This window comes from Pseudomonas sp. NPDC087358, assembly GCF_044900785.1.
Classification (GTDB): Bacteria; Pseudomonadota; Gammaproteobacteria; order Pseudomonadales; family Pseudomonadaceae; genus Aquipseudomonas.
In genome coordinates this window covers 57,265-109,188 of record NZ_JBJDOA010000019.1, presented here as the reverse complement: position 1 = coordinate 109,188, position 51,924 = coordinate 57,265, and the positions used below count along the sequence as shown (strand labels likewise).

Genomic DNA, 51,924 nt, shown 5'->3' with positions numbered 1-51,924 from the left:
GGCCTGGATGGTCTTGAACAGCTTGACCTTGCCTGGGTATTCGGTCAGCGCTTCGTAGTACTCGTAGCGCTCCTCGAAGGCCTTGCCCGTCAGGTCGTGCAGGTCCGGGACTTCGGATGGCGAGAACAGGGTCCATTTGCCGTCATCGAAGACACGCTTCATGAACAGGTCAGGGATCCAGTTGTCCTTGTTCAACTCCTGGGTACGACGACGATCATCACCGGTGTTCTTGCGCAGCTCGATGAACTCTTCGATGTCCATGTGCCAGGTTTCCAGGTAGGCACAGACAGCGCCCTTGCGCTTGCCACCCTGGTTGACCGCTACGGCGGTGTCGTTGACGACCTTCAGGAATGGCACGACGCCTTGCGATTTGCCGTTGGTGCCCTTGATGTAGGAGCCCAGCGCACGAACCGGCGTCCAGTCGTTGCCCAGACCGCCTGCGAATTTGGACAGCATGGCGTTGTCGTGGATGGCGTGGTAAATGCCCGACAGGTCATCCGGAACGGTGGTCAGGTAGCAGCTCGACAGCTGTGGACGCAGGGTACCGGCGTTGAACAGGGTCGGCGTCGAGGACATGTAGTCGAAGGACGACAACAGGTTGTAGAACTCGATGGCGCGGTCTTCACGGGCTTTCTCTTCGATTGCCAGGCCCATGGCCACACGCATGAAGAAGATCTGCGGCAGTTCGAAACGCACGCCATCCTTGTGGATGAAGTAACGGTCGTACAGGGTTTGCAGGCCCAGGTACGTGAACTGCTGGTCGCGCTCGTGGTTGATCGCCTTGCCCAGTTTTTCCAGGTCGAATTCGGCCAGCACAGGGTTCAGCAGTTCGAACTCGATACCTTTGGCGACGTAAGCCGGCAGCGCCTTGGCGTACAGGTCGACCATTTCGTGGTGAGTGGCGCTCTCGGCGACACCCAGGAAACCCAGGCCTTCGGCACGCAGCGTGTCCATCAGCAGGCGCGCGGTGACGAACGAGTAGTTCGGCTCACGCTCGACCAGCGTACGCGCGGTCATCACCAGAGCGGTGTTGACGTCTTTCATCGCCACGCCGTCGTACAGGTTTTTCAGGGTTTCGTTCTGGATCAGGTTGGCGTCAACCTCGGCCAGACCTTCGCACGCTTCAGTGATGATGGTGTTCAGGCGGCCCATGTCCAGGGGCGCAAAGGAGCCGTCGTTCAGGCTGATGCGGATCGACGGGTGAGCCTGCACCGGCGCTTCGGCGGTACGGCCTGCACGCTCCTTGGAGCGGTCGTTGCGATAAATCACGTAGTCGCGAGCCACTTTTTGCTCGCCAGCGCGCATCAACGCCAGTTCTACCTGATCCTGAATTTCTTCGATGTGGATGGTGCCGCCCGAAGGCATGCGACGCTTGAAGGTCGCGGTGACCTGTTCGGTCAGACGGGCAACGGTGTCGTGGATACGCGACGACGCGGCGGCGGTACCGCCTTCAACTGCGAGGAAGGCCTTGGTGATGGCGACGGTGATCTTGTCATCGGTGTACGGGACAACGGTGCCGTTACGCTTGATCACACGCAGCTGACCCGGAGCGGTGGCGGACAGGTCCTGCTGGGTCACACCTGTCTGCGGCGCGATGGCCTGCGGATTCTCGCGAGTTGTGTCTGTTTGCATGGGTGTCTCCACGTTCTCTATGTTTATTGGACGCTTTTTGCGTCCACCGTTCCGTCTTGAGGCAGTTGACCGACAGGTGTCAGTCCAAGGACTTCAAAACGGATGGGAATGGCTTGATGAGCGCCATCCCTGGCCTTGAAGTCGAAAAGGGCGCGGGTCTTGTGGCCCGTCGCCCTGAAAAATCTGGTGCAGAATGCTGGATTCATGTTGCAACACTTGTACCGTAACGCGCAGATCATGACGCTTGGGTGTCTGCCATTCGCGTGTGAGCGGTCAGGCGTTGAAACCGGGGATAATTCACCCCGTTGGGCACGAGAAAAATGCTTGAAATCTCTCGGTCACTTGTGTTTGGTCTTTTGCGTGAACCCCTACATGTAGGGTCTCCACTGGCGACGGGCTACAAGATAATGCGTTTTGGACACCAATTGCAACGCATGACCTGTGGATAAACCTGTGTGTAATTTGTGCGCGAATCGGGGAAATTGCGTGTAGCCCGCATAACCACTGGGATGGGCCGCCGATGACTGTTTTTTCAGCGTTGGAAAACAGTCGTCCGGTTTTTGCGGGCGCGAACCCTATCACAAAAAAACTGCTTGGCAAGGGCGACGGCGGGGCGTTTTGGGATGTCGTGTGTCATGTTGGGGCCGTTGCTACAATCGCGCCGCAAGTGATCGCTGCCAAGTGCAGGCAGACGCTGCCTTTGCAGGAGTGAGCTTCGCGATAGCTTTGTGTCAGGCAACGTAGATACCCTGATCCAGCGCATCGCGAGCAAGCTCACTCCTACTAATAAGAACAACCCAAGGAGACTCGGACCGTGCAGCAAGAACCCTGGCAGATACTGATCGTCGAGGATGATCAGCGCCTGGCCGAACTGACCCGCGACTACCTGCAAAGCAACGGCCTGCGCGTGGATGTGGAAGGCGATGGGGCGCGGGCGGCGCAGCGGATCATCGAGGAGCAGCCGGACCTGGTGATCCTGGACCTCATGTTGCCCGGCGAGGATGGCTTGAGCATCTGTCGCAAGGTCCGTGACCGGTACGACGGGCCGATCCTCATGCTCACCGCGCGCACCGACGACAGCGACCAGATCCAGGGCCTGGACATGGGCGCTGACGACTATGTCGGCAAGCCGGTGCATCCTCGCGTGTTGCTGGCACGGATTCATGCCTTGCTCAGACGCAGCGAAGCGGTGGATGCGCCGACTCAGGAACAGCGTCGCCTGGTGTTCGGCCCGCTGGTGGTAGACAACGCCCTGCGCGAGGCCTGGCTCAACGAGCGCAGCATCGACCTGACCAGCGCCGAGTTCGACCTGTTGTGGCTGCTGGTGGCCAATGCCGGGCGGATCCTCTCCCGCGAGGAAATCTTCACCGCCTTGCGCGGCGTCGGCTACGACGGCCAGGACCGCTCCATTGATGTGCGGATCTCGAAAATTCGCCCCAGGATCGGCGACGATCCAATCCATCCGAGGCTGATCAAGACCGTGCGCAGCAAGGGCTATCTGTTCGTCCCGGAAGCGGCCAGGGACATGAACAACTTCATGCTCAATGGCTGACCGATGAACTCCATTTTCCTGCGTATCTATGGCGGCATGCTCGGCGTGCTGGTGCTGGTGGCGTTGCTCGGCGTGCTGACCCTGCACCTGGCCAACAAGGTGCGCAGCGAGCAATACCGCGAGCACCTGGCCCACGGCACCTTCACCCTGATGGCCGATAACCTCAAACCCATGGACAGCATCGAGCGCACGCGATCGCTGGCGGTGTGGGAGCGGCTACTGGGTATCCCGTTGACCCTGGAAACCGCCGAGCAGGCGCATCTGGATGGAGGCTCGCGCAATCGCCTGAGTCGCGGCCAGGTGGTGGTCGAGCAGACCGGGCCCCACGCGGCGCGGGTGTTTCGTGAAGTCGAGCCGAACCTCTCCGGCAAGCCCGGCAGCGCGCTGTTGCTGACCGGCGAGGTGCAGCAGATCAGCGAGCAACTGGCCCGGGCGACGATTTTTCTATTGCTCGACGAACTGGTGCGCTTCCCCGTCGATGAGCAGCCGATTCGTCTGGAGACCTTGCGCCTGAGCAAGGGTTTCGGCTTCGACATGCACCTGATCAGACTCGAACAGGTGGATGTCGATGACGATCAGCGCCGGCGCATCGATGAAGGTGACACGGTGATGGCGCTGGGCAAGGGCGGCGACTCGATCCGTGTGCTTTCCGGCGTCGGCAAGACCCCGTGGGTGCTGGAGATCGGCCCGCTGTACCAGATGAACCCTTATCCGCCGGAGCTGCTGATCCTCATCGCCTGTCTCGGGCTGTGCCTGATCGGCCTGGTGGTTTACCTGCTGGTGCGTCGTCTGGAACACCGCCTGCGCGGGCTGGAGGCTGCGGCCACGCAGATCGCCCAGGGCAGTCTGGACACCCGGGTGCCCGCCGCCGGTGCCGATTCCGTGGGGCGGCTGGCCTCGGCGTTCAACGGCATGGCCGAGCATTTGCAGCGCTCGCTGACCATCCAGCGTGAACTGGTGCGCGCGGTGTCCCACGAACTGCGCACCCCGGTTGCGCGCCTGCGCTTCGGGCTGGAGATGATCGGCGACGCCAGCACCCCCGAGGCGCGGCACAAATACATGGTCGGCATGGACAACGACATTCAGGATCTGGACAAACTGGTGGACGAGATGCTGACCTACGCTCGTCTTGAGCAGGGCTCGCCAACCCTGAATTTCCAGCGCATCGACCTCGACGCCTTGATCAATCAGGTCATCGCCGAACTTGCGCCCCTGCGGGCCAACGTGCGAGTCAGTCGCGGGCAATGCATCAGCGTCAGTGACGATGCCTGCGATGCGGGGCAGGCCTGGGTCGAGGCCGAGCCGCGCTACTTGCATCGGGCGCTGCAGAACCTGGTGAGCAACGCCATGCGCCATGCCGAATCCGAGGTGCGGGTGGGTTATCAACTGAGTCAGGATCGCTGCCGCATCGATGTCGAGGACGACGGCCCGGGGGTCCCGGAAAGCGCCTGGGAGCGGATCTTCACGCCGTTCATGCGCCTTGACGACAGCCGCACGCGGGCGTCGGGTGGACATGGTCTGGGACTGTCGATCGTGCGACGGATCATTCATTGGCACGCCGGGCGCGCATTGATCGGGCGCAGCCAGCAACTGGGGGGTGCTTGTTTCAGCCTGGCCTGGCCGCGCCGCCAGGGTGACGCGTGAGCAGCCGATTGTTTGCAGGGCCGTTGGCCGTCTTTGCCAGAACGCTGGTGCTCGATGACGCCCGACCGGTTGTGGCATTGCCCGAGCTGCTGCGCGACGAAACGCTGGACCGGTTGTTGCTGCAGGTGTATGGCCCGGCGTTGATGCCGGACAAGCTGCCGGTGCTGGTCTCGCAGTGGTTCAAGTACTACGCGATGCAGCTGATGCCGCCCGTACTGGTGGTGAGTCTGGTGCATGGGATGAGTTGGCCATTGCAGCTCGATCATCTTGGTTTTGCCCTGCATCAACGTGGGATGCTTGATGGCGTGAGGTTCGGCGAACCGATGGTTGACGCCTTGCGCTCGGATGCGCCGTTCCAGCGGTTCGCAGCATTGCTCGAGAACCTGCAGCAGGTGATCGACCGGTTGAGCGGCTATGGCAAGGTGGCGCCGGGAGTGTTGTGGGGCAACGCCGGGGATTATTTGGAGACCTGCCTGGGGCAGCTGGCGGCGGTCAGCGATGTGCCGCTGGATGCGGGCTATGGGTTGCTGCGCGAAAAGCTGCGCCCGGATGGCACGCGCAATCCGCTGTTCAATGCCATTACGTATATAGAAGGGTCGCAAGGACAGTCAGTACGGCAGCGACGCAGTTGTTGCCTGAGTTATCAGGTGCAATGGGTGGGCCGCTGTGAGCATTGCCCGTTGCATGGGGCGGACACCCCGTAGGAGTGAGCTTGCTCGCGATGGTGGTGTGTCATTCAACACCTGCATCGCAGACATATTGCGATCGCGAGCAAGCTCACTCCTACAAGTGACTGGGTTCAAGCTGGAATCGCCACCAGACTCAACAACTGCCCCTGCATCACCGCAAACTGCGCTTCAAGCTCTCTGCCGCTGTGCCACTCATCCGACAGATCGATCTTCAAGCGCAGGCGCGCGCTGCCGGTTTGCGACCATTGCAGCAGCTCGGCGTGTTCAAAGTAGAAGCGTTTGAGCACCAGCGGGTAGAGCGCCTTGAACAGGCTTTCCTTGAGCGAAAAGGTCAGGGTCACTAGCAGCGCCGCTTGATGCTCGGGTCCTGCGGCCATGCGCTGCATTTCATTGTCGGTGAGGATTTCTGCGGCCAGCCTTGCCGCACGTTCGCTGCTCAGCAATTGCTCCACATCCATGCCCAATCCGCGCCAATGCTGTTTGCTGGCCACAATGGCCGCCGCCCAGCCGGTGCTGTGGGTGATCGAGCCGCACAGGTCTTGCGGCCAGACCGGCGCGCGGTCGTCACCGATCAGCGGGACATGCAGGCGGCCGTCGAGTTGACGCATGGCTTCGCGCGCACACAGGCGCCCGGCCAGGAATTCAGTCTGACGCTTGGCGACCGAGCGCTGGATGCTGGCGGGCGGTTCGATCAGGCAACGCTGAAAGTCACCTTCCAACAGTTGTTGTGGATCGAACGGGCTGCTGACCAGCACCACATTGGGCATGGCTTGGGGCAGGGGCCAATGAGTGGTGAGACTTGGGCAGCAGGTGGGGAGGGTCGCAAGTGGCTTCATGGGCGGCATTTTGCCGCAATCGTATCGTCAGACGCCACCCTACCTGGGGACTCTGTAGGGGCCGGCAAGCCGGACGGCTACGGGTTATGCGTCCGGCGGGTGGCGTGCATTTGAACGTTCCCACACTCTACGTCCAGCAAACCCGCGTCTGCCCGGAGGGCGTGGGAGCCCGGCTTGCCGGCGATCTGGCGCGAAGCGGCAGCGACTCCTGCCACTGCGCTGTACCTGGCACGACCAAGACGTCTGGTTTTGCTACCGGTCCCCGGCAGATCGGCAAGCCGGGCTCCCACGGCCTGCGGCCAGAATCAAAAGCGAGCGATGCCTGCTCTGTAGCAGCCCGGCTTGCTGGCGGTGGCGATTTCAAAGACGCCACCGCCGCCAAGCAGGACGGCTACAGGGCAACGATCAGGCTCGATTACAACGTCGAATTCTTCGCGAACTGCTCTTTCAAGAACGCCTTCATGTCTGCCCAGGAGCTCATGTCCGCGGCCTTGTTGTAACCGATGTCCGGGCCGCCGTGATCGCCATGACTCAGCTTGTCGGCGTCGGGGTTGGTGAAGCCGTGTTTGGCGCCGTCGATGCCGACGAACTTGTAGTCAGCCTTGGCCGCGTCCATTTCCTTCTTGAAATCGGCAACGTTCTGCCCGGTGACCATGGTGTCGCCGTTGCCGTGCTCGATCAGCATGGGGGTTCTGGTCACGCCTTCTTTGGCCGGGGTCTTGGTGGTCAGTGCGCCGTGAAAACTGACGACCGCCGCCAATGGCTCGCCGCGCCGTGCCGCATCCAGCACCACCCCGCCGCCGAAGCAGTAACCGATGGCGGCGATCTTTTTCGGGTCTGTCTCGGGTTGTTTTTTCAATTGCTCGATCCCGGCGTCGAAGCGTTTGCTCGATGCGCTGGCGTCGGCGGTGGCTGCCTGCATGAAGGCCATGGCGTCTTTGGGGTGTTCGGTGTTCTTGCCTTCGCCATACATGTCGATGGCCATGGCGCTGTAGCCGAGCACGGCCAGATCGCGGGCGCGGCGCTTGGCGTAGTCGTTGAGCCCCCACCATTCATGCACCACGACAATCCCGGGGCGTGGTCCCTTGATTGCGTCGTCGTAGGCGTAGTAACCGACCAGTCGGGTGCCGTCGGCGCTCTGGTAATCGATGGTGCGGGTTTTCACCTCTGCCTGGGCGAGGCCGGCCAGGCACATCAGGGTCAGGGCAATCAGCAAACGCATGTTGTTCTCTCCTTTATTCATCCGGGATGGGCGACATCGCGTGCAGGGTTGACTGATAAAACACCGGCATTGTCCATCGGCAACTGTTCAGCGCAGGTTCAGTGGACGTTCAGTGGGAGTTCAGCGATGAGCGATTACCTTGGCTCCCGTACCCACAACAAGCGCGTGACGCTATAAGGACATATCCATGCTCAAGTTCAATCGATTGATTCTGGCCCTGGCTTTCATCGGTGGCAGTGCTGTCGCTCAAGCCTCTGAGGGTAGCAGTACATTTGCTGGTGTCACCTTCGGCAGTACCAGCGACAAGTTTTCCAAGTCCAACAATTTGAACCGTAATCTCAATAGCCCCAATGCCGACGGGATCATCGGCAAGGACAGCACCTGGGGTGTCCGTCTGGGTCAGCAAAACCTGGATAACCGCTATTACGCGACCTACGACAACGTTTCCGGCTCCCATAACGGGTTGAAAATGCGCCAGGAAAACCTGCTTGGCAGCTACGATGTTTTCATGCCGATCACGGCCACCACCAAGCTGTTCGGCGGCGGCACGCTGGGGCTGACCAAGCTGACACAGGAGTCTCGCGGTGCTAGCCGGGATACAGGGATGGGCTACGCCGCTGGCGTTCAGGCCGGTGTGCTGCAACAAGTTGCACAAAATGCTTCGCTGGAGTTGGGGTATCGTTACCTGCGCAGCAACGCCAGCACCGAGGTTTCGCCACACAATGCTGCAAAGGTCGGCTCACTGAAGCTTGACAGCAGCGCTCAGACGTATCTGGCAGCCAACTATCATTTCTGATCAGTGGCTGACTGGAACACTGCCGGGTTTACGCACTGCGTGAATCCGGCAGACTATTTTTCAGGTCCTGTCCAAAGCGACGGAACGTTGAGGGGAACGTGCATGAAACTGCTGGTTGTCGAAGATGAAGCCCTGTTGCGTCATCATTTGCAGACTCGCCTGACCGAAAGCGGCCATGTGGTCGAGGCAGTGGGCAATGCCGAGGAAGCGTTGTATCAGGCGGGCCAGTTCAACCACGATCTGGCGGTGATTGATCTGGGGCTGCCGGGCATGGGCGGGCTGGACCTGATTCGTCAGCTGCGCGCTCAGAACAAGGCTTTTCCGATTCTGATTCTCACCGCCCGCGGCAACTGGCAGGACAAGGTCGAGGGGCTGGCGGCCGGGGCCGACGACTATGTGGTCAAGCCGTTTCAGTTCGAGGAGCTTGAAGCGCGGATGAACGCGCTGCTGCGCCGCTCCAGCGGCTTCACCCAGTCGACCATCACCGCCGGCCCGCTGTTGCTGGACCTCAACCGCAAGCAGGCATCGCTGGACGAACAACCGCTGGCGCTGACGGCCTACGAGTACCGGATTCTCGAATACCTCATGCGCCATCATCAGCAGGTGGTGCCTAAGGAACGCCTGATGGAGCAGTTGTATCCCGATGACGACGAGCGCGATCCGAACGTGATCGAAGTACTGGTCGGGCGTTTGCGCCGCAAGCTCGAAGGCCCGGCGGGGTTCAAGCCTATCGATACCGTGCGCGGCCTGGGCTATCTGTTCACCGAGCGCTGTCGATGATTCGTTCGCTTCGCGTGCGTTTGATGCTGGCCGCTGCCACCCTGGCGGTCATTTTCATGCTGCTGATGTTGCCCGCATTGCAAAGTGCCTTCAGCCTCGCGCTGGAAAGCTCCATCGAAAAACGTCTGGCCTCGGACGTGACCACCTTGATTTCCGCGGCGCGGGTCGAAGACGATCGGCTGCTGATGCCGACCCTGTTGCCCGGCGAGCAATTCAGCCTGCCCGACAGTCGCCTGCTCGGCTACATCTATAACCGCGCTGGCAAGCTGGTATGGCGCTCTCGGGCCACCGAGGACGAATCCATCGACTACCAGCCTCGCTACGACGGGCGCGGCACCGAGTTCGCCAAGATCCGCCAGCCCAACGGCGAGGAGTTTTTCGTCTACGACGTCGAAATCAAACTACTCGGCGGGCGCAACGCGGCGTACAGCATCGTCGCCTTGCAGCCAGTGCGCGAGTATCAGGAAACCATTTCCGGTCTGCGCGAGAAGCTCTACCTGGGCTTCGGCGGCGCCTTACTGGTGTTGCTGACGCTGTTGTGGGTCGGCCTGACCTGGGGCCTGCGCGCGCTCAAGGGCATGAGCCAGGAGCTGGACCAGGTGGAGGCCGGCTCGCGCGAAGGTCTGAGTGAAGAGCACCCCAGCGAGCTGTTGCGCCTGACCGGTTCGCTCAACCGTCTGCTGCGCAGCGAGCGCGAGCAGCGCATTCGCTACCGCGATTCGCTGGGCGATCTGGCGCACAGCCTGAAAACGCCTCTGGCGGTGCTGCAAGGCGTCAGCGAGCAGATCGCCAAGCGCCCGGAAGACCTCGAACAGGCGCGCATCCTGCAATCGCAGATCGAGCGCATGAGTCAGCAGATCAGCTATCAGTTGCAGCGCGCCAGCCTGCGTAAGAGCGGCCTGGTGCGCCATCATGTGGCCCTCAAGCCGGTGGTCGAGAGCCTGTGCAACACCTTGGAAAAGGTCTACCGCGACAAGCGCGTCCAGGTGGTGCTCGACCTGCCGGACGATTGTCAGGTGCAGATGGAGGAGGGTGCTCTGCTGGAGATGCTCGGCAACCTGCTGGAAAACGCCTACCGCTTGTGTCTGGGCGAGGTGCGGGTGAGCTGGAAGCCCTCGATGATGGGCGATGAGCTGTGCATCGAAGACGACGGCCCCGGCGTGCCGCAAAGCCAGCGTGCGCGGATTCTCGAGCGCGGCGAACGCCTGGACCGGCAGAACCCGGGTCAGGGCATCGGGCTGGCGGTGGTCAAGGACATCATCGAAAGCTACGGCGCGCAGCTGACCCTTGGAGATTCGCAACTGGGTGGTGCCGCGTTCAGGATTCAGTTCGCGATTTGATGATTCGCTGGGCACTGCATGCCGCGAAGGCTGTAGGAACCCATTGTCGGACTGCTACAGGGTATCGCCGCCAGCACGATCGCTAAATTGATGATGATCGTTCCCACGCTCCGCGTGGGAATGCAGCCCATGACGCTCTGCGTCAGCCAACAGGCGATAGGTCGCATGGGGACGACCGAAACTCAACTGTAGGAGCCGGCTTGCTGGCGAACGCGGTGGGTCATCAACGACGATGCTGACTGGAAACCCGCCTTCGCCAGCAAGCCGGTTGGCCAGAAGCCCGACAGTTTCACACCTCCTGCGCCCGATACGCCCCCGGGGTCAGCCCCGTCCATTTCTTGAATGCCCGGTGAAACGCCGAGGGTTCGGAAAAGCCCAGCTGCTCGGCAATCTGTTGCAGTGACAGGTCGGCCTGGCTCAGGTGATAAATCGCCATGTCGCGCCGCAGCTCATCCTTGAGTCCCTGAAAACTGGTGCCCTCGTCACGCAGGTGACGGCGCAGGGTTTGCGGGCTGATGTGCAGATGATCGGCCACCCCGTCCAGATCAGGCCATCGGTTGCAGTCGCGGCTGAGCAAGCGGCGCAGCTGACTGCTGAGGCTGTCGCCGTCATCCGGGCGGGCCAGCAGATCGGCGGGGGAGCGTTCGAGGAAGCGCTTGAGGGTGCGCTCATCCTGCAGCAGCGGCAGGTTCAGATAGCGCACATGAAAGGTCAGGGCGGTCTGCCCGGCGTCGAACTGCATCGGGCAATAGAACAGCAGATCGTACTCAGCACTGTGGGACGGCTTGGGATAGGCGAAGGTTGCCTGCTCCAGGCGAATACGCTGACCGATCAGCCAGCTGGCCAGGCGATGCCAGATCACCAGCAACGACTCGCTGAGAAAATGCTCCGGGTCGCGCAGGCTCGAGTCGTCCAGGCACAAACGTACCCACTCGCCGTCACGCTGCAGACTCAGGCGTGGCGAATCGGCAAACAGCCCATAAAACATGAAGCCGCGCTGCAAGGCCTTGTCCAGGGTGCGGCAGTGAATCAACGCATGGCACATCATGGCGAAGCTGCCGCGTTTGCTCGGCGCCAGGGCAAATCCCAGGTACTCGTCGTCCAGCGAGCGCCACAACAACTGAATCAGCAGCGCGAACTGCTCGGGAGCGATGCGCGCTCTGGGCTCGTTCAGCCATTCAGGTGCGATGCCGACCTGCTCGAGTATCGGTCGGCAGTCCAGATCATATCGGCGTGCGCCCTGCAGCACGGCGCGGGCGAAGTGGCTGGCGATGGTTCGATGGCGCATGGCGGGCTCGTTGTTGTTCTTCGATGCGGATGCGTAAGTCGATGGTAGGCGGCCGCGACCGAGGTCGACAAGGCGGATACCCGCCAATGGACGGGATAATTTGGCGGCAATGGGCGGAAATCCGCCACCGGCACCGTGCTTTTTTGACTAGTGTTAACCGAGTGGCCCATGCCGCTCGGGGCTTTCAGGGAATTTGCAGATAATGGCACGGTGCTTGCGATAGAGGGCACAGAGGTCTGCCGCGCGCAGCTCGACAAAAACAAAATCTCTCCGAGCAGGAGGGTTCGCACTTTAGGCGTCGTTGTATCAGGAATGATGCGGCCGATGCTCTTGAGGAAACTGCAATGACGACTCGTCAGCCATTCTACAAATCCCTGTACCTTCAGGTGATCGTCGCAATCATCATCGGTATTGCCCTCGGTCACTGGTATCCAGACACCGCCGTCTCGCTCAAGCCGCTGGGTGACGCGTTCATCAAACTGATCAAAATGGTCATTGCTCCGATCATCTTCTGCACCGTCGTCAGCGGTATCGCTGGCATGCAGAGCATGAAGTCGGTGGGCAAGACCGGTGGTTACGCGCTGCTCTACTTCGAAATCGTCTCGACCATTTCGCTGCTGATCGGCCTGGTCGTGGTCAACGTGGTTCAGCCAGGCGCCGGCATGCACATCGACCCGAGCACCCTGGACGCGTCGAAAATCGCTTCCTATGTGACCGCGAGTAAAGACCAGACTATCGTCAACTTCCTGCTCAACGTCATCCCGGGCACCATCGTCGGCGCGTTCGCCAACGGTGACATCCTGCAAGTGCTGATGTTCTCGGTGATCTTCGGTTTCGCCCTGCACCGCCTGGGTGCCTACGGCAAACCGGTCCTGGACTTCATCGATCGCTTCGCCCACGTGATGTTCAACATCATCAACATGATCATGAAGCTGGCGCCCCTGGGTGCTCTGGGCGCCATGGCGTTCACCATCGGTGCCTACGGCGTGAGCTCGCTGGTGCAGTTGGGCCAGCTGATGCTGTGCTTCTACATCACCTGCCTGTTGTTTGTGCTGGTGGTACTGGGCAGCATCGCTCGCGCCCACGGTTTCAGCGTGTTGAAGCTGATCAAGTACATCCGTGAAGAACTGCTGATCGTGCTGGGTACTTCCTCCTCCGAGTCGGCACTGCCACGCATGCTGATCAAGATGGAGCGTCTGGGCGCGAAAAAATCCGTCGTGGGTCTGGTGATCCCGACCGGTTACTCGTTCAACCTGGACGGTACTTCGATCTACCTGACCATGGCCGCTGTGTTCATCGCTCAGGCGACCGACACGCACATGGACATCACCCATCAGATCACCCTGCTGGCCGTGCTGCTGCTGTCCTCCAAAGGCGCTGCGGGCGTGACCGGTTCGGGCTTCATCGTGCTGGCGGCCACGCTGTCGGCCGTCGGTCACCTGCCGGTAGCCGGTCTGGCGCTGATCCTGGGTATCGACCGCTTCATGTCCGAAGCCCGCGCACTGACCAACCTGGTCGGTAACGCTGTCGCGACGCTGGTCGTGGCCAAGTGGGTCAAGGAACTGGACGTGCCGCAAATGCAGGCCGAGCTGGCTTCCGGCGGTCGTGCCATCGACGAAAACCGTCCGCATGACGACCTGGGCGTGGCCGAAGGCCCGGCTACTGTGGGTCGTTCGTAATACGCGTCAGTTTCGCCGTGTTGAAAAGCCCGTCTTCGGACGGGCTTTTTCATGCGCGCTCGGTTATTGCCGCAACATCCGGGTTGACCCTGAATTTCTTGGGCCAGAAGCGAATCCCGGCTATACCGTAATCCTGTAGCAGACGTCGCGGGTTACGCCGGCAGCGAAAGCGGTCTGTCGTATAAACATCAGGAAACTGACCCGCCGCATTCGCCAGCAAGCCGGCTCCCACGGCCTCTGGCCAGAATCAAAAGCAGGCGGCGCAACAGGGGTCGATTGCTTCTGCGCGCAGGCCCTCAGATGTCCACCCGCTTCTGCCCGGAGGCCCGCAGATGTTCACCCGCTTCTGCCCGGAGGACGTGGGAGTTGGCTTGCCGACGATATGGCGCGAAGCGCCAGCAAAGCCTGTTCACGCGATGCACCTGACCCGCCGCGCCGTCTCACCCTACTGCCAGTGCCCGGCAGATCGCTGGCAAGCCAAGCTCCCACGGCCTGCGGCCAGAATCAAAAGCAGGCGGCGCAATAGTCCAAGGCTGCTTGAGGAGCTTGTTTGAAACCATAGAATCTCCCATGCCCTCCGGGAGGAAGCGACAGTGGTCAAGTTCGATGACAGGTTGTGTCATTGCCCATTGGACGGCTCGCACCTACCCTGACCTGCATCCATCGGTCATCAGGGAAGCCCCACATGCAAGGTCCGCTGTCTTCGCTCAAAGTCCTGGATTTCTCGACGCTGCTGCCCGGGCCCTTTGCCTCTTTGCTGCTGGCGGACATGGGCGCCGAGGTGTTGCGCATCGAATCCCCGACCCGTCTGGACCTGCTGCGGGTGTTGCCGCCCCATGACCATGGCGTTTCGGCCGCTCATGCCTACCTCAACCGCAACAAGCGCAGTCTGGCGCTGGACCTCAAACAACCTCAGGCGCTGGAGGTGGTGAAACGGCTGGTGGCCGACTACGACATCGTCCTGGAGCAGTTTCGCCCGGGGGTGATGGATCGGCTGGGGATCGGCTATGACGTCCTCAAGGCGATCAACCCGCGGCTGATTTACGTGGCGATCACCGGCTACGGCCAGACCGGCCCTTATCGAGAGCGCGCCGGGCATGACATCAACTACCTGGCGCTGGCAGGGCTGGCCAGTCACACCGGACGCAAGGACAGCGGCCCGCTGCCGCTGGGCATGCAGGTGGCCGATGTCGCCGGGGGCTCGCTGCACGGAGTGATTGGGCTGCTGGCAGCGGTGGTGGCGCGGCAGCAGACAGGGCTGGGGCAGTTGGTCGATGTGAGCATGACCGATTGCGCGTTCAGCCTGAACGCCCTGGCGGGCGCTGGAGCGCTGGCATCAGGAGTCGAGCCAGGCCCTGAGGAGCACACGCTCAACGGCGGCAGCTTTTATGATTACTACCGCAGCCGCGATGGCCGATGGTTTTCGGTGGGGAGCCTGGAGCCGGTATTCATGCAGGCGCTGTGCGAGGCGTTGGGCCGGCCGGACCTCGCCACCCTTGGCGCGTCACTGCAACACCCAGCGCAGATGGCACTCAAGCGCGAGCTGCAGATTGAATTCCAAAGGCGCAGCTTCGATGAGCTGGATGCTCTTTTCGCCGCTACGGATGCCTGTGTCGAGCCGGTCTTGAGCTTCACCCAGGCCGTGCAACACCCTCAGCTGCAAGCGCGGCAGGTCGTGACACAGGTGCCAAGGGGCGACGGCAGCCTGCAACCGCAGATGGCTTGCCCGTTGAAGTTCTCCGATGGCCTGCCAGAGCCACGGCACATGGGTGTGGCGGTGGGGGCGCACAGCGAGCAGGTGTTGAACGAAGCGGGGTTCGATTCGCAGCAGATCGAGTCGATGCGCAACGCCGGGGTCTTCATCTGACTCGGTGACAGAACCCGCTCAGGTAGCCGCACGGCCCGGCGGCGTCGCGTTTGCCGGCGGCGTCACCCCTCGGGCCGCCACCGCCGGCCAGCCGTGATGCGACAGGCGTGCCTATTCCACCCGCGTCTCGCCACTGAACACCAGAATCTCCCGACAGCTGCGGCACACGTAGCGTCGCCCCTTGCGCACCAGCTTGTGTCGCTGCCCGGAAAACGGAAAGTCGCTCTGTGGACACGGGCAGCGATAGATATAGCGGGTCACGCTGCGGCGTTGAATTTCATAGGTATGGCAACGGTTGGGCGGCAGTTCGTAGACGCCGCGCATGATCAGCTGCCATTCCTCGCCATGGGGCGCAATGGTGTCGCCGAACAACTGGTGGGCGACCAGATGCGCCACTTCGTGGGCCACGGTCTGGCGCAGGAAATCCTCGCTGTTGTCCCGGTACAGTTGCGGGTTGAAGCGCAGCAGATTCTCGTGCAGATGCGCCACACCGGCTTTCTGGCCGCGCAGCTTGAGGCTGACGACCGGGCGTTTGAAAGGGCGTTTGAAAAAGTCTTCGGCGAGTTGGTAACAGGATTCGACGCGGGTATTGAGTGGCTCGAGCATGCTTCATCGGTCTCCAGAGGAGGCGAGTATGCCGCAAAGGTCATGCTTGTCGAAAACCCAAGGCGCCGAATGGTCGTCCGCAGACGGCGGGTTCTTGTAGGAGTGAGCTCGCTCGCGATAGCGATGCATCGGTCAATATCTGCATGGCAGACGGATCGCTGTCGCGAGCAAGCTCACTCCTACACGATCTATGGCCGTGCGGCTTACGCGACCGGGGCCAGGCATCTAGTTGGTGTACTCAGGCCCCACCCCGACACCCCACAGCACCACGGTGAAGGCCATGATCGCCACCAACACCACCAGGCCTACGGCCAGTACCGAGCTTGAGAACATGAAGCCTTCGTCCGGATCGATGTTCATGAACACCGGCAGCCCCACATACAGCAGATAGACCGTATAGCAGACGGCCGCCAGCCCCACCATCATGCCCAGCCACATGTGCGGGTACAGCGCCGACAGCCCGCCGATGAACAACGGCGTGGCGGTGTAGGTGGCAAACGCCACGCAGCGCGCCAGACTCGGGCTGGCGTCGTAGGTGCGAGCCATCCAGTGAATGAAGCCGCCCATGACCGCCACCCCGGCCAGCATCGCAATGTACGACATGATGGTCATCCACACCGCGCTCTGGCTGGTCAACATCACCGGCGCACGGCTGCCGATGACCCAGCCGACCTGCGTCGTGCCGATGTACGCTGACACGGCCGGAATCGCTGCCAGGATCAAGGTGTGAGTGAGGTACATGTGGCTGATGCTTTCTTCCTTCTCGCCACGTATCTGTTGCCATTCCTGATCGGGGTGGGTGAACAGCCCCAAAACGTGATGGATCATGCCCGTTACTCCTGATGATGTACGCCGTCGCGCCTGACCGGCCACATGCCGCCAGGGCGAGGCCACAATCTCAAAGGGGGAACGGCTGCGACCTCATTGCCAGTATAGAAAGCTCAAGCCCCCGAAAACCGTGGGCTTTAGAGCGATTGGGGCGTTCAAGCCAGCTGCTAATAGCCGATGGTGATCAGCAAGCGGTTGTGGATTACCCGGCCTCGCGTTTATGCGTAAAATACCGGGCTTTTCCAGAGTCAGAGCGAGCGGATATCAGCGCCATGGGCACCCTTTCAGTCAATCAGAACAAACTGCAGAAACGTCTGCGCAGGCTTGCGGGCGAGGCGGTGGCCGATTTCAACATGATTGAGGACGGGGACAAGGTGATGGTCTGCCTGTCCGGGGGCAAGGACAGTTACACCATGCTTGATGTGCTGATGCACCTGCAGAAGGTGGCGCCGATCAAATTCCAGATCGTCGCGGTGAACATGGACCAGAAGCAACCGGGCTTTCCCGAGCACGTGTTGCCGGCGTATCTGCAAGCGCAGGGCGTGGAATACCACATCGTCGAGAAAGACACCTACTCGGTGGTCAAGGAGTTGATTCCGCAAGGCAAGACCACCTGCTCGCTGTGTTCACGCCTGCGCCGAGGCACGCTTTACACCTTCGCCGACGAAATCGGCGCGACCAAGATGGCCCTGGGTCACCACCGGGACGACATCGTCGAGACCTTTTTCCTGAATATGTTCTTCAACGGCACGATCAAGGCCATGCCGCCCAAGTTGCGCGCCGACGATGGTCGCAACGTGGTGATTCGCCCGCTGGCGTACTGCGCCGAGAAGGACATCCAGGCCTATTCGGACATGAAGCAATTCCCGATCATCCCGTGCAATCTCTGCGGCTCGCAGGAGAACCTGCAGCGCCAGGTGGTCAAGGACATGCTGCAGGAGTGGGACCGCAAGACTCCGGGCCGTTCCGACATGATCTTCCGCAGCCTGCAGAACGTGATCCCGTCGCAACTGGCCGACCGCAACCTGTTCGACTTCACCAACCTGCGCATCGATGAAGCCGCCGCGTCGCGGTTCGTGAATGTGCTGAATCTCTAAGGTCTACGCGGATCCCTGTAGCAGTGAGCTTGCTCGCGAGAGGGTCCTGTCGGATAAATAGTGGTATCTGACACACCGCAATCGCGAGCAAGCTCACTCTTACAGGGGATTGCACCGAGCTTACAACCCGACATCCGGCAGCACCGGCATGTTCGCCAGCGCAGTCTTCATCAGCCCTTCGACAAATTCCCGGTCACTGTCAGGCAGCGCCAGGCGCGGTGGGCGGGTGAGGGCGCTACCGCGTTCCATGATCGCTTCGCACAGCTTGATGCACTGCACCAGGTCCGCACGCGCATCCAAGTGCAGTAACGGCATGAACCACTCGTAAAGCGCCATCGCCTCGGCAAAACGACCGGCCCTGGCCAGGCGGAACAGGGTCTCGCCCTCTTTCGGGAAGGCGTTGGACATGCCCGACACCCATCCCACCGCACCGACCGCCACGCTTTCCACCAACACGTCATCGAGCCCTGCGAACAGCACAAAGCGCTCGCCGACTTCATTGCGCACGTCGATGAAGCGGTTGGTGTTACCCGAGGAGTCCTTGAAGCAGACGATGGTGTCGCAGTCGGCCAGGGATATGAGGATGTCCGGGGTGACGTCGTTCTTGTAGATAGGCGGGTTGTTGTAAACCATCATCGGCAAATCGGTCGCCGCAGCCACGCTGCGAAAATGCGCGGCGGTCTCGAAGGGCTTGGACGAATACACCAGCGCCGGCATCAGCATGATCCCGTCGGCACCGGCCCTCTGGACATCCCTGGCCACGGCGCTGGCGTTGGCACTGGTGAATTCGGCGATCCCGGAAATCACCGGCACGCGACCGGCCGAGGCATCCTTGGCGACCTCCACCAGACTGATTTTCTCGGCCACGCTCAGCGAGGTGTTTTCGCCCACGGTGCCGCAGATCACCAACCCCGACACGCCGTCGCGCACCAGGTTGGAAATGACCTTGTGCGTGGCTTCAAGGTTGACCGAGAAGTCTGCGTTGAATTGAGTGGTGACCGCGGGAAAAACGCCGCTCCAGGATACGGAATTGCTCATGAGTGACTCCTTTTAGAGTTAAGGGTATTTCGTATACGTTTTGGTTTGGGCGTGGAATGCCCGGTAAATCCTTGTAAAAATCTCCGGTGCCCCCTGTAGGAGTGAGCTTGCTCGCGATAGCAATCTGTCCGGAATGGATGTGTTGCCTGACACAGCGCAAATCGCGAGCAAGCTCACTCCTACAGGGTTTTGTGTTTCTCCCGACGACTCGGATGCGGCCGTTAAAGCTGCAACCCAGCCGGCCAGGTATCGGTCAATTTGTACCCCTCAGGCCATGGATCGCCGGGGTCGAGCATGTGTTGATGGGTGCCGGTGATCCAGGCGCGGCCCGACAGGCTTGGCACGATGGCCTTGCGTCCGGCGATTTGGGTCTCGCTCTGAATCTTGCAGTGAAATTCCGAGCCGATGATCGAGCGCCCGATGAAGCGGTCGCCCACCTTCAATGTGCCCTTGGCATGCAACACCGCCAGCCGCGCCGAACAGCCCGTGCCGCAAGGTGAGCGGTCGATCTTGCCAGGGCGGATGACCACGGCGTTGGCGGCATTGGCCACCCCACCGTCGAAGTTCAGCGGCGCTGCAATCTGGCAGAAGGAAATGTGGTTCCAGTCCTTGTTGGTCGGGTGACTGAAGCCCAGTTGCTCGTTCGCCGCCTTGGTGATCTTCAGTCCGGTTTCCACCAGATCCCTGGCCTCGTCGGCGGTCAGCGAGAAGCCCAGCTTTACCGAATCGACAATGGCGAAACTGTCGCCACCGTACGCGGTGTCGACCTGAATGGAGCCCAGCCCCGGCACCTCGATCCACACCTCCAGCTGATCGGCGAACGAGGGATGGTTATGCACCTCGACGCTCTGCACCTTGCCGTCGCGACACTGGGCGATGGCTTCGATCAGACCGCCGGGGGCTTCCAGTATCAGCCGGGTTTGCGGCTCGGTCATCGGCAGGATGCCGCTGTCGAGCAGCACCGTGGCCACGCACAGCGAGTTGGAACCGGACATGGGCGGCACGTCGGCCGGTTCCATGATGATCCAGCCCATCTGCGCCTTGGGGTTCTTCGCCGGCACCAGCAGGTTGACGTGACGGAACACCCCGCCGCGTGGCTCGTTGAGCATGAAGTTGCGCAGCACGTTGTCCTGCTCGATCCAGCGCGACTGCTCCCAGATGGTATCCCCCGGCGGCGGCGCGACACCGCCGACGATCACATCGCCGACTTCGCCTTCGGCGTGACAACTGACTACGTGAATCACTTTCGATGAGCGCATGACTCAAGGCCCTCCTGATGAATCCGGCGAATCTGATGGGATCTGTAGGAGCCGGCTTGCTGGCGAATAGGGTCTGTCATTCAATGTTGTGGTGACTGACCTTGGCGCATTCGCCAGCAAACCGGCTCCGACAGTGTTGATTTGCGTCTAATTGATCGAGCGCAGAAAATCCGCCGTCTCGGGCCGCTGCGGGTTACCGATGACCTGATCCGGGGTGCCGATCTCATGCACCAGGCCGTTACGGAAAAATGCCACCCGGTCCGACACATCACGGGCAAAACGAATCTCGTGGGTCACCAGAATCATGGTCATGCCGTCTTCGGCGAGCATGCGCATGGTGTCCAGCACCTCGCCCACCAGCTGTGGATCCAGCGCCGATGTCGCCTCGTCGAACAGCATGTAATCCGGCGACATGGCCAGCGCCCGGGCAATCGCCATGCGCTGTTGCTGCCCGCCGGACAGCTTGCCGGGGAACACCTTGAGCTTGTCGCCCAGGCCCACATGGGTCAGCTGCTTGACCGCCAGCGCCTCGGCTTCGGCCTTGCTTTTGCCGAGCACGGTGCGCGGGGCCAGCATCACGTTCTCCAGCACCGTCAGATGCGGGAAAGCGTTCCACTGCTGGAAAACGATGCCGATGCGCTGGCGCAGCTTGTTGATGTCGGTGCTCCTGGCGTGCACTTCGGTGCCATCGACCCGGATGCTGCCGCTCTTGATCGACTCCAGGCCGTTGATGCACATCAGCAGCGTCGACTTGCCCGAGCCCGAGCCACCGATGATCGACACCACTTCGCCTTTCTGCACCTGCAGGCTCACGCCCTTGATCACTTCAAGCTCGCCGAATGATTTGTGTACGTTGTCGATCTCAATCATTTTCCTGCCACCTTGTTTCCAGGCGGGCGCCCAGACGGGCGATCACCAAGCTCATGACGTAGTAAATGAGGCCTGCGATGCACAGCACCAGCAGCGGTTCCTGAATGCGCGTGACGATGGTCTGCGAGGCCCGCAGCAGTTCGACAATGCCGATCCACATCACCAGCGCGGTGTCCTTCATGACCGATAGCAGCAGATTGACCCAGCCCGGGAACGCGACCCGGGTGGCTATCGGCATGACGATCTGGCGCAGGTCCTGCCAGTAGCTCAGGCCCAGCGAGCGGCTGGCCCGGCGCAGGGTCAGCGGCACCGAGAGCACGCCGCTGCGCACGATCTCCGTGCAGTAGGCGGTGACGTACAGCCCAAGCACCACGCAGGCCACGACGAAGGCGCTGCAGTTCAGACCGGCGATGCTCTTCAGCGCGTTGAACAGCACGAACTGGATCAGCAACGGCACGCTGCGAAAGACATCCAGCACCCAGGCCAGGGGAATCGTGCTGCGCGGCAGCAGGGCCCGGCTCATACCGCAGACCACGCCGGCCAGTGTGCCGATAAGCATCGACACCACGGTCAGCAGAATGGTCACCCATGCGCCCTGCAGCATGAATTGCAGGTCATTCCAGCTGAAACTGCTATCGAACATGATCAGCTCCCGACTTCTTCAACCGTTGATGTTCAATAGCGGAACAGGCGCCAGGACAGCAGCCGCGCCAGGGCCACGATCAGTTTGGCGATCAGGTAATAGAGCACTGCCGCAATGGCGAAGAACTCAAAGGTGCGGAAGGTCTTGACGTTGTAGTCCTGGGTCACGCCGGTGAGGTCATTGTTAAGGCCCACGATCACACCCATGGAGGTCATCAGCACGGCCCAGACCATCTGGTTGGTCAGCGGATAAAAAACAATGCGCAGCAGCTGCGGAATGACGATCAGTCGATACGCCTGCGGCGCGCTCATGCCCAGCGAGCGCGCGGCGCGCAGTTGGGTATCGGGCACGGCCTTGAGGCCGCCTCGGAAGTTTTCCGCCAGGTAGCCGGCGTTGTTGATGGTGATCCCCGCCAGCAGTGCCGCCCACGAGCTGATGTGCAGCCCGAACGAACCCAGGCCGAAATACAGGATGTACACTTGGAACAACGAAGGCGTATTGCGCGCGATGGAAATCCAGGTCGCGGCGAAGCCTCGAAACAGGCGATTCTTGCCTTGGCGCATGAACACCAGAAACAGCGCGATGGTGACCCCGAGGATCATCGACAGGGCAGCGGTCTGAAAGGTGACCACTGCGCCGTCGAGCATGTCCGGCAAAGCCTTGAAAGCGGCGCGCCAATGAAAGTTGTAATCAAACATGGACGACCGCCTCCGCTCGCCCGGCGGCCTGCAGCCACAGCGGCAGACGCCCGCTGGCAAGGCCCGTGCAGGCGCTTTCAACGCATTCGGCCAGGCTTGCGAAGTGCACGCGGCGGCCCACCAGGCCGGGGGCGTAATGCGCGTATTTGCCCGAGTTGGTCATCAGATTGCGCGCGGCCGGAGGGATCACCGGCTCGCCGAGCATGCACCAGCAGGTGTCGGTGACGAACTGCACGCCGAAGTTTTCCAGGGTGGTGACGTGGCCTGCCTGCTGCGCGCGTTCAAGGGTGGCGCGACCGCAGGTGATGACGATGGCCACGCTGGCGAGTTTGCGCAGGCCATGACACAGGCGCGCCAGGGTGGCGCATTCACTCACCGAGAAATGCGGGTTGCCCAGGGTCACGGCGTCAACTTCGGGCGTTTGCGCGCTGTTCAGTTCGCGCCAGCTGTGCAGCAGATCCACCTGGGTGATGCTCAGACTCCTGGCTGGCGGATGTCCGCCAAGGGCCAGTTCCGCCGTGGCGGCTTCGGGGGTCACACCGGCGATATGGAACATCGGCGCGGCAGAGGTGGTGGCAAATGCGGCGCCGAAGGCTTTCAAGTCATCGAGGGTCGGCGCCTTGTGTTCCAGACCGCAGACCACCGGTATGTCGGCGCCGCAGAGCAGGCCCACGTGATAGCCCAGCAGCGGATAGAAGCTGTCGTCCAGTGCCCCCAGTTCGGCAACGTCAATGCGCAATGTGGCCAGGCGCTGCTGGGTCAGGTGACAGCCGATTTTCGGCGCGCGGCCGGTAAGGGCGATGCAGATATCCAGGTAATCGGGATATTTCAGCGTGCGAGCACCGATCACACTGTTGGCGTAGACCACCGCATTGGATTCGGCCCAGACGATCTGCTCGCCCAACTCCGGGGCACTGTCGAGCAGGTACGGCGCGCAGGTGAAACTGACCCGCGCGCCCATGTCCAGGTAAGCGTCGCCCAATTGGCTGGCCGGCTCGCCCAGCGCCGGGTCGACCCCCAGTTCGCGCCAGCGGCGTTTGTCCACCGAGATAGAGTTGAGCGTGGTCGGCACGCGGACCTTGGCGTCCCAGTCCACCAGTTGCCGGGCAAAGCGCAGGCTTGCCGGGCCGGTATAAATGCAGCCATCGATGTGTGCCTGGGTGATGTCCAGCAGCTCGGTCGCGCCTTGCAGTTCGGCCATGCGCAGGATAATGCCCATGGCCACTTGAGCGGCCTTGCCGTAGGCGCCGTCGAGAAACCCCTGGTCCATTTCGCTCAGGGAGATCTTGCTACTGACGTGGTTGGCAACGGGCACCGCGCGACGGGCGGGAAGAGCGGCGGGCGCGTAGTCGAAGGTGCTGATGCGAGCATCTTCGACCCGGGCGAATTTCACTTGGCGCAGGGCGGCGAAACCCGCTTCGCCGAGGCTGATGACCGGGATCGATTGACCGAACATTTGCTCGGCGATCATCACCCCAAGGGTAAGAATGTCTTCGACCCGTTCGAACACCAACGCGGCGGGCGCATGGCCGTTGAGGATCAGTTCCAGCAATACGCTGCTGCCGGTGCACGAACCGCGTCCGCTGGGAATTGCCAGCACCCGTCCGCTGATGATCTGGCCGCTGAGCGGATGATGACGGTCGATCACTTCGCCGCTAAACGGCTCCACCCCGCCCCAGAAACTCAAGGGCACATCGGCGTACAACAACTCGCCCTGGGCACTGCCTGCAACCAGACACCGCCCGTTCAACGAAACTTCAGACATCGTGGGCTCCTGAAGATGAGGGCCTGGTAATGGCATTGGAAATCGGCCCAACACCGAATACCGCCCACTGTAGGAGTGAGCTTGCTCGCGATCGATTTTCCTGGCGACATTGACGTGTCGAATGTAAAAAACTCATCGCGAGCAAACTCACTCCTACAGGTTCTGTGTCTGGCGCGAATGCCATGTTTGCCGCCACCCGCTGTAGCCGTCCGGCTTGCCGGTGGTGGCGAGCTCAAGATCGTTGCCGCCGGCAAGCGTGCTGCCACAAGCGGACAGCGATGTCAGTAATAAACCCCCGGCACGGTCAGGTTGGCGGGTTTGATCTCGTCGCCTACCCATTTTTTCCACAGCTCGTCATAGCGACCGGTGCGCACCTGTTGGTTGACGAACAGGTTCAGGTAATGGATCAGGCCATACTCGTTTCGTTTGGCCGCCAGGGACACGTAATCGATGACGTAAGGCGCGTTGCCGGCGACTTTCAGGCCCTTGTATTTGCCGGATTTGAGCGTTGCGGCGGCCACGGTGTTGGTGACTACCGTCGCGTCGATATGCCCTTGGGCGACGGCCAGGATGGTGTCGTTCTGGGTCTGGTAGGCGCGGAAGGTGCCGCTGGCCCAGGCCTTCTGGTCTTTCTCCAGGGCAATGGCTTCATAGGTGCCGCTGGTGTTGCCGACATTCTTGCCCTTGAGGTCTTCGTATTTGCTGATGCCGGTGTTGTCGCGGGTCAGCACCACCATCTGGAAGGCGAAATAGGGAATCGTCATGGCCACGGTCTTGGCCCGTTCCAGGGTGTCGGAGGTAGAAGCGACAATCACGTCGGCACGCCCGGACACCAGCGCCGGAATACGATCCGGGAACGGCGTCTCGACCACTTCGGCGGTCACTCCCAGCACTTTCGCCAGGTCGTTGCAGTAATCGACGTCAAATCCGACCGGGTTGTTCTTGTCGTCACGCGAGCCCATGGGCGGGAAGTCCAGGGTCACGGCGCAGCGCAGCTTGCCGGAGTCGATGATGTCATCGAGCTTGTCGGCCAGCGCCACATTGATGACAGAGGAGCTCATTACGGCGAGGAGGGCTACGGCAACAGCGTGCTTTTTCATAGAAGCCTCGGAAGGTGCAAGTCATGGAACGGCCGGATAAGTAATTTCGTATACGATATTTGCTATGCACGCTGCGTGCCCGTTTTGCCACTATCGCTGCAGGGCCTTGGATCGGCGGGTTGTAGAGTTTTTCGCGTTTTGTGCGGGACGTGTGGTGTTACATAAAGGAGCAGAAACGCGAGTGGTGCTTCATAGATGCACGTAATGATTCTGCTCGGAAGGACCCAGCAAGCCTGCTCCCACGGGGAATGGCAACTGATCCTACCCCTGCGACTCGCGGAACTCACTTGGCGAAACCCCGGTTAGTGCGCGGAACTGTCGGCTGAAGGCGCTGTGGTCGGTGTATCCGCAGCGCAGGGCGATTTCGGTGATCGACAGATCCTCTCGCAGCAACCGCGATGCTTCACCCAGGCGTGCCTTGTGGATCATCTGCCTTGGCGTGAGCTGGAAGATGCGCTTGCAGTGTCGTTCCAGTTGGGCAATCGACAATCCGGCGATGGCCGTCAGCTCGCCCAGCGGGATGGGGCGTGCGAAGTGTTCGCGGATGTGGGCATCGACTTCGACCAGCTTCTGATACGCCGGATGCGCTTGCAGCACGTGCAGGTCTCGGGAAATGCCGGCAAGGCCGATGATCGCGCCTTGGCAGTCACGCAGGGCGATTTTGTGGGTCAGGCACCAGATCGGCTGGTTGCCGTAATAAAGGTGCAACTCCAGCTGATCACTGAGCCGTCCGCCGTCGGCCAGCACCCGCCGGTCCTGAGCGGTGTACAACGGCCCGAAGCGCGCCGGAAACACGTCCTCGGCCGTGTGCCCGACCAGCTGGCTTTTGTCCTTGCAGCCGCAGCGCTGCACCAGCGTCTGATTGACCAGCGCATAGCGTGCCTGGGCGTCCTTGACGAAAAACACCACGCCCGGAATCGCATCGAACAGCGGCGCGACCATTTCCAGGCTGGTCAGCAGCTGGTCAAGGTCGTGCAGGGGCGAGGCGGGTATCAGGTCAATCATGTTCACGGAGGCGATGACCGGAGGCAAGGACGGGGTCGATGATGGGGCATCCAACCTTGGCTCGCAATGCCGCAACCCAGGGGCCGATCCCGCCGCGATACCCTGTCGCAGTCCGGCTTGCCGGCGGCAGCGATGGCACTGGCGCCACCGCCGGCGAGCCGGACTGCGACAGGTATCGCTGCATCGGCAAACCGTTACAGGTTGTCTGCTGCTTCATCCAGACACGCGAGGGTCGCGATCCGCGCCGGGCTGAACGGCGGGCGTAGCCGCGGTGGTTCCCAGCCGAACAGGGTCTGTGCGGCCGTGGCGCAGATGCGTCCCTGGCAGGCGCCCATGCCGCAGCGCGTGGCCAGTTTGGCGGCGGTCCAGTTGTCGTGTTCGGCCAGTGCTGCGTAGGACACGTCTTCACAACGACAGACCAGTGTGCTCGGTTCGGCGAAGTGCTTGAGCGCAGGGTTCAAGGCAAACGCCTGGTTCAAGTGGTCGGCGAAGCGCTGCCAGCGTTGACGCGCAGGCCACAGCGCATGGGCCTGATCCTGTTGGCCGATAGCCACAAGCCCGGCGATCCTGCCTTCGAGCAGTGCCAGTTCGCTGCCGCCAAAGCCGGTGCATTCACCGGCTGCGTAATGGTCGGCCAAGGTGCTGGCTTGCCATTGATCGACGACTATCGCTTGATTGCCAATCCCACAGCCCAAGGCGCGTGCGATCTCGATGTTGGGCACCAGACTGAAACCGCAGGCCAACCGGTCACAGGCAATCTCCTCGACGCGCCGACCGACCTGCACTCGAACCGCTTCGAGGCGATCGGAACCCAGCGCGGCGAGCACCTGCGCCGAGGTGCGGTAGACCGGGCTGGCGAGGGTGAACGCCTGAGCCGCCTTGCCCGGCCAGCGCCACAAGCGCGCAGCAAAACCGGCGACCGCAGCCAGCGCCGCCTGCTCGGCGATGCGCACAACATCGGCTCCGGCTTTACTGGCGGTGGATGCCGAGGCGAGCAACAGCGGGCCGCTTCCGGCGATCACCATCCGTTCGCCCGCCACCGGCAAGCCGCCCTTGATCAGCGCCTGCAAGCCGCCCGCGCCGGTGACGCCGGGCAGCGTCCAGCCGGGGAAAGGCAGCAGCAACTCGCGCGCGCCGGTGCACACAATCAGTTTGTCGTAGCCCAGCACCCAGCCACGTTGCGGGTCTTCGAGCAGCAGTCGTTTCGGACCCGCCAGCGCCACCACTTTGCAGCTGCTGTACAGCTCGATATGGCGGTGGCGTTGCAACTGCGCGCGCATGTCACTGGCCAGCGTCGGCAACCGAGCCTGCGGGCCGTCACGCCAGATCTGCCCGCCGGGCAACGGGTTGTCGTCGACAATGGCGATGCGCATGCCACTGGGCGCCGCCGCCAGGGCTGCGGCCATGCCGGCAGGTCCGGCGCCGAGGATCAGCAGATCGACCTGACCGCTCATGGACGCGTCTCCACCCGCATGCCGTCACGGCAGATCGTCTGGCACGCCAGGCGCCGCAGGCCATCGATGTTCACCCGGCATTCCTGGCAGATGCCCATGCCGCACAGTGGCGCTCGACGCTGGCCGCTGACCGAGGTGCGGCTGCAACGATCGCCGCAGGACATCAACGCCGCGGCAACGGTGGTGCCCTGGGCGAAGCGAAATGGCTGACCGTCAATGCTCAATTCAGGCATGGGTGTGAGCTCCGAGAAAACGTTGCGGCAGATAGGCATCCAGGTGCGCATGCAGTGCCGGCGGTGGCGCATGGCGCAGCAGTTGCGCGGCCAGCAGTTTGGCGGTGCCGGGCGCGGTGGTCACGCCCAGCCCCTCGTGTCCCACGGCCAGCCAGAGGCCGGGTTGGTCAGGATGCTCGCCAATCAGCGGCTGGCCATCGGGACTCGCTGCGCGAAACCCGGTCCAGCTGCGAATCCCGTTCAGCTGTCCCAGCTCGGGGATGAAGTCCATCGCCCTGCGCAACATGCGGCCGAGCATGGCGGCATCGATGGCCGGGTCATGATTATCAAACTGGCGCGAGGAGCCGATAAACAGTTGCCCGGTAGGGCGTTGTTGCAGATTGAACGCCACAGAGGGGCCGTTGCCTTTGTGGGCACTGGTCACATAGCCCAGTTCGACCAGCGTATGCGTGATCTGCATTGGATAGCGATCGGTGATCAGCAAATGGCCTTTCTTGGCTTGCAGTGGCAACTGCGGGCATAACTCGCGCGCGTAGATTCCGTTGGCCAGCACCACCGCTGTGGCCTGCAACCACTGACCGTCCGCCAGGCGCAGGCGATTGCCCGCCACCTCGACCACTTGCGCCTGCTGCTGACGCACCCGCCCGGGCTGGCGTTCAAGCAGCCAGCGCGCCGCATTGGGCGCGTAGAGAATGCCGTCACCTGTGACTTTCAAGGCACCGAACAGATCGCGGCGTAAGGCCGGTTCAGTCTCGGCCAACGCTGCGCTGGACATCAGCTCGCAGTCCAGGCCGAAGTCACTCAGGGCGGCATGCTTGCGCTCGGCTTCGGCCATTTCTTCTTCGTTGCAGGCCAGCCAAAGCGTGCCGTTGTTGCGCATGGCGCAGTGCTCGGGCATTTGCGGCGCCAGCTCGCGCCACAGGCGTACCGAGTAATCACCCAGCGCCAGTTCGGCCGGGCTGTGGTCCAGCACCACCAGATGGCCCATGCCCGCAGCGGTGGCGGCCGGGCGCTGGCAGTCGAGCACCAAGACCTGCAGACCATGGCTGGCCAGCTCATCGGCGCAGGCGGCACCGACGATCCCGCCGCCGATGATGATCACATCGGCCGCGTTGCCTTGAATCACGGGCGAATGCCCCAGGCGAACGGATCTTCGTCGTCCAGTAGCAGGGTGGTTTCGGCGCTGATGTAGGCGCGACCGCGAATGGTCGGCACGATGCGGTCACCCATCTGACGTTCGCCGTGCTGCCATTGAAAACTGCCTTCGAACTGACTGCCGATCACACTGGCCTGCCGCCACACAGTGCCCGGTTGCAGTTTGCCGTCGGCCGCCAGACACGCCAGCTTGGCGCTGGTGCCGGTGCCACAGGGCGAACGGTCGTAGGCTTTGCCCGGACACAGTACGAAATTGCGGCTGTCGGCCTGATCATCGTCAGCGAACAATTCGATGTGATCGATCACCCCGCCGTCTTCACCGCGTATCCCTTGGCTCTCCAGCGCCTGGCGCACCTTCCAGGTGTAGTCGGTGAGGGCATCGAGGTTGTCGGCACTGACACTCAGGCCGTGCCCGGCAATCAGAAAGAACCAGTTGCCGCCCCAGGCGATATCGCCGGTGACGCTGCCCAGCCCCGGCACATCGACGATGAAGTTCTTGCGGTAACGGTACGAGGGCACGTTATCGACGCTCACCGAGCGGTCTTCATGCAGGGTCGCCTGCACAGTGCCGACCGGCGTTTCGATGCGATGCACTCCCGGACCGATCTTGCCCAGATGCGCCAGCGACACCACCAGGCCGATGGTGCCGTGGCCGCACATGCCCAGATAGCCGGTGTTGTTGAAGAAGATCACCCCGGCACAGGCCTCAGGGTCTACGGGCGTGCAGAGCAGAGCGCCGACCAGTACGTCATTGCCGCGAGGTTCCAGCACGGTGGCTGCGCGCCAGTCATCGAATTCACTCGCCAGACGTTGGCGCCGCTGGGCCATGCTGCCCTGGCCTAGCTCGGGGAAACCGTCGAGCACCAGCCGCGTAGGCTCGCCGCCGGTGTGCGAATCGAGGATCTGGATGCGTTTCATTGTTTACCCCCTAGCGGTATGAAGATTGCCCTTGGTCTGGCGTTCACGCTATCGCCCAGACACTGGAACCCTGTAGGAGTGAGCTTGCTTGCGAAAGCCTTATGTCAGTCACTCCTTCAATGTCTGACCTGACGCATCGCGGGCAAGCTCACTCCTACAGGGTATGCGTGAGTCGTCGAATCAGCGGCGATGGACGAGCACTGGCATCAGAGTGGCGGGAATGAGGGGAGGGGTCTTGACCGATTTCGTGCCTGGAAATGACGAAATCGGCACAGTCGCAGCGCCTTCAGATTTCGCTGATGGCGGCGTTGGGGAGGTGGGCGTAGAGCGCGCGGCAGACGCCGATGATGTGGTGCTCAATCAACTCGGCGGCCTTGTCCACGTCACGATCGGCACAGGCCTTGAGGATTTCCCGATGCTCCTGGTCGGCGCGCTCCTTGCCTTCCTCAAAGCTCATCTGCACGCGCAGGTAACGTTCGACCTTGTCATGGATCGAGCGAATCATGTTCAGCAGAAAGGGCCGTTGCGCCGCTTCATACAGGCAGGTATGGAAAGCCCAGTTGAGTTCCGCCCAGCGACCAATGTCGTCATCGCCGACAAACTCGTCGCAGATGGCGGTCGCCCGATCTATCTGCGCCGGGGTCAGCCTCGGCACGGCCAGGCGGATGGCCTGGACCTCCAGCAACACCCGCACCTCGAAAATCTGCGCAAGCTCGGGCTCGGAGATCCGCGTCACGACCGCGCCCTTGTTGCGCTGGAATTGCACCAGCCCTTCGGCCTCCAGCCGTTTGAGGGCTTCACGTACGGGGATCTTGCTGACGTTGAAGACGCGGGCGATGTCGTCCTGGCGGATAGGCTCGTCTTCGGCAAACTGGCCGGAGATGATCGATTCGCGCAGGTATTTTGAAATCACCTCGGATGCCGACGGCGCGACACCGAGGTTGGGAGCGTCTGGAAGAAGAAAGGGCACGCGAGCGACTCAGGCAGTGAACGGATGTTGGATATTGTATACGACCTTCGATTTGTTACGCGCTGTGTCGCGGCTGCCGGGGCAAAATAAGATCAATGGTTCACGGTGTAGGCCAGCATCATCGACAGCTGACACAACGGCCGCCCGCTTTCGGCATGCCACTGGTTGAATGCAGCCTGCACCGCAGCCTGATCGCGCTGGCTGCTGGGGACCTTGTCGACGATGTTTTGCGCATTGAGTGCGGCGACCACGTCGTAGCTGGGGATAAACGTGTCCTTGCCCACCATGCGCAGAAAGCGCGGCGCCGAGAGGCCGCCCATCTGGTTGCCGTGTTTGAACAGGTAACGCCACAGACCGACGATATCGGTCACCGGCCAGTCGGCGATGAACTTGCCGAAACTGCCATGCTCATGGGCGATGTCGAGGATCAGCTGGGCGTTGCGCGGCACGCTCTTGAGCTTGCCCAGATGGCGGATGATGCGGGCGTCCTGCATCAGGCGCTCCAGATGATCAGCGCCCATCAGTACGACTTTCTCCGGATCGAAGCCAAAGAATACCTGCTCGAAAGCCGGCCACTTCGCGTCCACCAGACTGTGCTTCAAGCCTGCGCGAAACACCCGCAGGGCCATGGTCGACAGGTAGCGGTCGTCGCTGATGGCCTTCAGTTGGCCGGGCGTGGCGGGGGTAGACAGATGCGCCTCGAGGGCGGCGGCGGAACCAAAGCGGTTGAGGCAGTATTCATTGAGCCATTTGTAGTCTTGCATGCCCTCTCCAAAAAATGAGCGTTGTCGTGCACGGGCACTGCTCCTGTGGCAGGCCTGCTTCCCGGCGGTAGCGGTCTTGAGTGTGTCACCGCCGGCAAGCCGGACTGCTACGCAGGATCTGCAGCGAATCTGAAACAGCGGCGTCAGTTGCTCCCTTCACCCGCCACTTTGCGGTTGTACTGAAACCGCCAGCGTACATACAGCAAGGCACTGGTAAACACCGCCAGACTGGCCAGCATCTCCAGCACGCCAAACAGCGAGCGGCCCGGGTCGTAGGCGGCCAGGGCGCCTTTGATGAAATACAGGTTCACCACGAAACAGGTCCAGGAATGCCCCCGCGCGCTGCCCATGAGCATCCCCGGTGAGAGCATCAACAGCGGCACCAGTTCAATCGCAAGAATGACCCAGGGCCGTGCACCATGCAGGTCGGCGAAAACCAGGTAGTAAATGCACAGCAGTGCGACCAGCCCGAAAAAGCACAACAAGGCAGCGACCCGGCTCCAGCGAACCCGGGGTTCCAGCCATTCAAGCGCGGGCAGTGCCTTGGGCTTTTTAGCCACGCGAAGGCTCCAGCAGCAGTGCGGTTTTCGCCAGACGCTCACCCAGCGCGCGGCACAGGGTGGTTTCGTGCTGGTCGAGCGGGCGCTTGCCATCGGCGCCGGCGTGGTGACTGGCACCGTATGGCGTGCCGCCGCCAGTGGTTTCGATCAGCGCCGCTTCGCTGTAGGGCAGGCCGGTGACCAGCATGCCGTGGTGCAGCAAGGGCAGCAGCATCGACATCAGCGTGGTTTCCTGACCGCCGTGCAGACTGGCGGTGGAGGTGAACACGCTGGCAGGTTTGCCGACCAGCGCACCGGTCAGCCACAGGTTGCTGGTGCCGTCGAGAAAGTACTTCAGCGGCGCGGCCATGTTGCCGAAGCGCGTCGGGCTGCCCAGCGCCAGGCCTGCGCAGTTCTTCAGGTCGTCGAGGGTGGCGTACAGCGAGCCGGTCTGCGGGATGCTCGGCGCCACCGCTTCGCATTCGGTGGAAATCGCCGGTACCGTGCGCAGTCGCGCTTCCATGCCGCCCATTTCGATGCCGCGGGCAATCTGCCTGGCCATCTCGCTGGTCGAGCCATTGCGGCTATAGAACAACACCAGAATGTAAGGCGCGCTCACGGCAGGATCTCCAGGATTTTCTCCGGCGGACGGCCGATCACCGCCTTGTTGCCGGCGATCAGGATCGGCCGCTCGATCAGTTTGGGGTGGGCAGCCATGGCGGTGATCAGTTGCTCATCGCTCAAAGCGCCGTCGGCCAGGTTCAGCGTCTTGTATTCGTCTTCGCCGCTGCGCAGCAACTGACGGGCACCGATGCCGAGCTTGCCGAGCAGCTCGCGCAGCTGGCTGGCATCCGGCGGCGTTTCCAGATAGCGGACCACCTTTGGCGTCAGGCCGCGGGCTTCGAGCAATTCCAGCGCGCCACGTGATTTGGAGCAGCGCGGGTTGTGATAAAGCGTCAGATCGGTCATTTGCAGGTCGCATATTGCGTGAGGTGGCGGCTATTCTACCTGCGTGACGACGAAGACGAACATCCAGCGGTCAACGGCCGCCGTCACGTCGGGTTTTCTAGAAGGAACAAGCATCATGGCAAGGCGGTTGGCAGCAGCGGTAGCGCTTATCGGTAGTGTGTTGCTCAGCGGATGCGGGGTCGATCTGGGCACCGACCAGAACGGTCAGAAGGTTGCCAGTGAGCGTATCGACAAACATTGGCTGGTGGTCAATTACTGGGCCGAATGGTGTGGCCCGTGCCGCACCGAGATTCCGGAACTGAACCGCTTGTCCGAGCAGATGAGCGGGCAGAAGGTCAGCGTGTTCGGGGTCAACTTCGACAACCTGCAAGGCGAAGACCTCAAAGCTGCCAGCAACGCGCTGGGGATCAAGTTCACCGTGCTGGCCCAGGACCCGGCCGACCAGTACGACCTGCCCAGGAGCGAGGCGTTACCGGTGACTTACATCATCGACGACAAGGGCAAGGTGCGTGAACAGCTGATGGGTGAGCAGACCGCGGCGGGCGTGGCACAGAAGCTGGCAGAGTTGAAAGCCAAGGGGTGATGGCAGGTTCTGATTCTGCCCGGAGGGCGTGCAGCCGGCTGGCGATCTGTTGCGTAGCGACAGTAGAACCTGTTGAACGCGGTGAGCCAGGCTTACCCAGGTATCCGGCTTTTACCACCGGTTCCCGGCCGATCGTCGGCAAGCCGGACTCCCACGCCTTCGGCAGAAGCACTCTGCATTGACTCTCAACCTTCCTCCAGCCAGAACCGCAGCGGCAATCCCTGGGCCGGCCATAGCTGCAGCTGATCGACCTCTGAGACATCCCAGTGCTCGACCTTGCCCATGGCTTCGAGGAACCGGTGTTCCTGCTCCATCAACGCCGGGGCGCACATTTTGCGGGTGCTGCCGAGCGGGCCGAAGCTGATGGTGTCACCGTCCAGGGTGTAGGACGCGAACCAGTGGTTGCAGCCAGCGTTGCCATAGGCGCGGCCGTCCTTGCCCAGGGTCAGGCTCAGGTGGCTGTTATCGATCAACGGACGTTCGCCGATCCATTCGAGCACATACCCGTGATCACGCTTGAGGGTGTCGGTGTGCGATGCGCAAGCCGTCAGCAATGTGCCGGCAATCAGTGTCAGCACAGACCGTTTCATGCGGCTTTTTTCGCGCAAGCGGGGCACAGGTGGTGCTCGCCGACGACTTTCCAGCCAAGCTCGGCAATGCGCGCGGTGGCGGCGGGCTTGAGGGCCTTCTTGCCTTCCTTGCCATCGACCATGAACTCGATGTCCCGCTCCTTGCCGCAGCCGTTGCAGTTGACCTTCCACTGGTGAATCGCAAGCTCGGTGAACGCCGGGCCGTTGGCCACCGCGACCCACTGACCGGTCGGGTTGATCAGGTGCCGCACCTTCTCCACGTTCAGGCGCATGTACAGCTCTTTGCTGCCTTTGACCGTGACCAGCAGGACGTCTTCGTTCTTGATCGAGCCACCGTTGCCGGTCACTTGATAGCGGCCAACGGCCAGGCTGCGGCATTCGATCAGGGTGTGTTGCGGGGTGAGCATGCTGTAGCGAAAATCGTGTTCGGCCATGGGGGTCTCCAAATAGGCGCGCATGCTAACACCTTAAAGCGCAGATTCGCGCAGCCGGTCGGCGGCGGCTGCTGTTTGATTCTGCCCGGAGGGCGTGGAAGCCGGCTTGCCAGCGGTCTGTTGCGAAGCGACAGCAAAAACGGACGACTGGGTGTGCCAGAGCAACCGAGTTCCAAGGTTTCACAACCGGTTCCCGGCCGATCGTTGGCAAGCAGCCTCCTACGCCCTCCGGGCAGAAGCTGTGGGGTGTTCACACGATGTTCTGCGGCGTCCCTGCCGCCCAACCCGCGATGTTATCCAGGGTCGTCTGAGCAATCGCCGCCAATGCTTCACGGGTCAGGAACGCCTGGTGCGCGGTCACCACCACGTTGGGGAAGGTCAACAGCCGCGCCAGCACGTCGTCCTGCAACGGCAGGTCCGAGCGATCCTCGAAGAACAGTTGCGCTTCTTCCTCGTACACATCAAGACCCAGATAGCCCAGTTGCCCGCTCTTGAGCGCCTCGATCAGCGCTGGCGTGTCGACCAGCGCGCCGCGGCCGGTGTTGATCAGCATCGCCCCGCGCTGCATACGGTAAAGCGAATCCATATTGATCATATGCCGCGTGTGTTCGTTGAGCGGGCAGTGCAGGCTGATGATCTGCGCCTGCGCCAGCAGCTGATCAAGTGGCAGATAACGCGCACCCAGGGCCTCGACCTGCGGATCGGGGTAGGGGTCATAGGCCAGCAACTCACAGCCGAATCCGGCCATGATCCGCGCAAACGTGGCACCGATCTGCCCGGTACCGACGACCCCCACCGTCTTGCCGACCAGGTCGAAACCGGTCAGGCCGTGCAGGCTGAAGTCGCCGTCACGGGTGCGGTTGTAGGCGCGGTGCAGATGGCGGTTGAGCGACAGGACCAATGCCACGGCATGTTCGGCGACCGCATGCGGAGAATAGGCCGGGACCCTGACCACGCTGATGCCCAGGCGCTTGGCGCTCGGCAGGTCCACGTGGTTGAAGCCAGCCGAGCGCAGAGCAATGAGGCGGGTGCCGCCTGCGGCCAGGCGCTCGAGCACCGCTGCGCTCAGGTCATCATTGATGAACGCGCACACCACCGGGTATTGATCGGCCAGCGCCACGGTGTCCAGCGTCAGTCTCGCGGGCTGGAAGTGCAGCTCGATCCCGGGCGTGATGCGCGCGGCGAGGAAGCTTTCCCGGTCGTAGGTCTGGCTGCTGTAGAGGAGGGTGCGCATGGTTGTTCCTAATATAAGGATCTGGCGAGCAATGCAGAACCTTTGTGGGCCTTGCATGGCGTCTGTAGCAGACTGGCGTGCCGGCGGTGGCGATATCAAGGGCGCAACCGCCGGCACGCCGGTCTGCTAAAGGTGATCATGCATATTCAAGGAAAACGGCCCTTGACCCACATCAAGCACTGACCCGCGCTTCGATCTCAAGGCGGGTAATCGCCGTCTCCAGGTCATCCAGCGCTTTTTCGCTGTCCGGGGAATCCTGCTTGAGCAGGGTCTCGCTGCGCTGACAGGCTGCGCGCAGTTGCGGCACGCCGCAATAGCGGGTGGCGCCGTGCAGGCGGTGGACGCGTTCGATCAGCGCGACGTGATCGCTGGCTTCGCGGGCGCAGCGGATCGCTTCACGGTCCGTGCCCAGGGACGCCAGCAGCATGGCCAGCATGTCCGCCGCCAGATCGGCCTTGCCTGCGGCCAGGCGCAAGCCCTCCTCATGGTCCAGCACCTGCAGGTTGACCCCGCCCTGGCTGATTTCCTGATGCCGCTCCGGTGCCTGATTACGCAAGGCAAGCCCGGTCCATTTGAGCACCACCTGCGCCAGTTGCCGCTCGCTGATCGGCTTGGTCAGGTAGTCGTCCATGCCGCTTTGCAGCAGCGCGCGTTTTTCATTGGCCATGGCGTGGGCGGTCAAGGCGACGATGGGCAGTGAAGTGGCCTGGCGTTCGCTTTCCCAGCCGCGGATCGCTTCGGTGGCCTGACGACCGTCCATGCCCGGCATCTGCACGTCCATCAACACCAGGTCGAAGGTTTCATCCTGCACCGCTTGCACCGCCGCATAGCCACTGTCCACTGCCAGGACCTTGGCGCCCATGTCTTCGAGCAGCGTTTGCACCAGCAGCAGATTGGCCGGGTTGTCGTCCACGCAAAGGATGCGCGGCGGGCGGCTGGAGAGGGGCTCCGGCGCCTCGTTGCGCAGCTGTTTGGGGTTGATCAGCTCCGACAGGCTGCGGCGCAATTTACGAGTGCACGCAGGCTTTGCCTGCAACTGGCGGTAGGCATCGGGCACGGACAGCTGATACAGCGCCTGCTCGGTGGTCGGGCACAGCACCAGCACCTTGCAATCGAGGTTTTCCAGATCCCAGATCTGCTGGCGCAGACGCTCGGGCGGCAACTCGTGAGCGGTCACCCCCAGCACGGCCATGTCAATGGCGTGTGGCGTCTGATGGACCACGGTGACGCCATTGATGAGGTTTTCCAGATTGTTGAACACCATCGGTTGCAGGCCACAGTCTTCCAACTGATGTTCCAGCGCCTGGCGTGCCAGGTCGTGGTGCTCCAGTACCGCCACCCGGCGACCTATCAGCGGCGGCGCGGGCAGGTCTTCGAGGTCGTCGCGGGTCTTGGGCAGGGTCAGGCTGATCCAGAATTCCGAACCCTCGCCGGGCGTGCTTTCGACGCCGATCTCGCCGCCCATCTGTTCGATCAGACGCTTGGAGATCACCAGCCCCAGACCGGTGCCGCCGGTGTGTCGCGACAATGAGTTATCGGCCTGGCTGAAGGCCTGGAACAGCGCGCGCACGTCTTGGCTGGACAAACCGATGCCGGTGTCCTGAACGCTGATGCGCAGTTGCACCCTGTCGTCCTGTTCATCTTCGAGCATGGCGCGGGCGACGATGGTCCCTTCGCGCGTGAACTTGATAGCGTTGCTGACCAGGTTGGTAAGGATCTGCTTGAGCCGCAACGGGTCTCCCACCAGCGACAACGGGGTGTCGCGGTACACCAGACTCACCAGCTCCAGCTGTTTGGCATGGGCGGCGGGGGCAAGGATGGTCAGGGTGTCCTGCAGCAGGTCGCGCAGGTTGAACGGGATCGAATCGAGGACCAGTTTGCCGGCTTCGATCTTCGAGAAATCGAGAATCTCGTTGATGATGCTCAGCAGGTTGTCGGCGGACTTCTCGATGGTGCCCAGATAGTCATGCTGTCGTGGCGTCAGCTCGCTCTTTTGCAACAGGTGGGTAAAGCCCAGGATGCCGTTGAGCGGGGTGCGGATCTCGTGGCTCATGTTGGCCAGGAACTCGGACTTGATCCGGCTGGCCTCCAGTGCTTCCTTGCGCGCCAGGTCCAGTTCGATGTTCTGGATCTCGATGGTTTCCAGGTTCTGGCGCACGTCTTCGGTGGCCTGTTCGATGCTGTGCTGCAATTCTTCCTGGGCGTTCTGCAGGGTGGCGGCCATGCGGTTGATGCCCGAACCGAGCTGGTCAAGCTCGTTGCTGCCCATCGGCGGCAGGCGCGCTTCAAGGTTGCCGTCCTTCAGTTGGGCGACCACATGTTTGATCTGGGTGATCGGGCCGTTGATAGTGCGGCTCATGCGCAGCGCCAGCATCGCGGTCAGGCCAAGCCCTGCAACGATCAGCAGCAGGCTGGCGAACAGGCTGCGGTAACCGCGCAGCAGCGTGCCGCTGTGCGACAGCTCCAGTTCGACCCAGCCCAGCAAGCGATCGGCTTCTGCGGGCACCACCTCACCGGTCAGGTGCCGATTGCGGCCGAACACCGGCATCAGGTAACGCGTGGCGTCGTTGTCGGAGCGCTGCAGGATGTGCGTGCTGTTACCGACCGGCGCCTGGTTGATCATGCTCGGGCCGGCGTGGGCCAGCAGATTGTGGTCCGGGTCCAGGAACGACACGGCTCGCACATCGGCCTGTTCCAGTACCTGGCCGGCGATGCGCTCGAGCATGGATTTGTCGTTATTGGCCAGCGCGGTGGCAGACAGCGGGGCCAGTTCGTTGGCGATCATCTCGCCACGCTTGAGCAACTGGGTCTGTAATTCCGACAGCTGCATCCAGGTGAAATAACCGCCCAGAAACGCCGCCATCAGGCAGGCCGGCAGCAGGGTCAGCAGTAATACGCGGCCTTTGATGCCCAGTTTGGTCAGCACACTCTCTCTCCAACAAGCCCGGCATTGCTTCAGGAAAAACTGCGCCGTGGCAGCCTGTAGCGTTCGATGATTGCGCAGTGTAGACAGTTGCGCGCCGGTAATCCCGGCAAATCAGGCGATCAGCGAACACTCCCACAGCCTGTGTCGGGCGGTTGGCATTGCCCAATGTTGCGCAATCTTGAATAATCGCGCTCCTGAGAATCAGTCGCAGACGCCAATGAATCCCGCAATCATTCACCGCCCCAGCATACTCGCCATCGAGGATGATCCTGTGCTCGGTGCATTTGTACACGATCAACTGGATCGCTGTGGATTCCACGTGACCTGGTGCCAGAACGGCGCCGAGGGGCTTGAACGTGCGCAGCAGCAACCGTTCGACGTGGTGCTGATGGACATCCTGCTGCCGGGCATGAACGGCCTGGACATCCTCATCCATCTACGCCGTCAGCATTCGATGCCGGTCATCCTGATGTCCGCCCTGGGTGCCGAAGCCGACCGTATTACCGGTTTTCGCAACGGCGCCGACGACTACCTGCCCAAGCCATTCAGCGTCGATGAGTTGCGGGTGCGAATCGAGGCCATCCTGCGGCGGGTGCAGCTGGAGCGACGCTTTCAGGCGCCGGTGCCGGCCCAGGCAGCGGCGAGCGTGGGCCAACTGCTGTTCGACGAGAGCCTGTGCGACGTCAGCTTTGCCGGGAGGACGGCGCAATTGACCCGCAGCGAATACCGGCTGCTGGAAACCCTGTGGCGCAATCCTGAAGACGTCCTCAGCAAGCCTTTCCTTTATCAGCACGTACTGCAGCGCGGCTATTCCCAGCATGATCGAAGCCTGGACATGCACATCAGCCAGATCCGTCGCAAGCTCAAGGCCATCGGCTACGAGGCTCATCAGGTGCGCACGGTATGGGGCAAGGGCTACGTTCTGACGGCAGCCGACCTGGATGGGTGAGCGACGCTGCCGTTTGCCGGGCAGGCACTCATTGTTCTGGAAGCTGGCCGTGCTGCTGGTGGGTTTCTGCCTGCTGATGGTCTGGCTCAGCTGGTATTGGGGGCGTTACGTCGAAACGCAGAACGCGTACCTCACGCCCCAGGCCAAGGGCGTACTCAATGGCTACGCTGCCCAGGCCGAACAAGCCTGGAAGGCCGGCGGCGAGCGAGGGGTCGATGACTGGCTGCGGCAAATGCGCAGCCATGAACAAAGCTGGGTCGCGGTGATTGGCAGCGATCTGCAATCGCTCGGCAGTCTGGCGCTCGATGACCACCAGATGCAGCGTCTGACGTTCATGCGCGGGGTCGACTGGCCCATGAGCCGACGGCAGAAAACCGTGCCCTGGCTGAAAATTCCGTTTCCCGATGATCCAGCTGCCGGCAGTCTGGTGATTGAACTGCCAGAACGCTTCAAGCCTGGACGTTATGCGCTGGTCTGGCAGATGCTGACCAACGGCGTGATCCCTGCCTTGTTCACGTTGCTGCTGTGCGCCGGTCTCTATCGCTTGCTGATTCTTCCGCTCAACCAGTTGCGTGAGCAGGCCAACGCCTGGCGCGCCGATCGATTGTCCAGCCGTCTGTCGCCGCAGATGACCTCGCGCCAGGACGAACTGGGCGACCTTAACCGCGCCTTCGACCATATGGCTGCCCGCTTGCAGTCCACGGTGCAGATCCAGCAGCAGCTGTTGCGTGATCTGTCCCACGAGCTGCGTACGCCCTTGAGCCGGCTGCGGGTGGCCTGCGACAGCGAACAAAGCCTGCCCGAGCTGCGTGAACGGTTGAGTCGGGAGGTCGATGGCATGCGCCGGTTGGTGGACGACACCCTGCATCTGGCCTGGCTCGACGCCGAGCGAGAAAAACTGCCTGCCGAAGACATCCAGGTATTGGCGTTATGGGACATGCTGGTGGACAACGCCTGTTTCGAAAGCTGCAGGCCGTCCCGCCAGTTACGCTGTGACCTGGACAGCGACTGCTGGGTGCGCGGCCATCTGAACACGTTGGCGCAGGCGCTGGAGAACATCTTGCGCAACGCTATCCGCCACTCTGCGCCTGACGGCATCGTGCAACTCGGTGGCCGGATGGATGGCGACGACTGGCTGCTGTGGCTGGAAGACCAGGGCGGTGGCGTCGACGATAATGACCTGGAGCGTATCTTCGCCCCGTTCATTCGTCTGGACGGCGCACGCCCCGGCGACGGCGGCTTCGGTCTGGGGCTGAGCATCGCCCGCAATTCGCTGCGTTTGCAGGGCGGTGACCTGTGGGCGGAAAACACCGCTCACGGCCTGCGGATGATCATGCGCTTGCCGGCGCGGGAGGTAGAGGCAGTCGCCTAGCTATCCACCGTGCTTATAGGAGTGAGCTTGCTCGCGATTCGCGGGTAAGCGTGACGGGCCTGCGTCTGATGTAATGGCCCATCGCGAGCAAGCTCACTCCTACGGGGGTTTTGTGTCGTGGCTGCCTGCTTATTCCTTTTCGCCATATGCAACTCACCTTGCGTGATATGGGGTTGCGAAGATTGCCGGTATGATAGGCGACCCCCGCACGTCTGGATCGCGAACACGCCATGACCCTGCAGTATCAAACCATCGCCGATTGCGTCGGCAACACCCCGCTGGTGCGTCTGCAACGCATGGCCGGGAACACCAGCAACACGTTGCTGCTCAAGCTCGAAGGCAATAACCCGGCCGGTTCCGTGAAGGATCGCCCGGCGCTGTCGATGATCACCCGTGCCGAATTGCGCGGGCAGATCCACCAGGGCGATACCCTGATCGAAGCAACCTCCGGCAATACCGGTATCGCCCTGGCCATGGCTGCGGCGATCAAAGGCTATCGCATGATTCTGATCATGCCTGACAACTCCAGTGCCGAACGCAAGGCAGCCATGACCGCCTATGGCGCCGAGCTGATTCTGGTCAGCAAGGAAGAAGGCATGGAAGGCGCGCGTGATCTGGCCGAGCGCATGCAGGCCGAAGGTCGCGGCAAGGTGCTGGATCAGTTCGCCAATGGCGACAACCCTGAAGCCCATTACGTCGGCACCGGCCCGGAAATCTGGCAGCAGACCGGCGGCACCATCACCCATTTCATCAGCTCCATGGGCACCACCGGTACCATCATGGGCACCTCGCGTTACCTGAAAGAGCAGAATCCTGACATCCAGATCATTGGTCTGCAGCCCATGGACGGTTCGGCGATTCCGGGCATCCGTCGCTGGCCGCAGGAATACCTGCCGAAGATCTATCAGGCCGACCGCGTTGACCGGATCGTCGACATGGCCCAGAGCGAAGCCGAGGACGTCACCCGCCGCCTGGCGCGTGAAGAGGGCATCTTCTGCGGTGTGTCGTCCGGCGGTGCCGTGGCCGGCATGCTGCGTCTGTCCCGGGAAGTCGAGAATGCGGTCATGGTCGCGATCATTTGTGACCGTGGCGACCGTTACCTGTCGACCGGTGTCTACGATGCGCCCAACTGATGGCCAAGCGTGATACAGGCCTGCGTTTCCAGCCCAGCGGCGGCACCCGGACAACGCAGGTCCCCACCGGTAAAAAACAACGTCTGAAGATCGAGCGGCTGTCCAATGACGGCCGTGGCATCGGCTTTGTCGAAGGTCGCACCTGGTTCGTCGCCGGCAGTCTGGCGGGCGAGGAGGTCGAAGCGCGGGTGCTCGGTGCGCACGGCAAGGTGGTCGAGGCGCGTACCGAGCGGGTGTTCCAGGCCAGCCCGTTGCGCCGCCCCGCACCCTGCCCGCATTTTGGTCGCTGCGGCGGTTGCAGCGTGCAGCAGATGCCCCGCGAAGAGCAGCTTGCCCTCAAACAGCGCATGCTCGCCGAGCAGTTGAGCCGCATCGCCGGTGTCGATCCCCAGGAATGGGCCGCGCCGCTGACCGGTGACGAATACGCCTACCGTCGGCGCGCTCGCATCGCCGTGCGCTGGGACGCCCGGGGCAAACATCTGGAGGTGGGCTTTCGAGCAGCGTCCAGTCAGGACATCATTGGCATCGAGCAGTGCCCGGTGCTGGTACAGGCCTTGCAACCGATCATGAGCGCACTGCCGTCGATGCTCAGAAGCTTGAGCAAGCCGCAGGCGCTTGGCCATGTCGAATTGTTCAGCGGCTCGGCCCAGGCCGTGTTGCTGCGCCATACCGCGCCGCTGGCTGACAAGGACCTGGCGATCCTGCAGGCGTTCTGCGCAACCTTTGAGGCGCAACTGTGGTTGCATGGCGAGGGAGAACCCCAGCCGGTCGATCCGTCAGCGCAACTGGGCTATCACCTGCAGCCGTGGAATCTGCAGCTGGCCTATCGTCCCGGTGACTTCGTGCAGGTCAATGCACAGGTCAATACCGCGATGATCGAGCAGGCGCTGGTGTGGCTTGCACCACGTCCCGATGAACGAGTGCTGGACTTGTTCTGCGGGCTTGGTAACTTCGCTCTACCGCTGGCGCAAATCGCCCAAGAGGTGGTGGCCGTGGAGGGCGTTGAGACCATGGTCCAGCGTGCCGCCGGTAACGCAGTACGCAACGATTTACACAATGTGAAGTTTTATCAGGCGGATCTGTCGCAGCCGCTGGACAAGGCGCCCTGGGTGGCGGAAGGTTTCCGCGCAGTGCTGCTCGATCCCCCGCGTGACGGGGCACTCGAAGTGGTCGGCAAACTCAGGTCTCTGGGTGCCGAACGGGTACTTTATGTGTCGTGCAATCCGGCAACTCTGGCGCGCGACACGGTCGAATTGATCAAGCAGGGCTACCAATTAAAACGTGCCGGAATCCTCGATATGTTCCCGCAGACAGCACATGTCGAGGCGATGGCGTTATTTGAAGCGAGTAAGTGAGGCAGGCTCATGGAACTGAGTCAGTGCCTTACAGGGAATCTCGTTTAATCCGACTGGCCCGCGCACGCGAAACCTTGCATGGCCCGCAAGGCACGTGCGCTGAAGAAGGCTGGCGACTGATGGCGCATTTCATCGCGCCGTAGGGAAGGTAAGCAACATGGTACAGGTGAGAGCACACCAGCCGATAAACACAGACGGCAGTATCAATCTCGACGCATGGCTTGATCACGTGGTCAGCGTCGACCTCGCAGTGGACCGACAGGCTTTGAAGGAAGCCTGTGAATTTGCCCGACAGGCCGAGCAACAGGACAACGCCGCCAAGAATCTCTGGGCGGAGGGCACGTCGAGTTTTCAGGCGGGCCTGGAAATCGCGGAAATCCTCGCCGATCTCAAACTCGACCAGGACTCTCTGGTGGCCGCCGTGATTTATCGCGGCGTGCGTGAAGGCAAGATTCCCTTGCCCGATGTCAGCCAGCGGTTCGGGCCGACCGTGGCCAAGCTGATCGACGGCGTGCTGCGCATGGCCGCGATCAGTGCCAGTCTCAGCCCGCGCCAATCGCTGGTGCTGGGGACGCAGGCGCAGGTGGAAAACCTGCGCAAGATGCTGGTGGCGATGGTCGACGACGTGCGTGTCGCGCTGATCAAGCTGGCCGAGCGCACCTGCGCCATCCGCGCCGTGAAGAACACCGACGACGAGAAGCGTAACCGCGTCGCCCGGGAAGTCTTCGACATCTATGCCCCGCTGGCCCACCGCCTGGGCATCGGTCATATCAAGTGGGAGCTGGAAGACCTGTCCTTCCGCTACCTCGAGCCCGAGCAATACAAGCAGATCGCCAAGCTGTTGCATGAGCGTCGCCTCGATCGAGAGCGTTTCATCACCGACGTCATGTCGCAGCTGGAAAACGAACTGCTGGCCACCGGCGTCACGGCCGATATCAGTGGTCGGGCCAAACACATCTATTCGATCTGGCGCAAAATGCAGCGCAAGGGTCTGGAATTCAGCCAGATCTACGACGTTCGCGCCGTGCGTGTGCTGGTGCCGGAAATGCGCGATTGCTACACCGCGCTGGGGATCGTCCACACCCTGTGGCGGCACATTCCCAAGGAGTTCGACGACTACATCGCCAACCCCAAGGAGAACGGCTATCGCTCGCTGCACACTGCAGTGATCGGCCCGGAAGGCAAGGTTCTGGAAGTGCAGATCCGCACCCACGCCATGCACGAAGAAGCCGAGCTTGGGGTCTGCGCGCACTGGAAATACAAGGGCACAGACGTCAAGTCCGGGTCCAACCACTACGAAGAAAAGATCTCCTGGCTGCGTCAGGTGCTGGAATGGCATGAAGAGCTGGGCGATATCGGCGGCCTGGCCGAACAGCTGCGCGTCGATATAGAACCGGACCGGGTGTATGTGTTCACCCCGGACGGTCATGCCATCGACCTGCCCAAGGGCGCGACGCCGCTGGACTTCGCCTACCGCGTGCACACCGAGATCGGCCACAACTGCCGCGGCGCCAAGATCAACGGCCGTATCGTGCCGCTCAACTACAGCCTGCAGACCGGTGAACAGGTCGAGATCATCACCAGCAAACACGGCACGCCAAGCCGCGACTGGCTGAACTCCAACCTGGGCTACATCACCACCTCGCGGGCGCGGGCGAAGATCGTGCACTGGTTCAAGCTGCAGGCCCGCGATCAGAACGTGGCGGCCGGCAAGGTCTTGCTCGAGCGTGAACTGGCGCGTCTGGCGCTGCCGCAGGTGGACTTCGACAAGCTGGCCGAAAAAGCCAACATGAAGATCGCCGAAGACATGTTTGCCGCCCTGGGCGCCGGCGATCTGCGTCTGGCGCAGCTGGTCAACCTGGCGCAACAGCTGGTCGAGCCCGAGCGTGGCAACGAGCAACTGGAGCTGATTCCGCGCAAGGCCACCGGGTACAAACCGGGCAAACGCGGCGACATCCAGATCCAGGGCGTCGGCAACCTGATGACCCAGATGGCCGGCTGCTGCCAGCCGCTGCCGGGCGATGCCATCGTCGGCTACATCACGCAGGGGCGCGGTGTGAGCATTCACCGTCAGGACTGCGCTTCGGTGTTGCAGCTGGGCGGACGCGAGCCTGAGCGGATCATTCAGGTCAGCTGGGGCCCGGTGCCGGTGCTCACCTATCCGGTGGACATCATCATCCGCGCCTATGACCGTTCCGGGCTGCTGCGTGACGTGTCTCAGGTGCTGCTCAACGAGCGCATCAACGTGCTGGCGGTCAACACCCGCTCGAACAAGGAAGACAACACCGCGCTGATGTCGCTGACCATCGAGATCCCCGGGCTCGATGCGCTGGGGCGTCTGTTGGGACGCATCTCGCAGTTGCCGAACATCATCGAGACGCGGCGTAATCGAACGCCATGATCGGGTATTGTCTGAACCGACGCTGATCGCGAGCAAGCTCACTCCTACAAGTGATCGCATTTCCCCTGTAGGCGTGAGCTTGCTCGCGATAGCCTCGGCTCAGACGCCGGATGTCTTGAGCCGAAGTATCGATAGGACTCTCAATGTATAAGCTTCAGGACCTCATCAACCTCATGGCCCGTCTGCGCGACCCGCAGTACGGTTGTCCGTGGGATGTGAAGCAGGACTACGCGAGCATCGTGCCGCACACCCTTGAGGAGGCCTATGAGGTCGCCGACGCCATCGAGCGCGGCGATTTCGACGACCTGCGCGGGGAGCTGGGCGATCTGCTGTTTCAGGTGGTGTATTACTGCCAGCTGGCGCAAGAGCAAGGGCGATTCGAGTTCGCTGGCGTGGTCGACGGCATTACTCGCAAACTGATTCGTCGCCATCCTCACGTGTTTCCCACGGGCGACCTGTATGCGCCGTTGGAAACGCCACGCCTGAGTGAAGATCAGGTCAAGCAGCGCTGGGAGGAGATCAAAGCCCAGGAGCGTGCCGAGAAGGCCCAGGTTGCGCACCCGTTATCGCTGCTCGACGATGTACCGACCGTACTGCCCGCCTTGTCACGGGCCGCCAAGTTGCAGAAGCGGGCGGCTCAGGTAGGGTTTGACTGGCCTGAAGCGCTGCCTGTGATCGACAAGGTGCGCGAGGAGCTCGACGAGGTCCTTGAGGCCATGGCTGACAATGACGGGGAAGCAATCGGCGAAGAGATAGGCGACCTGCTGTTCGTAGTGGTCAATCTGGCCCGTCATCTGAAGGTCGATCCTGAAAACGCCTTGCGCGCTGCCAATGGCAAATTCGAACGGCGTTTTCGTTTTATCGAACAGGCCTTGCGCGATACCGGTCGCCCCATTGAAGATTGCACCCTTCAAGAGATGGATGCGCTCTGGGGCGAAGCCAAGCGCCAGGAAAAGAACACGCCCAACTGCGGTTGAGTTGATTATTCAGAGAGAGAAGATAAATGGCGGGTATTTCCCTTCGTGACCAACTGCTCAAGGCAGGTCTGGTCAACGAAAAACAGGCCAAGCAGGCCGCCAAGAGCAAGCAGAAAGAACAGCGTCTGGTGCACAAGGGCCAGGCTGTCGCCGACGACACCGATCAGCGCGCCGCCCAGGAAGCCATGGCCGAGAAGGCCAGGCGTGATCAGGAACTCAACCGTCAGCAGCAGGAGAAGGCTGAACAGAAAGCCCGTGCGGCGCAGGTCAAGCAGTTGATCGAAGCCACCCGCTTGCCGAAGCTGACCACCGAGGATTATTACAACTTCGTTGACGACAAGAAGGTCAAGCGCCTGTCGGTCAACACGCTGATGCGCAGCAAACTGAGCAGTGGCTCACTGGCAATCGTGCACCACGGCGGCGGTTACGAGGTGATCCCGCGTGAGTCGGCACTGAAGATCCAGGAGCGCGATCCTCGTCGCATCGTGCTGCTCAGCGAGCCGACCGAAGAGCCTGAAGGCGATGATCCGTACGCGGCGTACAAGATCCCTGACGATCTGATGTGGTAAGCCCCAGAACAACAAAACCCGCCTAGGCGGGTTTTGTTTTTTTGCGATTCCGTTATTGCGTATTGCTCGCTGCTTTCTTGGCTTCCAGTTCCGCGAGCTCTGCTGCGTAACGCTGTGCGTCCGATTCATGATGAAACATGCCTACCAGTTGGTCTTGCTGGCGGACATCCCAGATCTGAATGCCATCGGCGATGGCTTCGTGGGAGATGTGGGCGTCGTCGCGTTCAGTAACAGTTACCGTCATATTGAAAACTCCTGACTCTTTGAAAACTACGGCAGGACGTCGCAGTGGTTCCTTTATAGATTTTGGTAGCAGGCTAAGTAAACGACCGATTTCTGGAAGAGTTATTTACGGATTTGGCAATAATGCCTAACTGCCTGTTTTTGCAGGGGCTGCGGCGTTTTGTCGCACTCGTTTGAAGGGGTGAAGAAAGTTTCATGTTGGCTTGGGGAACATGAAATGCCCGGGATTTGACGGATTTCGGATACTTCATCCAGCGCCGCGACGCCAATAAAACAAACCCCGCCAACGGGCGGGGTTCCATGCAGCTCACAGCAAGACCAGCATCAGCTGCCCTTGACCGCCTTACCGTTCACTGTGCCGTCTTGCAGCATGATGTTGTATTCCTTGCCGTCGGTTTCGACTTGTTGCAGGCGAACCAGCAGGTAGTCGTAATCCTTGGCGAACCACATCACCGTGATGCGCTTGTTCTGCGTCGGGTCACGCACGCGCTCGACCTTGATCGCGTCGACCGAGCCGACTTTGGTCTGGACCTTTTCCGGGCCAAGCACACGGAAGTCGTAGGTATCGACCTCATCGCCGTCGACCACCTGATAGGTCATGCTCTTCTTGCCAGCGGCAACGTCATGCTGCAGGGCAAGCTGATAGGTCGACTTGTCGAGCACGCCGGTGTTCAGCGGGATCTTCACCGGGTCCTTACGGTCAGTGCCGGTGATGAACTTGGTTGGCCAGTCGAATACCAGATCCACTGTCTTGCTCTTGCCCAGACCGCCACGCTCGAAGTGATAGGTCTGGGGCAGCAACGCATCCTTGTCGACCTTGATGGTGCTGACTTCCGTCAGGCTGGCGATCATCATCGACGCCTTGAAACTCAGGGTCCAGGTGCCGTTGGCGTCTTTTTCCAGGCTGCGCGTGGCGCTGCCGCCACTCATGGGCAGCTGTTTCCAGTCAGCGGTGTAGCTGGCGGAGAAAGGTTGAAGGTCTGCCGCATTGACCGCAGGGAGTGCGAACAGAGCGAAAGCGAAGAGCAAAGCGCGACGCATAATATCTCCTGTCTTTGAATTGAAGGGCTGTATTAAATAGCCGGAATCAGATGGCCGCTGGGGCCCAGTGGCAGGCCGTTCAATGATGCACCATTGTCACCCAGAACCAGTCGGCCCTCGGCGAACCAGCGAATGGCCAGCGGGTAGATCAGGTGTTCCTGGGTATGAACCCGTTGCGCCAGTGTGGCAGGCGTGTCGTGCAACTCTACCGAAATAACAGCTTGTACGACCAGAGGCCCCCCATCGAGTTCCTCGGTGACGAAGTGCACGCTGCAGCCATGGGCGACGTCACCGGCGTCCAATACTCGCTGATGTGTGTGTAAACCTTTATACAGCGGCAGCAGGGAGGGGTGAATGTTCAGCAGGCGTCCGTGATAGTGGCGCACGAAGCCAGGGGTGAGAATGCGCATGAAGCCGGCCAGAACCACCAGCTTCGGCGCAAAGGAGTCGATCAGCTCGATCAGAGCCGTGTCGAAGGCCTCGCGACCTTCGTAGGCTTTGTGATCCAGAACGCGGGTCTCGATCCCCGCGTTCCTGGCGCGTTCCAGTCCGTAGGCATCGGCGCGGTTGGAGATCACCGCGCGAATGCGCGCCGCACTGGCACCGTCCTGGAAGCTGTCGATCATCGCTTGCAGGTTACCGCCGGTGCCGGAAAGCAGGACCACTACATCACAAGGTTGAGGCAGCTGGGACATGACTACCTCAGGCGTTGCTACCTCGGACATCAGTGTGCCTTGACGTTCTTCAGCTCGACTTGCGCGGCGCCTTCGGCAGCAACGCCGATCTGGCCGATGACCCAAGGCTGTTCGCCGGCTTCACGCAGGGCGTTGAGCGAGGCTTCGACGTGTTCCTGGGCGACGCAGATGACCATGCCGACGCCGCAGTTCAGCACGCGGTGCATTTCGTGCTCGTCGACGTTGCCTTTTTCCTGCAGCCAGTCGAAGACCGCCGGGCGGGTCCAGCTGGCGACGTCGACCACCGCTTGTGCGCCTTCAGGCAGCACGCGCGGGATGTTGTCCAGCAAGCCGCCGCCGGTGATGTGAGCCATGGCCTTGACCGCGCCGGTGTCCTTGATCAGCTTGAGCAACTGCTTGACGTAGATGCGGGTCGGCGCCATCAGCAGGTCGGTCAGTGGTTTGCCGTCCAGCTCGATGGTTTCGATGTCGGCACCGGACACTTCGATGATCTTGCGGATCAGCGAGTAGCCGTTGGAGTGCGGACCGGAAGACGGCAGGGCGAGCAGGGCGTCGCCGGCGGCCACTTTCGAGCCGTCGATGATCTCGGCCTTTTCCACGACGCCGACGCAGAAGCCAGCCAGGTCGTAGTCTTCGCCTTCGTACATGCCAGGCATTTCAGCGGTTTCGCCGCCGACCAGCGAGCAGCCAGCCAGTTCGCAGCCTGCGCCGATGCCGGTCACTACCTGAGTGGCGGTTTCGACGTTGAGCTTGCCGGTGGCGTAGTAGTCCAGGAAGAACAGCGGCTCGGCGCCGCAGACCACCAGGTCATTGACGCACATGGCGACCAGGTCGATGCCGATGCTGTCGTGTTTGTTCAGGTTCAGCGCCAGACGCAGCTTGGTGCCGACGCCGTCGGTGCCGCTGACCAGTACCGGTTGGGTGTAACCGGCCGGGATTTCGCACAGAGCGCCGAAGCCCCCCAGGCCGCCCATCACTTCCGGGCGCTTGGTGCGCTTGGCAACGCTCTTGATGCGTTCGACCAATGCTTCACCGGCGTCGATGTCAACACCGGCGTCTTTGTAGCTCAGGGAGGGTTGCTTGCTCATGATCCAGGCCTTTAGGGGGGATTCGGGGTAACGACCGAGTTGGAACGGCTCGTGGCCGTGTCATCGCCGGTCAGCGAAGGCGCGCGATTTTATCAGGGTTGGGCCCCAGCGGCCATCCTTGGGCCGACGGCAGGGGCATGATGAAGAAAATATTACCCCGTGTATCAAGGCTGGCCCGTTCGTCGGGGGCTATATAAGGTGTAACGTCGTGGTCTGAATGAGCGATTCGCGCCCCGCTGCGGTCTGAATCGTGCCAGTCATGTTCATGCAGCCGTCTATAGCGCTGCTTTTTTGTTCTTCGGGAATTTTTCATGCGCCTAAAAAACTGCCTGTTCGTAGGTTGTCTGTCGCTTATCAGCCTCCCGGCCCTGGCCGAGACGGTGAACAATCTCTATCAGGTGCGCGAGCCGGTCAGCGGGCAGACCCCGGACGAGAAGACCCGCGCGACCCGGGCTGCGCTGGAAACCCTGGTCATCCGGTTGACCGGCGACCCCAAGGCCGCGCAGGGTCCGGGCCTTGAAGCGGTGCGCAAGGATCCACAGCAAATCATCAGTCAGTACGGTTATGACGCAGGGCCGCCGGAGTCGTTACAGGTGGATTTCGATCCGGCGAGCACCGAGCGTGCGTTGCGCCAGGCGGGTCTGTCGTTGTGGGGCTCCAACCGCCCGGTGATCATGGCCTGGTGGCTCAATGACGCCACCGACGGCGCTAACCTGGTAGGCGACGGTCAGGCCTCGGCTGAACCGCTACGCCGTGCCGCGCAACATCGCGGGCTGCCGTTGCGCTTGCCGCTGGCCGATCTGGGCGAGCAGGGCATTGGCAACGCCAAGACTCTGGACGGTAATGATGTCGCCCCGTTGAAGCAGGCATCCGAGCGTTATGGTTCTGACGCGATCCTTGCCGTGCACGCGCAGGAGAACGGTGGGCAATGGCAGGGCAAATGGCACCTCTGGCTGGGTGACAAATCGGAGCAGGGCAGCGCGACCGGGGCCAGTTCGGCTGCCCTGGCCGACGCCGTGCTGCTGGCGGTGAGTCAGCGTCTGGCGCCACGGTTCGTGGTCAAGCCGGGCGCATCGTCGAGCATGGCGCTGGAGGTTC

The 51,924-nt window shown here is 61.9% G+C and carries 50 protein-coding genes (1 of these 50 only partly in view); 19 read left to right on the top strand and 31 right to left on the bottom strand.

The features are described from left to right. Positions 1 to 1,632 (bottom strand): ATP cone domain-containing protein (locus ACI2KS_RS28350; protein WP_404624340.1); only part of this gene is annotated, 1,632 nt, incomplete at its 3' end. A gap of 520 nt (positions 1,633 to 2,152) precedes the next feature. On the opposite strand from ACI2KS_RS28350, the gene ACI2KS_RS28345 reads away from it, so the two are divergent. From ACI2KS_RS28345 to fhuF, 4 genes are all read left to right on the top strand, one after another. Continuing rightward, entirely contained in the window at positions 2,153 to 2,344 is a 192-nt protein-coding gene (locus ACI2KS_RS28345) for a hypothetical protein (RefSeq protein ID WP_404624339.1), read from the top strand. Positions 2,345 to 2,446: 102 nt separating this feature from the next. Beyond that, positions 2,447 to 3,184 carry a response regulator gene (locus ACI2KS_RS28340; protein ID WP_404624338.1) on the top strand — a complete coding sequence of 246 codons (738 nt, stop codon included), beginning with the start codon at positions 2,447 to 2,449 and terminating at the stop codon, positions 3,182 to 3,184. 3 nt (positions 3,185 to 3,187) lie between these two features. Beyond that, positions 3,188 to 4,828: an ATP-binding protein gene (locus ACI2KS_RS28335; RefSeq protein WP_404624337.1), complete on the top strand. Its 1,641-nt coding sequence runs from the start codon at positions 3,188 to 3,190 to the stop codon at positions 4,826 to 4,828. Beyond that, positions 4,825 to 5,532 carry a siderophore-iron reductase FhuF gene (gene fhuF / locus ACI2KS_RS28330; protein ID WP_404624336.1) on the top strand — a complete coding sequence of 236 codons (708 nt, stop codon included), beginning with the start codon at positions 4,825 to 4,827 and terminating at the stop codon, positions 5,530 to 5,532. Before ACI2KS_RS28335 ends, fhuF begins: the two co-directional genes overlap by 4 nt. Before the next feature lie 95 nt (positions 5,533 to 5,627). On the opposite strand, the gene ACI2KS_RS28325 is transcribed toward fhuF, so the two are convergent. Then, entirely contained in the window at positions 5,628 to 6,353 is a 726-nt protein-coding gene (locus ACI2KS_RS28325; protein WP_404624335.1) for a 4'-phosphopantetheinyl transferase, read from the bottom strand. A gap of 415 nt (positions 6,354 to 6,768) precedes the next feature. Then, positions 6,769 to 7,575 carry a dienelactone hydrolase family protein gene (locus tag ACI2KS_RS28320; protein WP_404624334.1) on the bottom strand — a complete coding sequence of 269 codons (807 nt, stop codon included), beginning with the start codon at positions 7,573 to 7,575 and terminating at the stop codon, positions 6,769 to 6,771. A 187-nt stretch (positions 7,576 to 7,762) separates the two neighbouring features. On the opposite strand from ACI2KS_RS28320, the gene ACI2KS_RS28315 reads away from it, so the two are divergent. The 3 genes from ACI2KS_RS28315 (at position 7,763) to ACI2KS_RS28305 (ending at position 10,491) form a co-directional block, all read left to right on the top strand. After that, a complete protein-coding gene (locus tag ACI2KS_RS28315) occupies positions 7,763 to 8,371 on the top strand; it encodes a hypothetical protein (protein ID WP_404624333.1) in 609 nt (202 codons plus the stop codon). Between the two features lie 102 nt (positions 8,372 to 8,473). Further along, a complete protein-coding gene (locus ACI2KS_RS28310; RefSeq protein ID WP_404624332.1) occupies positions 8,474 to 9,151 on the top strand; it encodes a response regulator in 678 nt (225 codons plus the stop codon). Beyond that, complete coding sequence (locus ACI2KS_RS28305) at positions 9,148 to 10,491, top strand: ATP-binding protein (protein WP_404624331.1); 1,344 nt, start codon at positions 9,148 to 9,150, stop codon at positions 10,489 to 10,491. Before ACI2KS_RS28310 ends, ACI2KS_RS28305 begins: the two co-directional genes overlap by 4 nt. A gap of 289 nt (positions 10,492 to 10,780) precedes the next feature. On the opposite strand, the gene ACI2KS_RS28300 is transcribed toward ACI2KS_RS28305, so the two are convergent. Then, positions 10,781 to 11,779: an AraC family transcriptional regulator gene (locus tag ACI2KS_RS28300; protein ID WP_404624330.1), complete on the bottom strand. Its 999-nt coding sequence runs from the start codon at positions 11,777 to 11,779 to the stop codon at positions 10,781 to 10,783. A 344-nt stretch (positions 11,780 to 12,123) separates the two neighbouring features. Between ACI2KS_RS28300 and ACI2KS_RS28295 the strand changes: the two genes are divergently transcribed. Together ACI2KS_RS28295 and ACI2KS_RS28290 are read left to right on the top strand one after the other, a co-directional pair. Then, on the top strand, positions 12,124 to 13,458 hold the full coding sequence (locus ACI2KS_RS28295) for a dicarboxylate/amino acid:cation symporter (protein WP_404624329.1): 1,335 nt from the start codon (positions 12,124 to 12,126) through the stop codon (positions 13,456 to 13,458). 685 nt (positions 13,459 to 14,143) lie between these two features. After that, positions 14,144 to 15,325, top strand: a complete 1,182-nt coding sequence (locus ACI2KS_RS28290) for a CaiB/BaiF CoA transferase family protein (protein WP_404624328.1) — start codon at positions 14,144 to 14,146, stop codon at positions 15,323 to 15,325. A gap of 111 nt (positions 15,326 to 15,436) precedes the next feature. Here the strand turns inward: ACI2KS_RS28290 and ACI2KS_RS28285 are convergent, their stop codons facing one another. Together ACI2KS_RS28285 and ACI2KS_RS28280 are read right to left on the bottom strand one after the other, a co-directional pair. Beyond that, positions 15,437 to 15,931 (bottom strand): SprT family zinc-dependent metalloprotease, encoded by a 495-nt coding sequence (locus ACI2KS_RS28285; RefSeq protein ID WP_404624327.1) that lies wholly within the window; start codon positions 15,929 to 15,931, stop codon positions 15,437 to 15,439. A 225-nt stretch (positions 15,932 to 16,156) separates the two neighbouring features. Beyond that, complete coding sequence (locus ACI2KS_RS28280; protein ID WP_404624326.1) at positions 16,157 to 16,759, bottom strand: Yip1 family protein; 603 nt, start codon at positions 16,757 to 16,759, stop codon at positions 16,157 to 16,159. Positions 16,760 to 17,031: 272 nt separating this feature from the next. On the opposite strand from ACI2KS_RS28280, the gene ttcA reads away from it, so the two are divergent. After that, positions 17,032 to 17,856 (top strand): tRNA 2-thiocytidine(32) synthetase TtcA, encoded by an 825-nt coding sequence (gene ttcA / locus ACI2KS_RS28275; RefSeq protein WP_404624325.1) that lies wholly within the window; start codon positions 17,032 to 17,034, stop codon positions 17,854 to 17,856. Between the two features lie 120 nt (positions 17,857 to 17,976). Here the strand turns inward: ttcA and ACI2KS_RS28270 are convergent, their stop codons facing one another. The 17 genes from ACI2KS_RS28270 to arsC form a co-directional block, all read right to left on the bottom strand. Beyond that, positions 17,977 to 18,894, bottom strand: coding sequence for a dihydrodipicolinate synthase family protein (locus tag ACI2KS_RS28270; protein WP_404624324.1), 918 nt, complete (start codon positions 18,892 to 18,894; stop codon positions 17,977 to 17,979). Positions 18,895 to 19,115: 221 nt separating this feature from the next. Further along, positions 19,116 to 20,153, bottom strand: coding sequence for a proline racemase family protein (locus ACI2KS_RS28265; RefSeq protein WP_404624323.1), 1,038 nt, complete (start codon positions 20,151 to 20,153; stop codon positions 19,116 to 19,118). Positions 20,154 to 20,300: 147 nt separating this feature from the next. Next, the gene (locus ACI2KS_RS28260) at positions 20,301 to 21,023 is read right to left on the bottom strand and encodes an amino acid ABC transporter ATP-binding protein (protein ID WP_404624322.1); all 723 of its coding nucleotides are present in this window, start codon (positions 21,021 to 21,023) and stop codon (positions 20,301 to 20,303) included. Then, positions 21,016 to 21,666, bottom strand: coding sequence for an amino acid ABC transporter permease (locus ACI2KS_RS28255; protein ID WP_404624321.1), 651 nt, complete (start codon positions 21,664 to 21,666; stop codon positions 21,016 to 21,018). The genes ACI2KS_RS28260 and ACI2KS_RS28255 overlap by 8 nt, the downstream gene beginning before the upstream one ends. A 32-nt stretch (positions 21,667 to 21,698) precedes the next feature. After that, positions 21,699 to 22,364 (bottom strand): amino acid ABC transporter permease, encoded by a 666-nt coding sequence (locus tag ACI2KS_RS28250; RefSeq protein WP_404624320.1) that lies wholly within the window; start codon positions 22,362 to 22,364, stop codon positions 21,699 to 21,701. Continuing rightward, entirely contained in the window at positions 22,357 to 24,129 is a 1,773-nt protein-coding gene (locus tag ACI2KS_RS28245; RefSeq protein ID WP_404624319.1) for an aconitase X, read from the bottom strand. Before ACI2KS_RS28245 ends, ACI2KS_RS28250 begins: the two co-directional genes overlap by 8 nt. A 281-nt stretch (positions 24,130 to 24,410) precedes the next feature. Continuing rightward, positions 24,411 to 25,229 carry a transporter substrate-binding domain-containing protein gene (locus tag ACI2KS_RS28240; RefSeq protein WP_404624318.1) on the bottom strand — a complete coding sequence of 273 codons (819 nt, stop codon included), beginning with the start codon at positions 25,227 to 25,229 and terminating at the stop codon, positions 24,411 to 24,413. A 261-nt stretch (positions 25,230 to 25,490) separates the two neighbouring features. Then, a complete protein-coding gene (locus ACI2KS_RS28235; protein ID WP_404624347.1) occupies positions 25,491 to 26,234 on the bottom strand; it encodes a helix-turn-helix domain-containing protein in 744 nt (247 codons plus the stop codon). Positions 26,235 to 26,428: 194 nt separating this feature from the next. After that, a complete protein-coding gene (locus tag ACI2KS_RS28230; protein WP_404624317.1) occupies positions 26,429 to 27,688 on the bottom strand; it encodes an FAD-dependent oxidoreductase in 1,260 nt (419 codons plus the stop codon). Next, positions 27,685 to 27,921: a (2Fe-2S)-binding protein gene (locus ACI2KS_RS28225; RefSeq protein ID WP_404624316.1), complete on the bottom strand. Its 237-nt coding sequence runs from the start codon at positions 27,919 to 27,921 to the stop codon at positions 27,685 to 27,687. The genes ACI2KS_RS28230 and ACI2KS_RS28225 overlap by 4 nt, the downstream gene beginning before the upstream one ends. Continuing rightward, on the bottom strand, positions 27,914 to 29,047 hold the full coding sequence (locus tag ACI2KS_RS28220) for an NAD(P)/FAD-dependent oxidoreductase (RefSeq protein WP_404624315.1): 1,134 nt from the start codon (positions 29,045 to 29,047) through the stop codon (positions 27,914 to 27,916). The genes ACI2KS_RS28225 and ACI2KS_RS28220 overlap by 8 nt, the downstream gene beginning before the upstream one ends. Continuing rightward, positions 29,044 to 29,994, bottom strand: a complete 951-nt coding sequence (locus ACI2KS_RS28215) for a 4-hydroxyproline epimerase (protein WP_404624314.1) — start codon at positions 29,992 to 29,994, stop codon at positions 29,044 to 29,046. Before ACI2KS_RS28215 ends, ACI2KS_RS28220 begins: the two co-directional genes overlap by 4 nt. A gap of 286 nt (positions 29,995 to 30,280) precedes the next feature. Continuing rightward, positions 30,281 to 30,964, bottom strand: a complete 684-nt coding sequence (locus ACI2KS_RS28210) for a GntR family transcriptional regulator (RefSeq protein WP_404624313.1) — start codon at positions 30,962 to 30,964, stop codon at positions 30,281 to 30,283. A gap of 92 nt (positions 30,965 to 31,056) precedes the next feature. Further along, the gene (locus ACI2KS_RS28205) at positions 31,057 to 31,728 is read right to left on the bottom strand and encodes a DNA-3-methyladenine glycosylase I (RefSeq protein ID WP_404624312.1); all 672 of its coding nucleotides are present in this window, start codon (positions 31,726 to 31,728) and stop codon (positions 31,057 to 31,059) included. A gap of 143 nt (positions 31,729 to 31,871) precedes the next feature. Beyond that, positions 31,872 to 32,288 (bottom strand): DUF2069 domain-containing protein, encoded by a 417-nt coding sequence (locus ACI2KS_RS28200; RefSeq protein ID WP_404624311.1) that lies wholly within the window; start codon positions 32,286 to 32,288, stop codon positions 31,872 to 31,874. After that, the gene (gene wrbA, locus ACI2KS_RS28195) at positions 32,281 to 32,886 is read right to left on the bottom strand and encodes an NAD(P)H:quinone oxidoreductase (RefSeq protein WP_404624310.1); all 606 of its coding nucleotides are present in this window, start codon (positions 32,884 to 32,886) and stop codon (positions 32,281 to 32,283) included. Before wrbA ends, ACI2KS_RS28200 begins: the two co-directional genes overlap by 8 nt. Further along, entirely contained in the window at positions 32,883 to 33,236 is a 354-nt protein-coding gene (gene arsC / locus ACI2KS_RS28190; RefSeq protein ID WP_404624309.1) for an arsenate reductase (glutaredoxin), read from the bottom strand. Before arsC ends, wrbA begins: the two co-directional genes overlap by 4 nt. Before the next feature lie 115 nt (positions 33,237 to 33,351). Between arsC and ACI2KS_RS28185 the strand changes: the two genes are divergently transcribed. Next, positions 33,352 to 33,819: a TlpA family protein disulfide reductase gene (locus tag ACI2KS_RS28185; protein WP_404624308.1), complete on the top strand. Its 468-nt coding sequence runs from the start codon at positions 33,352 to 33,354 to the stop codon at positions 33,817 to 33,819. A gap of 185 nt (positions 33,820 to 34,004) precedes the next feature. On the opposite strand, the gene ACI2KS_RS28180 is transcribed toward ACI2KS_RS28185, so the two are convergent. The 4 genes from ACI2KS_RS28180 to ACI2KS_RS28165 form a co-directional block, all read right to left on the bottom strand. Further along, a complete protein-coding gene (locus ACI2KS_RS28180; RefSeq protein WP_404624307.1) occupies positions 34,005 to 34,409 on the bottom strand; it encodes an META domain-containing protein in 405 nt (134 codons plus the stop codon). Then, positions 34,406 to 34,843: a hypothetical protein gene (locus ACI2KS_RS28175; protein WP_404624346.1), complete on the bottom strand. Its 438-nt coding sequence runs from the start codon at positions 34,841 to 34,843 to the stop codon at positions 34,406 to 34,408. Before ACI2KS_RS28175 ends, ACI2KS_RS28180 begins: the two co-directional genes overlap by 4 nt. Positions 34,844 to 35,093: 250 nt before the next feature. Beyond that, positions 35,094 to 36,077, bottom strand: a complete 984-nt coding sequence (locus tag ACI2KS_RS28170) for a 2-hydroxyacid dehydrogenase (RefSeq protein ID WP_404624306.1) — start codon at positions 36,075 to 36,077, stop codon at positions 35,094 to 35,096. A gap of 172 nt (positions 36,078 to 36,249) precedes the next feature. Continuing rightward, positions 36,250 to 39,003: a response regulator gene (locus tag ACI2KS_RS28165; RefSeq protein ID WP_404624305.1), complete on the bottom strand. Its 2,754-nt coding sequence runs from the start codon at positions 39,001 to 39,003 to the stop codon at positions 36,250 to 36,252. 217 nt (positions 39,004 to 39,220) lie between these two features. Between ACI2KS_RS28165 and ACI2KS_RS28160 the strand changes: the two genes are divergently transcribed. From ACI2KS_RS28160 to ACI2KS_RS28130, 7 genes are all read left to right on the top strand, one after another. Continuing rightward, the gene (locus ACI2KS_RS28160) at positions 39,221 to 39,952 is read left to right on the top strand and encodes a response regulator transcription factor (protein ID WP_404624304.1); all 732 of its coding nucleotides are present in this window, start codon (positions 39,221 to 39,223) and stop codon (positions 39,950 to 39,952) included. Further along, positions 39,945 to 41,324, top strand: a complete 1,380-nt coding sequence (locus ACI2KS_RS28155) for a sensor histidine kinase (RefSeq protein ID WP_404624303.1) — start codon at positions 39,945 to 39,947, stop codon at positions 41,322 to 41,324. The genes ACI2KS_RS28160 and ACI2KS_RS28155 overlap by 8 nt, the downstream gene beginning before the upstream one ends. 230 nt (positions 41,325 to 41,554) lie before the next feature. Beyond that, positions 41,555 to 42,457 (top strand): cysteine synthase CysM, encoded by a 903-nt coding sequence (cysM, locus tag ACI2KS_RS28150; protein WP_404624302.1) that lies wholly within the window; start codon positions 41,555 to 41,557, stop codon positions 42,455 to 42,457. Beyond that, positions 42,457 to 43,812, top strand: coding sequence for a 23S rRNA (uracil(1939)-C(5))-methyltransferase RlmD (rlmD, locus tag ACI2KS_RS28145; protein ID WP_404624301.1), 1,356 nt, complete (start codon positions 42,457 to 42,459; stop codon positions 43,810 to 43,812). Before cysM ends, rlmD begins: the two co-directional genes overlap by 1 nt. A 157-nt stretch (positions 43,813 to 43,969) precedes the next feature. Then, complete coding sequence (gene relA, locus ACI2KS_RS28140; protein WP_404624300.1) at positions 43,970 to 46,213, top strand: GTP diphosphokinase; 2,244 nt, start codon at positions 43,970 to 43,972, stop codon at positions 46,211 to 46,213. Positions 46,214 to 46,356: 143 nt separating this feature from the next. Further along, positions 46,357 to 47,190 (top strand): nucleoside triphosphate pyrophosphohydrolase, encoded by an 834-nt coding sequence (gene mazG, locus ACI2KS_RS28135; protein WP_404624299.1) that lies wholly within the window; start codon positions 46,357 to 46,359, stop codon positions 47,188 to 47,190. Between the two features lie 26 nt (positions 47,191 to 47,216). Next, positions 47,217 to 47,759, top strand: coding sequence for a DUF2058 domain-containing protein (locus ACI2KS_RS28130; RefSeq protein WP_404624298.1), 543 nt, complete (start codon positions 47,217 to 47,219; stop codon positions 47,757 to 47,759). A gap of 52 nt (positions 47,760 to 47,811) precedes the next feature. On the opposite strand, the gene ACI2KS_RS28125 is transcribed toward ACI2KS_RS28130, so the two are convergent. From ACI2KS_RS28125 to purM, 4 genes are all read right to left on the bottom strand, one after another. Further along, entirely contained in the window at positions 47,812 to 48,003 is a 192-nt protein-coding gene (locus ACI2KS_RS28125) for a hypothetical protein (RefSeq protein ID WP_404624297.1), read from the bottom strand. A 323-nt stretch (positions 48,004 to 48,326) separates the two neighbouring features. Next, positions 48,327 to 49,043, bottom strand: coding sequence for a DUF3108 domain-containing protein (locus tag ACI2KS_RS28120; RefSeq protein WP_404624296.1), 717 nt, complete (start codon positions 49,041 to 49,043; stop codon positions 48,327 to 48,329). A 32-nt stretch (positions 49,044 to 49,075) separates the two neighbouring features. Then, complete coding sequence (gene purN, locus ACI2KS_RS28115; protein WP_404624345.1) at positions 49,076 to 49,729, bottom strand: phosphoribosylglycinamide formyltransferase; 654 nt, start codon at positions 49,727 to 49,729, stop codon at positions 49,076 to 49,078. A gap of 38 nt (positions 49,730 to 49,767) precedes the next feature. Next, positions 49,768 to 50,826 (bottom strand): phosphoribosylformylglycinamidine cyclo-ligase, encoded by a 1,059-nt coding sequence (gene purM / locus ACI2KS_RS28110; protein WP_404624295.1) that lies wholly within the window; start codon positions 50,824 to 50,826, stop codon positions 49,768 to 49,770. A gap of 311 nt (positions 50,827 to 51,137) precedes the next feature. Between purM and ACI2KS_RS28105 the strand changes: the two genes are divergently transcribed. Further along, positions 51,138 to 51,924, top strand: the 5' portion of a protein-coding gene (locus ACI2KS_RS28105) for a DUF2066 domain-containing protein (RefSeq protein WP_404624294.1). The gene runs 272 nt beyond the window's last position; the window shows 787 of its 1,059 coding nt (coding positions 1-787); it begins with the start codon at positions 51,138 to 51,140; its stop codon lies off the right edge, out of view.

Bases quoted from the DNA above. Each gene is read 5' to 3' on its own strand.
- ACI2KS_RS28345 (WP_404624339.1), top strand. From the start codon at position 2,153: ATGACTGTTTTTTCAGCGTTGGAAAACAGTCGTCCGGTTTTTGCGGGC.
- ACI2KS_RS28335 (WP_404624337.1), top strand. From the start codon at position 3,188: ATGAACTCCATTTTCCTGCGTATCTATGGCGGCATGCTCGGCGTGCTG.
- ACI2KS_RS28325 (WP_404624335.1), bottom strand. From the start codon at position 6,353: ATGAAGCCACTTGCGACCCTCCCCACCTGCTGCCCAAGTCTCACCACT.
- ACI2KS_RS28320 (WP_404624334.1), bottom strand. From the start codon at position 7,575: ATGCGTTTGCTGATTGCCCTGACCCTGATGTGCCTGGCCGGCCTCGCC.
- ACI2KS_RS28315 (WP_404624333.1), top strand. From the start codon at position 7,763: ATGCTCAAGTTCAATCGATTGATTCTGGCCCTGGCTTTCATCGGTGGC.
- ACI2KS_RS28310 (WP_404624332.1), top strand. From the start codon at position 8,474: ATGAAACTGCTGGTTGTCGAAGATGAAGCCCTGTTGCGTCATCATTTG.
- ACI2KS_RS28305 (WP_404624331.1), top strand. From the start codon at position 9,148: ATGATTCGTTCGCTTCGCGTGCGTTTGATGCTGGCCGCTGCCACCCTG.
- ACI2KS_RS28300 (WP_404624330.1), bottom strand. From the start codon at position 11,779: ATGCGCCATCGAACCATCGCCAGCCACTTCGCCCGCGCCGTGCTGCAG.
- ACI2KS_RS28295 (WP_404624329.1), top strand. From the start codon at position 12,124: ATGACGACTCGTCAGCCATTCTACAAATCCCTGTACCTTCAGGTGATC.
- ACI2KS_RS28290 (WP_404624328.1), top strand. From the start codon at position 14,144: ATGCAAGGTCCGCTGTCTTCGCTCAAAGTCCTGGATTTCTCGACGCTG.
- ACI2KS_RS28285 (WP_404624327.1), bottom strand. From the start codon at position 15,931: ATGCTCGAGCCACTCAATACCCGCGTCGAATCCTGTTACCAACTCGCC.
- ACI2KS_RS28280 (WP_404624326.1), bottom strand. From the start codon at position 16,759: ATGATCCATCACGTTTTGGGGCTGTTCACCCACCCCGATCAGGAATGG.
- ttcA (WP_404624325.1), top strand. From the start codon at position 17,032: ATGGGCACCCTTTCAGTCAATCAGAACAAACTGCAGAAACGTCTGCGC.
- ACI2KS_RS28270 (WP_404624324.1), bottom strand. From the start codon at position 18,894: ATGAGCAATTCCGTATCCTGGAGCGGCGTTTTTCCCGCGGTCACCACT.
- ACI2KS_RS28265 (WP_404624323.1), bottom strand. From the start codon at position 20,153: ATGCGCTCATCGAAAGTGATTCACGTAGTCAGTTGTCACGCCGAAGGC.
- ACI2KS_RS28260 (WP_404624322.1), bottom strand. From the start codon at position 21,023: ATGATTGAGATCGACAACGTACACAAATCATTCGGCGAGCTTGAAGTG.
- ACI2KS_RS28255 (WP_404624321.1), bottom strand. From the start codon at position 21,666: ATGTTCGATAGCAGTTTCAGCTGGAATGACCTGCAATTCATGCTGCAG.
- ACI2KS_RS28250 (WP_404624320.1), bottom strand. From the start codon at position 22,364: ATGTTTGATTACAACTTTCATTGGCGCGCCGCTTTCAAGGCTTTGCCG.
- ACI2KS_RS28245 (WP_404624319.1), bottom strand. From the start codon at position 24,129: ATGTCTGAAGTTTCGTTGAACGGGCGGTGTCTGGTTGCAGGCAGTGCC.
- ACI2KS_RS28240 (WP_404624318.1), bottom strand. From the start codon at position 25,229: ATGAAAAAGCACGCTGTTGCCGTAGCCCTCCTCGCCGTAATGAGCTCC.
- ACI2KS_RS28235 (WP_404624347.1), bottom strand. From the start codon at position 26,234: ATGATTGACCTGATACCCGCCTCGCCCCTGCACGACCTTGACCAGCTG.
- ACI2KS_RS28230 (WP_404624317.1), bottom strand. From the start codon at position 27,688: ATGAGCGGTCAGGTCGATCTGCTGATCCTCGGCGCCGGACCTGCCGGC.
- ACI2KS_RS28225 (WP_404624316.1), bottom strand. From the start codon at position 27,921: ATGCCTGAATTGAGCATTGACGGTCAGCCATTTCGCTTCGCCCAGGGC.
- ACI2KS_RS28215 (WP_404624314.1), bottom strand. From the start codon at position 29,994: ATGAAACGCATCCAGATCCTCGATTCGCACACCGGCGGCGAGCCTACG.
- ACI2KS_RS28205 (WP_404624312.1), bottom strand. From the start codon at position 31,728: ATGCAAGACTACAAATGGCTCAATGAATACTGCCTCAACCGCTTTGGT.
- arsC (WP_404624309.1), bottom strand. From the start codon at position 33,236: ATGACCGATCTGACGCTTTATCACAACCCGCGCTGCTCCAAATCACGT.
- ACI2KS_RS28185 (WP_404624308.1), top strand. From the start codon at position 33,352: ATGGCAAGGCGGTTGGCAGCAGCGGTAGCGCTTATCGGTAGTGTGTTG.
- ACI2KS_RS28180 (WP_404624307.1), bottom strand. From the start codon at position 34,409: ATGAAACGGTCTGTGCTGACACTGATTGCCGGCACATTGCTGACGGCT.
- ACI2KS_RS28175 (WP_404624346.1), bottom strand. From the start codon at position 34,843: ATGGCCGAACACGATTTTCGCTACAGCATGCTCACCCCGCAACACACC.
- ACI2KS_RS28170 (WP_404624306.1), bottom strand. From the start codon at position 36,077: ATGCGCACCCTCCTCTACAGCAGCCAGACCTACGACCGGGAAAGCTTC.
- ACI2KS_RS28160 (WP_404624304.1), top strand. From the start codon at position 39,221: ATGAATCCCGCAATCATTCACCGCCCCAGCATACTCGCCATCGAGGAT.
- ACI2KS_RS28155 (WP_404624303.1), top strand. From the start codon at position 39,945: ATGGGTGAGCGACGCTGCCGTTTGCCGGGCAGGCACTCATTGTTCTGG.
- cysM (WP_404624302.1), top strand. From the start codon at position 41,555: ATGACCCTGCAGTATCAAACCATCGCCGATTGCGTCGGCAACACCCCG.
- rlmD (WP_404624301.1), top strand. From the start codon at position 42,457: ATGGCCAAGCGTGATACAGGCCTGCGTTTCCAGCCCAGCGGCGGCACC.
- relA (WP_404624300.1), top strand. From the start codon at position 43,970: ATGGTACAGGTGAGAGCACACCAGCCGATAAACACAGACGGCAGTATC.
- mazG (WP_404624299.1), top strand. From the start codon at position 46,357: ATGTATAAGCTTCAGGACCTCATCAACCTCATGGCCCGTCTGCGCGAC.
- ACI2KS_RS28130 (WP_404624298.1), top strand. From the start codon at position 47,217: ATGGCGGGTATTTCCCTTCGTGACCAACTGCTCAAGGCAGGTCTGGTC.
- ACI2KS_RS28125 (WP_404624297.1), bottom strand. From the start codon at position 48,003: ATGACGGTAACTGTTACTGAACGCGACGACGCCCACATCTCCCACGAA.
- ACI2KS_RS28120 (WP_404624296.1), bottom strand. From the start codon at position 49,043: ATGCGTCGCGCTTTGCTCTTCGCTTTCGCTCTGTTCGCACTCCCTGCG.
- purM (WP_404624295.1), bottom strand. From the start codon at position 50,826: ATGAGCAAGCAACCCTCCCTGAGCTACAAAGACGCCGGTGTTGACATC.